Source organism: Amycolatopsis sp. NPDC039088 (genome assembly GCF_055598845.1).
In genome coordinates, this window is sequence record NZ_JBVKAE010000015.1 from 113,193 (window position 1) to 170,863 (window position 57,671).

Annotated in this window: 47 protein-coding genes and 1 pseudogene (2 of these 48 cut by a window edge); 29 read left to right on the forward strand and 19 right to left on the reverse strand. The window is 69.7% G+C overall.

The window, feature by feature from the left end; genetic code table 11:
- On the forward strand, positions 1–145 hold the 3' portion of the coding sequence (locus ACZ7KI_RS20735) for a carboxymuconolactone decarboxylase family protein (RefSeq protein ID WP_470274733.1). It extends 356 nt beyond the left edge of the window; only the last 145 of its 501 coding nucleotides appear in the window; the start codon falls outside the window, past its left edge; its stop codon occupies positions 143–145.
- Complete coding sequence (gene lspA / locus ACZ7KI_RS20740) at positions 123–641, forward strand: signal peptidase II (RefSeq protein ID WP_470274734.1); 519 nt, start codon at positions 123–125, stop codon at positions 639–641. Before ACZ7KI_RS20735 ends, lspA begins: the two co-directional genes overlap by 23 nt.
- On the opposite strand, the gene ACZ7KI_RS20745 is transcribed toward lspA, so the two are convergent.
- Complete coding sequence (locus ACZ7KI_RS20745; protein ID WP_470274735.1) at positions 619–1,002, reverse strand: VOC family protein; 384 nt, start codon at positions 1,000–1,002, stop codon at positions 619–621. The two genes, lspA and ACZ7KI_RS20745, sit on opposite strands and share 23 nt — an antisense overlap.
- 83 nt (positions 1,003–1,085) lie before the next feature.
- Here ACZ7KI_RS20745 and ACZ7KI_RS20750 point away from each other — a divergent pair, with 83 nt between their 5' ends.
- The 3 genes from ACZ7KI_RS20750 to ACZ7KI_RS20760 all read left to right on the forward strand — a co-directional run bounded on the left by ACZ7KI_RS20750 (position 1,086) and on the right by ACZ7KI_RS20760 (position 4,480).
- A complete protein-coding gene (locus tag ACZ7KI_RS20750; protein ID WP_465502734.1) occupies positions 1,086–1,886 on the forward strand; it encodes a DeoR/GlpR family DNA-binding transcription regulator in 801 nt (266 codons plus the stop codon).
- Complete coding sequence (gene galT, locus ACZ7KI_RS20755) at positions 1,883–2,965, forward strand: galactose-1-phosphate uridylyltransferase (protein ID WP_470274736.1); 1,083 nt, start codon at positions 1,883–1,885, stop codon at positions 2,963–2,965. The genes ACZ7KI_RS20750 and galT overlap by 4 nt, the downstream gene beginning before the upstream one ends.
- 72 nt (positions 2,966–3,037) lie before the next feature.
- Positions 3,038–4,480 carry a S1C family serine protease gene (locus ACZ7KI_RS20760; RefSeq protein ID WP_470274737.1) on the forward strand — a complete coding sequence of 481 codons (1,443 nt, stop codon included), beginning with the start codon at positions 3,038–3,040 and terminating at the stop codon, positions 4,478–4,480.
- A gap of 308 nt (positions 4,481–4,788) precedes the next feature.
- Here ACZ7KI_RS20760 and ACZ7KI_RS20765 read toward each other — a convergent pair whose 3' ends face one another.
- The 6 genes from ACZ7KI_RS20765 to ACZ7KI_RS20790 all read right to left on the reverse strand — a co-directional run bounded on the left by ACZ7KI_RS20765 (position 4,789) and on the right by ACZ7KI_RS20790 (position 8,900).
- A complete protein-coding gene (locus ACZ7KI_RS20765; protein ID WP_470274738.1) occupies positions 4,789–5,214 on the reverse strand; it encodes a hypothetical protein in 426 nt (141 codons plus the stop codon).
- Positions 5,211–6,290: a molybdopterin-dependent oxidoreductase gene (locus ACZ7KI_RS20770; RefSeq protein ID WP_470274739.1), complete on the reverse strand. Its 1,080-nt coding sequence runs from the start codon at positions 6,288–6,290 to the stop codon at positions 5,211–5,213. Before ACZ7KI_RS20770 ends, ACZ7KI_RS20765 begins: the two co-directional genes overlap by 4 nt.
- Positions 6,287–6,895, reverse strand: coding sequence for a methyltransferase domain-containing protein (locus ACZ7KI_RS20775; RefSeq protein WP_470274740.1), 609 nt, complete (start codon positions 6,893–6,895; stop codon positions 6,287–6,289). The genes ACZ7KI_RS20770 and ACZ7KI_RS20775 overlap by 4 nt, the downstream gene beginning before the upstream one ends.
- Positions 6,892–7,548 (reverse strand): TIGR04282 family arsenosugar biosynthesis glycosyltransferase, encoded by a 657-nt coding sequence (locus ACZ7KI_RS20780; protein WP_470274741.1) that lies wholly within the window; start codon positions 7,546–7,548, stop codon positions 6,892–6,894. The genes ACZ7KI_RS20775 and ACZ7KI_RS20780 overlap by 4 nt, the downstream gene beginning before the upstream one ends.
- Complete coding sequence (locus ACZ7KI_RS20785) at positions 7,545–8,201, reverse strand: glycosyltransferase family 2 protein (protein ID WP_470274742.1); 657 nt, start codon at positions 8,199–8,201, stop codon at positions 7,545–7,547. Before ACZ7KI_RS20785 ends, ACZ7KI_RS20780 begins: the two co-directional genes overlap by 4 nt.
- A 144-nt stretch (positions 8,202–8,345) precedes the next feature.
- A complete protein-coding gene (locus ACZ7KI_RS20790; protein WP_470274743.1) occupies positions 8,346–8,900 on the reverse strand; it encodes a copper resistance CopC family protein in 555 nt (184 codons plus the stop codon).
- 364 nt (positions 8,901–9,264) lie between these two features.
- Between ACZ7KI_RS20790 and ACZ7KI_RS20795 the strand changes: the two genes are divergently transcribed.
- The 9 genes from ACZ7KI_RS20795 to ACZ7KI_RS20835 all read left to right on the forward strand — a co-directional run bounded on the left by ACZ7KI_RS20795 (position 9,265) and on the right by ACZ7KI_RS20835 (position 17,400).
- Complete coding sequence (locus tag ACZ7KI_RS20795; RefSeq protein ID WP_470274744.1) at positions 9,265–9,849, forward strand: hypothetical protein; 585 nt, start codon at positions 9,265–9,267, stop codon at positions 9,847–9,849.
- A gap of 3 nt (positions 9,850–9,852) precedes the next feature.
- Positions 9,853–10,755, forward strand: coding sequence for a copper resistance D family protein (locus tag ACZ7KI_RS20800; protein WP_470274745.1), 903 nt, complete (start codon positions 9,853–9,855; stop codon positions 10,753–10,755).
- Between the two features lie 26 nt (positions 10,756–10,781).
- Entirely contained in the window at positions 10,782–11,753 is a 972-nt protein-coding gene (locus ACZ7KI_RS20805) for a cupredoxin domain-containing protein (RefSeq protein WP_470274746.1), read from the forward strand.
- Between the two features lie 93 nt (positions 11,754–11,846).
- Positions 11,847–12,311: a hypothetical protein gene (locus ACZ7KI_RS20810; protein WP_470274747.1), complete on the forward strand. Its 465-nt coding sequence runs from the start codon at positions 11,847–11,849 to the stop codon at positions 12,309–12,311.
- Positions 12,308–12,937, forward strand: coding sequence for a cupredoxin domain-containing protein (locus ACZ7KI_RS20815; protein WP_470274748.1), 630 nt, complete (start codon positions 12,308–12,310; stop codon positions 12,935–12,937). Before ACZ7KI_RS20810 ends, ACZ7KI_RS20815 begins: the two co-directional genes overlap by 4 nt.
- Before the next feature lie 64 nt (positions 12,938–13,001).
- The gene (locus ACZ7KI_RS20820) at positions 13,002–14,354 is read left to right on the forward strand and encodes a hypothetical protein (protein ID WP_470274816.1); all 1,353 of its coding nucleotides are present in this window, start codon (positions 13,002–13,004) and stop codon (positions 14,352–14,354) included.
- 56 nt (positions 14,355–14,410) lie between these two features.
- Entirely contained in the window at positions 14,411–15,109 is a 699-nt protein-coding gene (locus ACZ7KI_RS20825) for a response regulator transcription factor (protein ID WP_470274749.1), read from the forward strand.
- Complete coding sequence (locus ACZ7KI_RS20830) at positions 15,106–16,155, forward strand: sensor histidine kinase (RefSeq protein WP_470274750.1); 1,050 nt, start codon at positions 15,106–15,108, stop codon at positions 16,153–16,155. The genes ACZ7KI_RS20825 and ACZ7KI_RS20830 overlap by 4 nt, the downstream gene beginning before the upstream one ends.
- Before the next feature lie 54 nt (positions 16,156–16,209).
- Positions 16,210–17,400 carry a serine hydrolase domain-containing protein gene (locus tag ACZ7KI_RS20835; protein WP_470274751.1) on the forward strand — a complete coding sequence of 397 codons (1,191 nt, stop codon included), beginning with the start codon at positions 16,210–16,212 and terminating at the stop codon, positions 17,398–17,400.
- A 454-nt stretch (positions 17,401–17,854) separates the two neighbouring features.
- On the opposite strand, the gene ACZ7KI_RS20840 is transcribed toward ACZ7KI_RS20835, so the two are convergent.
- Entirely contained in the window at positions 17,855–18,658 is an 804-nt protein-coding gene (locus ACZ7KI_RS20840) for an MBL fold metallo-hydrolase (protein ID WP_470274752.1), read from the reverse strand.
- 68 nt (positions 18,659–18,726) lie between these two features.
- A complete protein-coding gene (locus ACZ7KI_RS20845) occupies positions 18,727–19,788 on the reverse strand; it encodes an NAD-dependent epimerase/dehydratase family protein (RefSeq protein ID WP_470274753.1) in 1,062 nt (353 codons plus the stop codon).
- 128 nt (positions 19,789–19,916) lie between these two features.
- On the opposite strand from ACZ7KI_RS20845, the gene ACZ7KI_RS20850 reads away from it, so the two are divergent.
- A complete protein-coding gene (locus tag ACZ7KI_RS20850; RefSeq protein ID WP_005155592.1) occupies positions 19,917–20,417 on the forward strand; it encodes a MogA/MoaB family molybdenum cofactor biosynthesis protein in 501 nt (166 codons plus the stop codon).
- Positions 20,418–20,522: 105 nt separating this feature from the next.
- Here the strand turns inward: ACZ7KI_RS20850 and ACZ7KI_RS20855 are convergent, their stop codons facing one another.
- Positions 20,523–20,801, reverse strand: a complete 279-nt coding sequence (locus ACZ7KI_RS20855) for an Rv0909 family putative TA system antitoxin (protein WP_470274754.1) — start codon at positions 20,799–20,801, stop codon at positions 20,523–20,525.
- Positions 20,802–20,856: 55 nt separating this feature from the next.
- Here ACZ7KI_RS20855 and ACZ7KI_RS20860 point away from each other — a divergent pair, with 55 nt between their 5' ends.
- Positions 20,857–21,042 carry a hypothetical protein gene (locus tag ACZ7KI_RS20860; RefSeq protein ID WP_465462611.1) on the forward strand — a complete coding sequence of 62 codons (186 nt, stop codon included), beginning with the start codon at positions 20,857–20,859 and terminating at the stop codon, positions 21,040–21,042.
- Positions 21,043–21,048: 6 nt separating this feature from the next.
- Here ACZ7KI_RS20860 and mscL read toward each other — a convergent pair whose 3' ends face one another.
- The 3 genes from mscL to ACZ7KI_RS20875 form a co-directional block, all read right to left on the reverse strand.
- A complete protein-coding gene (gene mscL / locus ACZ7KI_RS20865) occupies positions 21,049–21,453 on the reverse strand; it encodes a large-conductance mechanosensitive channel protein MscL (RefSeq protein ID WP_470274755.1) in 405 nt (134 codons plus the stop codon).
- A gap of 86 nt (positions 21,454–21,539) precedes the next feature.
- Positions 21,540–22,181: an SAF domain-containing protein gene (locus tag ACZ7KI_RS20870; protein WP_470274756.1), complete on the reverse strand. Its 642-nt coding sequence runs from the start codon at positions 22,179–22,181 to the stop codon at positions 21,540–21,542.
- A gap of 116 nt (positions 22,182–22,297) precedes the next feature.
- Positions 22,298–22,609, reverse strand: a complete 312-nt coding sequence (locus ACZ7KI_RS20875) for an FmdB family zinc ribbon protein (protein ID WP_470274757.1) — start codon at positions 22,607–22,609, stop codon at positions 22,298–22,300.
- A gap of 340 nt (positions 22,610–22,949) precedes the next feature.
- Here ACZ7KI_RS20875 and ACZ7KI_RS20880 point away from each other — a divergent pair, with 340 nt between their 5' ends.
- The 3 genes from ACZ7KI_RS20880 to ACZ7KI_RS20890 all read left to right on the forward strand — a co-directional run bounded on the left by ACZ7KI_RS20880 (position 22,950) and on the right by ACZ7KI_RS20890 (position 27,175).
- Complete coding sequence (locus tag ACZ7KI_RS20880) at positions 22,950–24,320, forward strand: pyridoxal phosphate-dependent decarboxylase family protein (RefSeq protein WP_470274758.1); 1,371 nt, start codon at positions 22,950–22,952, stop codon at positions 24,318–24,320.
- Between the two features lie 328 nt (positions 24,321–24,648).
- Entirely contained in the window at positions 24,649–25,920 is a 1,272-nt protein-coding gene (locus tag ACZ7KI_RS20885) for a glycosyltransferase family 2 protein (RefSeq protein WP_470274759.1), read from the forward strand.
- On the forward strand, positions 25,913–27,175 hold the full coding sequence (locus ACZ7KI_RS20890) for an MFS transporter (RefSeq protein WP_470274760.1): 1,263 nt from the start codon (positions 25,913–25,915) through the stop codon (positions 27,173–27,175). Before ACZ7KI_RS20885 ends, ACZ7KI_RS20890 begins: the two co-directional genes overlap by 8 nt.
- A gap of 52 nt (positions 27,176–27,227) precedes the next feature.
- Here the strand turns inward: ACZ7KI_RS20890 and ACZ7KI_RS20895 are convergent, their stop codons facing one another.
- The 4 genes and pseudogenes from ACZ7KI_RS20895 to ACZ7KI_RS20910 all read right to left on the reverse strand — a co-directional run bounded on the left by ACZ7KI_RS20895 (position 27,228) and on the right by ACZ7KI_RS20910 (position 29,079).
- On the reverse strand, positions 27,228–27,797 hold the full coding sequence (locus tag ACZ7KI_RS20895; RefSeq protein WP_470274761.1) for a dihydrofolate reductase family protein: 570 nt from the start codon (positions 27,795–27,797) through the stop codon (positions 27,228–27,230).
- Positions 27,798–27,845: 48 nt separating this feature from the next.
- Complete coding sequence (locus tag ACZ7KI_RS20900) at positions 27,846–28,109, reverse strand: hypothetical protein (protein ID WP_470274762.1); 264 nt, start codon at positions 28,107–28,109, stop codon at positions 27,846–27,848.
- Between the two features lie 145 nt (positions 28,110–28,254).
- A pseudogene (locus tag ACZ7KI_RS20905) lies at positions 28,255–28,629 on the reverse strand (alpha/beta fold hydrolase); the annotation flags it as partial.
- A gap of 45 nt (positions 28,630–28,674) precedes the next feature.
- Positions 28,675–29,079: an arsenate-mycothiol transferase ArsC gene (locus ACZ7KI_RS20910; protein WP_470274763.1), complete on the reverse strand. Its 405-nt coding sequence runs from the start codon at positions 29,077–29,079 to the stop codon at positions 28,675–28,677.
- Positions 29,080–29,275: 196 nt separating this feature from the next.
- Here ACZ7KI_RS20910 and ACZ7KI_RS20915 point away from each other — a divergent pair, with 196 nt between their 5' ends.
- The 8 genes from ACZ7KI_RS20915 (at position 29,276) to ACZ7KI_RS20950 (ending at position 37,067) form a co-directional block, all read left to right on the forward strand.
- On the forward strand, positions 29,276–30,910 hold the full coding sequence (locus ACZ7KI_RS20915) for an NAD-dependent epimerase/dehydratase family protein (protein ID WP_470274764.1): 1,635 nt from the start codon (positions 29,276–29,278) through the stop codon (positions 30,908–30,910).
- Entirely contained in the window at positions 30,907–31,887 is a 981-nt protein-coding gene (gene senB / locus ACZ7KI_RS20920) for a selenoneine biosynthesis selenosugar synthase SenB (RefSeq protein WP_470274765.1), read from the forward strand. Before ACZ7KI_RS20915 ends, senB begins: the two co-directional genes overlap by 4 nt.
- Positions 31,884–33,236 (forward strand): YcaO-like family protein, encoded by a 1,353-nt coding sequence (locus tag ACZ7KI_RS20925; RefSeq protein WP_470274766.1) that lies wholly within the window; start codon positions 31,884–31,886, stop codon positions 33,234–33,236. The genes senB and ACZ7KI_RS20925 overlap by 4 nt, the downstream gene beginning before the upstream one ends.
- A 10-nt stretch (positions 33,237–33,246) precedes the next feature.
- Positions 33,247–33,942, forward strand: coding sequence for a TfuA-like protein (locus ACZ7KI_RS20930; RefSeq protein WP_470274767.1), 696 nt, complete (start codon positions 33,247–33,249; stop codon positions 33,940–33,942).
- Positions 33,939–34,118 carry a hypothetical protein gene (locus ACZ7KI_RS20935; protein WP_470274768.1) on the forward strand — a complete coding sequence of 60 codons (180 nt, stop codon included), beginning with the start codon at positions 33,939–33,941 and terminating at the stop codon, positions 34,116–34,118. Before ACZ7KI_RS20930 ends, ACZ7KI_RS20935 begins: the two co-directional genes overlap by 4 nt.
- Positions 34,119–34,175: 57 nt before the next feature.
- Entirely contained in the window at positions 34,176–34,583 is a 408-nt protein-coding gene (locus tag ACZ7KI_RS20940) for a VOC family protein (protein WP_470274769.1), read from the forward strand.
- A 92-nt stretch (positions 34,584–34,675) separates the two neighbouring features.
- Positions 34,676–35,884, forward strand: a complete 1,209-nt coding sequence (locus ACZ7KI_RS20945; RefSeq protein ID WP_470274770.1) for an acyltransferase family protein — start codon at positions 34,676–34,678, stop codon at positions 35,882–35,884.
- Positions 35,877–37,067: a cytochrome P450 gene (locus tag ACZ7KI_RS20950; protein ID WP_470274771.1), complete on the forward strand. Its 1,191-nt coding sequence runs from the start codon at positions 35,877–35,879 to the stop codon at positions 37,065–37,067. Before ACZ7KI_RS20945 ends, ACZ7KI_RS20950 begins: the two co-directional genes overlap by 8 nt.
- Before the next feature lie 467 nt (positions 37,068–37,534).
- Here the strand turns inward: ACZ7KI_RS20950 and ACZ7KI_RS20955 are convergent, their stop codons facing one another.
- Together ACZ7KI_RS20955 and ACZ7KI_RS20960 are read right to left on the reverse strand one after the other, a co-directional pair.
- The gene (locus ACZ7KI_RS20955; protein ID WP_470274772.1) at positions 37,535–38,029 is read right to left on the reverse strand and encodes a TIGR03618 family F420-dependent PPOX class oxidoreductase; all 495 of its coding nucleotides are present in this window, start codon (positions 38,027–38,029) and stop codon (positions 37,535–37,537) included.
- An 18-nt stretch (positions 38,030–38,047) separates the two neighbouring features.
- A complete protein-coding gene (locus ACZ7KI_RS20960; RefSeq protein WP_470274773.1) occupies positions 38,048–50,053 on the reverse strand; it encodes an SDR family NAD(P)-dependent oxidoreductase in 12,006 nt (4,001 codons plus the stop codon).
- Positions 50,054–50,232: 179 nt separating this feature from the next.
- On the opposite strand from ACZ7KI_RS20960, the gene ACZ7KI_RS20965 reads away from it, so the two are divergent.
- Together ACZ7KI_RS20965 and ACZ7KI_RS20970 are read left to right on the forward strand one after the other, a co-directional pair.
- Complete coding sequence (locus tag ACZ7KI_RS20965; protein ID WP_470274774.1) at positions 50,233–51,510, forward strand: cytochrome P450; 1,278 nt, start codon at positions 50,233–50,235, stop codon at positions 51,508–51,510.
- 33 nt (positions 51,511–51,543) lie between these two features.
- Positions 51,544–57,671, forward strand: partial view of an SDR family NAD(P)-dependent oxidoreductase gene (locus ACZ7KI_RS20970; RefSeq protein ID WP_470274775.1) — the 5' portion only. It continues 367 nt past the right edge of the window; the window shows 6,128 of its 6,495 coding nt (coding positions 1–6,128); the start codon lies at positions 51,544–51,546; its stop codon lies off the right edge, out of view.

Consider the following 57,671-nt stretch of genomic DNA (forward strand, 5'->3'; position numbering starts at 1 on the left):
CCGGGAAGCACGGGACGCGGGGGAGCTCGGGGCGGCCGTCGAGGCGATCCTGCATCTCGCCGTCTACGTGGGTTTCCCCGCCGCGCTCAACGCGTTGGGCGCCGCCCGTACTCTGACGAGTGATGAGCACCGAGAACGCGCCTGAGCCGGCGCCCCGCCGTCTGCTTTGGACACTGCTGGTGGCCGCGGTGCTGCTGGCGGCCGACCAGCTGACCAAGTGGTGGGCCGTCGACGCCCTCACCGACCGTGCGCCGATCCCGGTGATCGGCGACTTCATCCGCTTCCGGCTGCTCTACAACCCGGGCGCGGCGTTCTCGCTGGGCGCCGATTCCACCTGGGTCTTCGCGATCCTGGCCGCCGCCGCGGTGATCGCGCTGCTGTGGATTTCGCGCAAGGTCCGCTCGGCGGGCTGGGCGATCTCACTCGGGCTGCTGCTCGGCGGCGCGACGACGCATCTGGGAGACCGGCTGTTCCGTGAGCCTGGGTTCGCACGCGGTCACGTCGTCGACTTCATCGACTACAACGGCTGGTTCGTCGGGAACGTCGCGGACATCGCGCTGTTCTTCGGCGCGGTTTCGCTGTTCGTGCTCAGCTTCCGCGACGTGCCGATCGACGGCGTCAAGCAGAAGGCGTCGGAGTAACCAGACAGAACTCGTTTCCTTCGGGATCGGCGAGAACGACGAGTCCGTCCTCGGGGTGTGCGAGCACCTTCGCGCCCAGCGCGACGAGCCGTTCGACGTCGTCGCCGGTCAAATCAAGGTGCACACGGTTCTTGGCGACCTTCCCTTCCGGAACCTGGTTGAAGAACAAACGCGGTCCCGTCGGGGCTTCGACGAGCACCGAAGGATCCTCTTCCGAGCCGGAGAATCCCAGTGAGCGGAGCCGTTCAAGCTCTTCTTCGTCATAGAGTGCGACTTCGTAGCCGTCGAGCACCGCCGCCCAGAAGCGGGCCAGCGAAGCCGGATGGTGGCAGTCGAAGACGACGTCGCGAAGCGCGGCCATGGCTCCATGCTGGCAGGTCAACTCGGCTCGTCGCGCGATGTTTATTCGTGTAGGATTTTGTGTAGTTGATCCAGGGAGGGTTCGTGCTCGCGCGGCAACGACAGGCGGTGATCCTCGAAGAGGCGCGCCGGACCGGGGCGGTCCGGGTCAGCGACCTCGTCACGAGGCTCGGCGTCTCCGACATGACGGTGCGCCGCGACCTCGACGTGCTCGCCGGCCGTGGTCTGGTCGAAAAGGTATACGGCGGCGCCACCTCCATTGTCGGCAAAAGCACCGACGAGCCCGGTTTCGAGGCCAAATCCGTCCGTCAGCGCGTGCAGAAGGAAGCGATCGCCGCCGTCGCGGCCGGGCTGGTCCGGCCGGGCACCGCGATCGGCATCTCCGCCGGCACCACCACCTGGACGCTGGCCAGGGCGCTCGACGGGATCCCGGGACTGACGATCGTCACGAACTCCATCCAGGTCGCCGACGTACTGCGCGGCGAGAGCCAGCCGGAGCGCACGGTGGTCCTCACCGGCGGAGTCCGCACCCCGTCGGACGCGCTGGTCGGGCCGGTCGCGGTGCAAAGCCTGCGCTCGCTGCACCTGGACGTCGTCTTCCTCGGGGTGCACGGGATGGCCGACGGCCCGGGTTTCACCACCCCGAACCTCACTGAATCCGAGACCGACCGCGCCTTGGTCGAAGCGGGCCGCAAGCTGGTCGTGCTCGCCGACCACACCAAATGGGGCATCGTCGGGATCTCCACCATCGCCGGGCTCGAAGAGGCCGACGTCGTCGTCTCGGACGACGGTTTGTCCGACAAGGCAAGGGAAACGCTCACCGAACAGGCAGGTGAGCTGATGATCGCCGAAACGGCGGAGACGGCTGAGGCTGAAGAAGCGTGAAACGCACGGTAAGGCACCTGGCCGACGGCCGGGAAATCATCTATTTCGACTCTCCCGGCGCGCCGGAGCGCACCGCCGAGGACACCCGTGATCTGCCGCAGGTCGCGGCGGCGTCGGAGATCCGGCGCGATCCGCTGACCGGCGAGTGGGTGGCGATGGCCGCGCACCGGCAGACGCGGATCTACAAACCGCCGGCCGACCTGTGCCCGTTGTGCCCCACGAAACCCGGGAAGCCCAGCGAGATCCCGGAGCCGGACTACGACGTCGCGGTGTTCGAGAACCGCTTTCCCTCCTTCGCCCGCAACGTCATCGGTGATTCGTCCACAGTGGATGGTGCCGGGCTGGTGCCCGTCGCGCCGGGGGTCGGCCGCTGCGAGGTCGTCTGCTTCACCAGCGATCACGACGGTTCTTTCGCCGGGCTGACGGCCAAACAGGTCCGCGCGGTCGTCGACACCTGGGCCGACCGCACCGCCGAACTGTCCGCGATGGACGGAATCGAACAGGTCTTCCCGTTCGAGAACCGCGGTGAAGAGATCGGCGTGACACTGCACCATCCGCACGGCCAGATCTACGGCTACCCGTTCGTCACGCCGAAGACCGAGCGGATGCTGGAGGTCGCCCGCGCGTACGAGGCCGAGCACGGCCGTCCCGTGATGGGCGACGTGCTGGCCGCCGAGCGCGAATCCGGCATCCGGGTCGTGGTCGCGGGGAAGCACTGGACCGCGTTCGTGCCGCCCGCCGCCCGCTGGCCGGTGCAGGTCCAGATCGTGCCGCATCGCCAGGTGCCCGACATCCCCGCGCTGTCGGACGCGGAGCGTGACGAGTTCGCCGACGTCTACCTCGAAGTCCTTCGCCGCTGCGACGGGCTCTACGACCGGCCGCTGCCCTACATCGCGGCCTGGAACCAGGCGCCCGCCAAACGCGATCGCGGACTCGGCTGGCTGCACCTGGAGGTGTTCTCGGTGCTGAGGTCGAAGGACAAGCTGAAGTATCTGGCCGGTTCGGAGTCCGGGATGGCCGTGTGGATCAACGACGCCACCCCCGAGCAGATCGCCGAGAGGCTGCGCGCCACCCACTGATGAGGCCATACTCATGAGCGACGCACAGCTTTGGCTCAGGAACCTCTCAGGACCATCCCGCAAGGTAGAGACATGACCGAGAACGATCCCAGCGGCCAGAACGCCGAGCAGGCGCGGCCCGCCGGCGCTCAGCCGGACGCGGAACAGAGCGCGAGCTGGGCGGCTCAGCCCGCTCCTTCGCAGCCTGACGCGACCGGCCTCGGCGGCCATGCCGCTCCCCAAGGTGGACAGGCCTACCCCACGGAACAGCAGTACAACCCGTGGTCGCCCCAGGCACAGCAGACCCAGACGCAGCAGGCGGCGACCTCCGAGCACCAGGCGCAGGGCACCTTCACCCAGGGACATCAGCTCCCGGGGCAGCAGGCGCCCTATGGGCAGCACGCCCAGCCGGGTCCGTCGGTCTACGCGGTCCCGCAGCAGCGGCAGGCTTCGAAGTCCACTTCGGGCAAGCTGCTCGCCGGTGTCGCGGCGATCGCCCTCGTCGTGGGCGGCGTCGCGGGCGGCACCGTCGGCTACCTGACCGGTGACGCCTCCGGCGGCAACTCCGTGAACGCGCTCGACGCGCCGAAGCCCGCCCAGCAGACGGGCAACGTGCCGGCGGGATCGGTCGAGTCGGTGGCGCAGAAACTGTCGCCGAGCGTGGTCGAGCTGCAGGTTTCCGGCCGGTCCGGTGCGGGCGAGGGCTCCGGCTTCGTGCTCAGCACCGACGGCTACGTGCTGACCAACAACCACGTCGTCGAGGTCGCCGCGGCTGGCGGGCAGATCCAGGCGGTGTTCCAGGACGGCAAGAAGGGCACGGCGACCATCGTCGGCCGCGACCCCACGACCGACATCGCCGTGGTGAAGGTCAGCGGCGTCAGCGGCCTGACCCCGGTGGAGCTCGGCCGGTCCGACGACCTGCGGGTCGGGCAGCCGGTGGTCGCCATCGGTTCGCCGTTCGAACTGGCGGGCACGGTCACTTCGGGCATCGTCAGCGCGCTGAACCGGCCGGTGAGCGCCGGTGGCAACGGTGACCAGACCACGGTGATGTCGGCGGTGCAGACCGACGCGGCGATCAACCCCGGCAACTCCGGCGGCCCGCTCGCGAACATGTCCGGCCAGGTCATCGGGATCAACTCGGCGATCTACAGCCCGAAGTCCGCGCAGAGCCAAGGCGGCGAGAGCGGCGGCAACGTCGGCATCGGCTTCGCCATCCCGATCGACCAGGCGCGCCGCACGGCCGACGACATCATCAACACCGGCCAGGCGACGCAGACCTTCATCGGCGCGCGGGTGCAGACGGTGCCGACAGGCGGAGCGCAGCTCGGTGAGATCTCGCCGGGCAGCCCCGCGGAGAAGGCGGGCCTCAAATCCGGCGACGTCGTGACGAAGCTGGACGACCGGCCGATCCCCAACGCGGACGCGCTCGTCGCCGCGATCCGCACGCGGGCGCCGAACGACAAGGTCAAGTTCACGCTCAGCGGTGACAAGGTGGTCGAGGTGACCCTCGGCGGCCAGCCGGTCACCCCGAACTAGATTTCCCCCAACGCTCGGCCGCAGTGCGCGGCCGAGACCAAACCCCGGCTCGGACCCCCAGCGGGCCGGAACCAGAGGCCACGTGTGACCGGCTGCCAATCCCGGTCACGCGTGGCCCCTTTTTATCGCGGGGGAGGTAACCCCAAGGTGGTGTGTCCGTGAAGGCCTCCTTCCCTACTTTCAAGGTAGGGAAGGAGGCTTTCGCTACCGTCGGATGTACTTCGGTAACGCGAGATCCGGGTCTGAGCACGCGAGTGCGGTGTCGCGTCACCCAGCTGCCGTCTCGCCCGAAACACGACACGTTTGCCTTACCCCTCAAGAGAGCCCGAATCGCGACTCACGACCAACCCGGCCACGAGCACACCGAGCCAGACGACGCCCAGGGTAACCAGCAGCCCGGTGACGGTGTCGGCATCGTGCAGGCCGGGATTGGCGGCGCCGCCGAAAGGTCGCCACAGCAACGGAATCGCGAGCAGCGTAAGCACGCCGGTGAGTACCGCGCCCGTCTTCACCGGGGTCCCCCAGCGCTCCGGCAGGAATCTGCTCAGCGCGAGCCCGGCGGCGCCGACCAGAGGCGCGACCAGCAGGTCGTGCACCAGCGGGCCGCCGACAAGCCAGCCGAATGTCCCGAAGACGTCCGGCCGTAAAGGGAACGCGTATTCGGCGAACAGCACCGCGCCCCAGGCGAGTGCGCCAAGGCCGGGCAGGAGCAGCAGCAGCCGCAGCGTTTTCACAGCGTCTCCAAGCGGGTGACCCATTTGGTCTGCAGGACGCCCGGCCGGTTCGGGGCGATGATCCGGCACGGGAAGCCGTGGTCGGCGTCGAGGATCTCGCCGTTGAGTTCCAAGGCCAGCAGGGTGAGTTCGTCCTCGGTGTGCGCGCCGGGCAGTTCGCTGATTCCGTAGATCCCGGCTTTCTCCAGCGAGAACACGCGGACCGGCGTTCCCGGGGAGCTTCCGGCGTTTCGCAGCAACTCTCGCACCGAGACACCGCTCCAGCGCGCGGACTGGCTCCAGCCCTCGACACAGGCGATCGGCAGGTCGGCCGACGTCTGGGGCAGGGCGCGGAGCTGGTCCAGAGAATAGGTTTTCGTGCCGTTCGGGGTCACCACCGACAGGCGCCAGTTCGGATCTCGGGCGGCGTCGAGGACACCGGCAGCCGCGGCCGTCCGGTTCACCGGCAAGCCCCGCGGTCCCTTGTCATTGCGCCAAGACAGTCCGGAAACGGTGCGCAGCAACGGAATCGTCGCGCCCGCTGTCGCGACGACGGCGACGCCCGCGGTCAGCCATGTCGTACGGAGAAAGGCCCGTCGTGAGGGTTCGGGCTCGGTGGTGAGCGCGCGGCGGACCACCGGCAGTTTCACCGCGACGTGTACCAGGATCGAGCCGATCGCCACCCACGCGACGGCGTAATGCAGCTGCGGGAAGTAGAACGTCCACGGGTAGTTCTGCGCGACGTTGAACAGGCCGGTGACGAGTTCGAAGAACGCGGCCGCGGACAGCACCAGGATCGAGAGGCGTTCCAAGGCGTGCGGCAGGCCGCGGATCACCGGGCGCTCGAACAGTTTCGGGAAGACGCTCCACAGTTTGGCCAGCAGCAAGGGAATCGACGCGATCCCGGACAGCACGTGGGTACCCTGCGTGACCCGGTACAGCCAGACCGGGCGGCTCGGCCAGCCGAACCACGACGGCGGATGCTGGATGAGATGGCTGACGAGGCCGGTGACGAAGCACAGAGTGAACGTGACGGCGAGGGCGAGCCCGATCCGGGACGTCACCCGTTCCGAATGCGCGACGGACCGGAACCTCATGATTTCTCCAGGCAGGCGAACCAGCGGTGGTCGCGGCGGGTGGCCCAGGCGACGCGGAACGCGGTACGGGCGGCGAGTTCGGCGATGGCTTCGACGCCGACCCACGCCCAGGTGAACCAGGCGCCGTCGTCGGGACGCAGGCGGACCCGGTCCTGGCGGACGCCGCGGCCGGGTGGGTCGAGTTCGACGAGCACCGTCCCGCCGTCGGCAACCAGCTCGGCCGTCCGCGACAGCAGACGCAGCGGATCGCCGCCGATGCCGATGTTCCCGTCGGCGAGCAGGACATGCCTCCACCGTCCTTCGCCGGGGACGCGGTCGAAGACGTCGCGGCGGAGCGCGACGGCACCCCGGGCGTGGGTGAGCCGTACGGCAGTGGCCGAGATGTCGACGCCGAGTGAGGCGATGCCGCGTTCGGTCAGCGCGGCGGTGAGCCTGCCGGGGCCGCAGCCGATGTCGAGGGTCGGGCCGGAGCAGGCGTCGAGGAGAACGTCGTCCCCGTCGCCGGGCACGGCCGTCCAGCGGTCCACCGGCAGCTCGACACGTTCTCCGGTCGCCAGTTCCAGCCAGCAGCGCTGTCCCAGCAGACCGGTGTCGAAGGCGGTCACCGGACTTCGACGACCGCTCGGGCGAACCGGCCGTGCGGATTCGCCGCCGCCACCCGGCGCGCGTCCGCGATGGTGTCCACATCGGACAGTGTGGGCAGGATGCCGGGGCACAGGCCGACGTCGGTCAGCGCCCGCAGGGTCTCCTGTCCGGTGTCGTGCCGGGACATCGGGACCCCGGCGAGTACCTTGGCGTGCAGGGGATCGGCCAGACCGAGCGCCCACCAGCCACCGTCCTCCGCGAGCCCGAGAACGGAATCCCGGGTGGTCAGCGTTTCCGCGGCCGCGGCCAGTGCATCCGGCGTGACCTGCGGGGTGTCCATGCCGATCTGCAGCACCGGCCGGCCGGGATGGAGGGCGGCGACGTCGGCGTGGGCGTTGGCGAGACGGACGTCGAACCCGTTGCCACGCTGAGGAAGTACGTCCGTCTTTTCCAGGACCGCAGCGATCTCCTCGCCGCGCGCGGCGTCGCCGAGGTCGCCGGTCAGCGCGACGACTACGCGCGCTTCGGGTGTCAGCAGCGCGGCGTCGAGGGTGTCGAGCAAGGAGGCGGCCGCGATCCCGGCGGCCTGTTCCGGCGTCGCGGGCGGGCAGAGCCGTGTCTTCGCGAAACCGGGTACGGGCGCCTTGGCGACGATCAACAGGCAGAAGGTCATCGGCTCAGCACCCGCCCGAAATCCCGTGCGGCGCGCAGCGTTCCGCGCAGCGAACCGGAGACCTTCGACTTCGTGCCCTTGGCGCGTTCGCCGTAGGAGACGTCGAACTCGACGACCCACCAGCCCGCCCGCCGGGCCTTGATCAGCAGTTCGAGCGGGTAGCCGAAGGCACGGTCGGTGACGCCGAGGTCGAGGAGCGCTTGCCGCCGGACGGCCCGCAGCGGCGCGATGTCATGGACGGGAAGACCCTTGAGCCGCAACAAGGACGAGACCACCGCGTTGCCTGCCCGCGCGTGCCATGGCCAGACGCCGGAGCCGGTCGGCACTCGCCGTCCGACCGACAGATCGGCTTCGACGAGGCCGTCCACCAGCGTCGGCAGCTCGGCGAGGTCGAGAGAGCCGTCGGCGTCGGCGAAGCAGACGACGTCCGCGGTCGCCGCCTCCAGCCCCGTGTGCACCGCGGCGCCGTAGCCGCGCCGGGGCTCGTGGACGACCTTCGCCCCGAGCCTGGCCGCCACTTCGGCGGAGCCGTCGCTGGAACCGTTGTCGACCACGATCGCCCGGTAGCCATCGGGCAGGGCCGCCAATACCCCTGGGAGCGCACCGGCCTCGTCGAGACAGGGAAGCACGACGTCAACTTCGTCATCGTTCACGAACAGCACGGTAAGTCCGGGATGGACGGCCGAAAACCCTTGCCGTGCTTACCGAATCATGACATCGGCGAAATTCTTACCGTGTTCTGACAGTTCGCTTCTCCATTACGCCGTCCCCCGTGAACACCGCTATGGTGCCGGTTTTCACGGCTTCGCGATCAGCCGGGCCACGAACACCCCGGCGATCGCGACCAGCGCGGCCGCGGCGATCCACGGCCACACCGGCATCGAGTCGTCCACCGCCGGACGGGCGACCGCGGTTTCGGTCCGCATCACCGGATCGGCCGCCGCCTTTCCGGAACCCGCCGTGGTGAGCGTGAACGGAACCGAACCCGACACCGGATGGCCGTCCGCGGACACCACCCGGTACTTCACCGTGTAGACGCCGGCGGCGCCCAGTGCCCGCAGAGGCGCGGACAACTTCTCTCCGGTGACCACGGGCGCGCCGCCTTCCCAGTGCGACGAGCCGTCCGGACCGAGTACGGCCAGTTCGGTGAAGCCGCGGTCGAGCGGCTCGTTGAACACCAAGGTGACGGCGGCGGGCGCGGAAGCGATCGAGGAGTCCTTCGCCGGGTCGCTCGAAACGAGCACGCTGTGCGCCATGGCGGGCTGGACGACGGACAGCGACGTGAACAGCACGAGTGCGGCCATGAAGGCGCCGCGCAGCCGGTTTCGAGCCGATGGCCGGGAAAGCGACATGGGTGACCCTCACAATTGCGTCGGACGACCGGGGAATGGGAGCCCATGGTCGGGGACGGAATGGTCGGGAGCGTTGCGGTGGTGGGGGTTCGCGCTACAACCGTGTTAACGAAAACTCACCGGTGTTCGCGTGGCGGCAGCCGAAAACGGGCACGGTACCCGTGGCGTTCACTCGAATGGCCGCGCCAGGCGGCCATTCGGCCGCAGAACTCACAGCCGTCCGGCGGCAAGCGGCCCGGTTCCTTTACCTGGGCTTCATGTGACGATCATGCCTGGTAACGCGACACCTGGTTTTCTTCTGGCCCATCGAGCCCGTTCCCTTTTTCCCGCTCAATTCTCGTTTTCCGTATGGGAGGACGCCTTCGTGGCCTTGCGAGGAATCGCCCCGCGCCGTGACCAGCTGATCGCGGCGAGCCTCACCGGCGCCGTCGTGATCGTGGTCGGGTACGCCTCGGGTCTCGGCCTGAAACCCGGGACGGCGATGGCGGAGAACCCACCCGTGCTCACCCAGCCTCCGCCGTCGGCCGCCACTCCGCTGCCCGGCGGTGAACCGCCGCCTCCCGCGCCGATCCCTTCCCTGCCCGCACCCGCGGTTCCGGTCACCGACATCCCCGCCCCGATGGCCCCACCCGCGCCGCCCGGCGGCATCGAGGTCCCGCCCCCGGTGCCCGTCCCGGAACCCGTTCCCCCGCATCCGCATCCGGATCCGCCGTCGGTGACGCCGCCGCCCACTCCGCCGCCGCCCGGTACCGAGCTGCCCGCCTGCCAACCTGGTGTGTCGCAACAGGTTCTGGACACGGTCGCCGCGCTCCCCTTGCTCGGCGGGGTCACCGGTGGCCTCGGGGTGACGGGGGCGGACGGGCTCGGCGCGACCCTGCTCGGATACTGCCGCGCACCTGACGGCGCGGTCGTCCTCGAGACGGTCCCCGTGCCCGCGCCGGTCCGGTGAGTCATGGTCAAGACCTGGTATGTACTCGCCCGCTGCGTCGACTACTTCGGCATGACCCTGTTCACGGGCGGACTGTTCTTTCTCGCGTTCCTCTGGCCGGATGGAGCCGGGCGGAGCCGGGCGCGCATCGTCATCGGCGTCGGATGGCTGCTCGGTTTCGCCGGCACTGTCGCGGGTCTCGGCTTGCAGGGCGCGTGGTCGGCGCAACGCCCGGCCGCCGATCTCTTCGACTGGGATCTGCTCGGGCAGGTGCTGGACACGCAGTTCGGCCGCGTCTGGTTCGCGAAGGCGTTGCTGTGGCTGCTGGCGGGCGTCGTTCTCGCGGATCTGCTGCAACGCGGAAGGACCGCGGCGCGTTCGACGGCGTGGCGGGTCGGCGCGGGAGTGGTGACACTGGGGCTGCTGCGTACGACCGGATTGACCGGGCACGCGGTCGAAAGCACCCGGCCGTTGCTCACCCAGATCGCGGATCTCGTGCACCTGGCCGGGATCTGCGCGTGGATCGGCGGACTGGCCGTCCTGTTGTTCGGGGTGCTGTCCCGGCGTGATCCCGGCGAGCTCGCCGCCGTCGTGCCCCGCTATTCCCGGCTGGCGCTGGTGTCGGTGCTCGCGGTGATCGCGGCGGGCATCGTGCTGGCGTGGCAGACGGTCGGCAGCTGGACCCGACTGTCCACAACGGACTACGGGCGCACGCTGGTGGTCAAGCTGATCGTCCTCGCCGTCGTCCTCGTCATCGCGCAAGGCAGCAAAAGCTGGGTCGCCCGGCGCCTCGACTTCGCCGTCGTCCTGCGCGGCGACGCCGCCACCGTCCGTCCCTTCGTCTATTCCGTCGCCGCCGAGACCGCGCTCGTCATCGTGGTGCTCCTCGCGGCGAGCCTCCTCGTCACGGCCAGCCCCGGCCGGTGACCGCCCTACCGAAAGGAGTGTCCTTCATGGACAACCCAGAGCCCAAGAACCCCGCCGCCGAGTCGCCGCCGTCGGTGTCGCATCGGCGGACCTGGCCGGTGGCGGTGGCGATCCTCGCCCTGGGTGTCGCGCTGTTCAGCCTCGCCACCCTGCGGGGCGGGCAGCAGGCGGACACCGCCCAGACCGCCAATGTCGATCTGGCCGCGTTGTCGAAGCAGGGTCCGCTGGCGGTTCCGCTCTACCAGGGACTTTCCCAGGAGCAGGCGGCGCCCGCGGCGGCCTCGGCCAAGAGCGTCGAGATGATGGGCTACAAGTTCAGTCCCGCGAGCCTTTCCGTCGCCGTCGGCGACACGGTGACGTGGACCAACCACGACACCGCGCCGCACAACGTCGTCATCACCGACGGCCCGGAGAAGTTCACGTCGCCGACGTTGCAGCAGGGGCAGACCTTCAGCCACACCTTCACCAAGGCGGGCGACTACTCCTACTACTGCTCGGTGCATCCGGACATGAAGGCGTCGGTCAAGGTGGAGGGCTCCGGCACCCCGCCGACCTCATCACCGGCACCGACGAGCGCCCCGCCGACTTCGACCAGCAGCAAGCCGCCGACGTCGTCGCATTCGATGCCGCCGACCACCCCCGGCGGGGGATCCTGCGTGCCCAAGGGAGTGCTCCAGCCGATCATCGACCACGTCAAGGCCGCGCATCTGGAGACCTCACCCGGTCAGCAGGTGCAGGACATCCTCAACCTCGACCAGTACATCAAGACGCATACGGTGTGGCTGGAATCCGTCCTCGCCCCGGTGCTGGACGGTTCGGCCGACAAGGTCGTCGCCGACACGCTCGCGCCGATCATCGCGCACATCAAATCCGCGCATCTGGAAACGTCGCTCGGCCAGCAGGTCACCGATCTGCTGAACCTCGACCAGTACATCAAGACGCATACGGTGTGGCTCGAAACCGTGCTCACCCCGTTGCTGAACCAGGCCAGCTGCTGAGCAAGGCCTGTCGCTGAATCGGAGGGCCCGGCCGGTAAGCGGCCGGCCGGGCCCTCCGCCAGTATCCACGTTCCACTCCCACGGAGACGAGCGATGTCCGACACCGAACTCCTGCCCGCTCCGGTCCGATCCGGGCACCGGCTGCGTCCGGATCGATGCGTGATCGAGCCGTCGATCAGATTCCTGCGCTTCCCCTTGGCGCGTGGCAGGTTCGCCGCGACGGCGGGATATCTGGACGTCTCGGAGGACCCGGCGCTCTTCGTCGAACTCGACGTCCCTTCGCTACGCACCTATCCGTGGCCGTTGCGACGCTTGATTCTCAAGCGCTGCACGACCCGCGTACTCACCTTCACCTCCGACGAACTCGTCATCGACGAAAGGCAGGTAGTGATCGAAGGGCGGATCGGGGGAAGAGGGCTCGTGCTCGACGGAGATCTGCGTTATGTCGACGAAGAACGGATAGTCTTATGGGCCAAGGGAATTCTGCCCCGGCCACGGCGGGCGCCGTGGTTCGCCCGCCGGGTCCACGTCGAGATCGCCATCGAGTTCGTCCGATGAAGCGCGTCACCGGTCTCGCGTGTGCGGCGATCTTCCTGATCCTGCAAGCGATCTATCTCGCACCGCCGTCGAAGGCGGCTACGCAGCAGGTGATGATGCAGGACTACGCCTACGGTCCGGCGTCGCTGACCGTACGGGTCGGGGACACCGTCACCTGGATGCAGCACGATCAGGCACCCCACGACGTCGTCACGACGAGCGCCCCGGTCGCGTTCCGCAGCCCGCAGCTTTCGTCCGGGCAGAGCTGGAGCTACACCTTCACCAAGCCGGGCACGTATTCCTACTACTGCTCGGTGCATCCGGACATGCGCGCGTCGGTCACCGTGCTGGCCGCGGAGACACCCACGAAGCAGCCGGCCCCCGTCCCGCCGAAACAGACCACGGCGCGGCCGACCACTGCCCCGGCGTCGGCGTCGGCCAGTCCGACGGCGAGTGCGCCGCCGTCGAGCAGCGCGTCCCCGGCCCCGGCGGCTCCCGCGACCGAGCCCGCCACCCCCGCTCCTCCCGTGACCCAGCAGGCGGCGGCCACGGCACCCTCGCTCGACCCGATGCTGCTGATCGCCGGGATCGTCACGGCGGTGGCGGTACTGTGCCTGCTGCTCGTGGGGTCGCGACCGGCGGGGTGAGCGCGAGTCTTACCGAGTTCTGACGGACCGGGCTTCCCGGCCTTCGAACGTCGAAAACGTGGTTATGGTGCCGGTGATGTCCACTGTCACCGCCCCCGCCCGCACGGGACGCCGGGCCGATCTGATCGCCGTCGGCCTGGCGATGCTCGTCGTCGGTGCCGCGATCGCCGTCGGCCTCCACTACAACCGTCCCGGTTCCGGCGTGGTGATCTACGCCTTCGCGCCGCCGCTGTTCGGGCTGTGGTTGCCGCACGTCGGCCCCGGGACGGTCGCCGCCGTCGTGCTCGCGCTCGTGGTCGTCACCAAAGGTCCCTTGCTCGCCGCCCGGCTGCGCTGGCGTCCGCTGCTCGCGCTCGGTTACGCGGCCGCGCTGACGTGGACGTTCTCGCTGGCCATGATCGACGGCTGGGCCAGGGGGTTCACCGGCAGGCTCGCCACGGAACACGAGTATCTGCACGAGGTACCCGGGATCACCGACATCCCGCGGATGCTGAACGAGTTCTCCTCGCGCATCCTGGATTTCCGGCCGAACTCGTGGACGACGCATGTCTCCGGTCATCCGCCGGGCGCGACGCTGGTCTTCGTCTGGCTCGACCGGCTCGGGCTGCACGGCGGCGCCTGGGCTTCGACGTTCGTCGTGCTGGTCGGCTGCCTGGTCGTCGTCGCCGTCCCGGTGACGCTTTCCGCGCTGGGCAGGCAGGACGCGGCGCGGACGGTGCTCCCGTTCGCCGTGCTGACGCCCGGCGCGATCTGGATCGGCGTCTCGGCGGACGGGCTCTTCGCCGGGGTGACGGCCACCGGGATCGCGCTGCTGGCGCTGGCGGCCAGGCGGCGGATCCTCGCGCTTCCGGCCGGGTTGCTGCTCGGGTTCGGGCTTTTCCTTTCCTACGGGCTCGTGCTGCTGGGGTTGATCGCGCTGGCCGTCGTCGCGCTGACCCGCCAGTGGCGGATCCTGCTCCTCGCCGCGCTCGGGGTGGCCGCGGTCGTCGTGGCGTTCGCGCTGACCGGGTTCTGGTGGCTCGACGGCTATCACCTCGTGGTCGAGCGCTATTACCAGGGGATCGCCACGCTGCGCCCGTACTCCTACTGGGTGTGGGCGGATATCGCCGTGGTGCTGATCGGGATCGGCCCGGCCGTGATCGCCGGGACGCGGCGGGCGGGCGCGGAGTTCCTCGCCGGGCCGAAACGGTCGTTCCGCGATCCGGTCACGCTGATCGTGACGGCCGCGGTGCTGACGATCGTGTTCGCCGACCTGTCCGGACTGTCGAAGGCGGAGGTCGAGCGCATCTGGCTACCGTTCGCGGTGTGGCTGTTGCCCGCGGTCGCGCTGCTGCCGTCGCCCCGGCGGCGATGGTGGCTCGCCGCGCAGGCGGCCACGGCGCTGGTGGTGAACCATTTGGTGCTGACGAGCTGGTGAGCGCCTGTTGGCGAAGCTGAGATGCATGGTTCACTACAGACGATGAGGTGGATGTGATGGCCGAACAGGGCCGCGTACTCGTGGTCGACGACGACGAGACCGTCCGGGACGTCGTCCGGCGGTACCTGGAGGTCGCGGGGTTCGACGTCGACGTCGCCGGGGACGGCACCGAGGGGCTGCGGCTGTTCGCCGAGACCGCCCCGGACCTGGTGGTGCTGGACGTGATGATGCCCGGCCTCAACGGGCTCGAGGTGTGCCGTCGCCTGCGGCAGATGAGTCAGGTCCCGATCGTCATGCTGACCGCGCTCGGCGAAGAGGAGAACCGGATCGCCGGGCTTCAGCTCGGCGCCGACGACTACGTCACGAAACCCTTCAGCCCCAAGGAACTCGCGCTGCGGGTGGCCTCGGTGCTGCGCCGGGCGAGGATGCCCCGCCCGGCTCCGGCGGCCACCCAACTCGCCGACGGTGACCTTTCGCTGCAGATGACCGCCCGGCAGGCGAGTGTCGGTGGCGTGGAACTTCCCTTGACCAGCCGGGAATTCGACCTCCTCGCGTTCTTCCTCGCCCATCCGGGGGTGGCGTTCTCCCGAGCCGACCTGCTGGAAAAGGTGTGGGGCTGGGACTTCGGCGATCAGTCCACCGTGACCGTCCACGTGAGACGGTTACGCGAGAAGATCGAGAAGGATCCGGCGAAACCCGTCCGGGTCGCCACCGTCTGGGGTGTCGGCTACCGGTACGACCCGGTGCGGCCATGATCGGCGCGGGCGAGTCGTTCGCCGAGATGCTGGCGCACGCCTGGCACATCCTGCCGTTCGCGCTGCTGTTCACGCTGCCGGTGGTGCTGCTCGGCGGGCTGGCCTTGTACGTGCTCAGACGCGGTTCGCTGGCCAGCACGATGACGGTGCTCGTGCTGATCCCGGTGCTCGCGACGCTGGTCGCGGTGCTCGGCGTCAGCGGGTTCATGTTCACCCCCGCGCTGACCACGATGACCCTGGTCTGCCTGCTGGTCGCGCTGGTGACCGTGCCGGCGGCGGTCGTACTCGGCCGCGTGATCGCGCGCCGCAGTGTGTGGGAGCGGGAGGCGCGGGAACGGGAGCGCGCGGCCGAGGCGTCGCGGCGGGAACTCGTCGCGTGGATCAGCCACGACCTGCGGAGCCCGCTGGCAGGCATCCAGGCGATGGCCGAGGCCGTCGCGGACGGCGTCGTCGCCGATTCCGGCGAGATCACCGACTACGCCCGGCGGATCAGCGGGGAGACGACGCGGCTTTCGGGCATGGTCGGCGACCTCTTCGAGCTGTCGCGGATCACCGCCGGCGCGCTGGAACTGACCATGGCCGCCGTGCCGCTGCGTGACGTGGTGAGCGACGCCGTCGCCGCGCAGGCGCCGCTCGCCGGGCAGAAACGGGTGCGGATGATCGAGCAGGCGGACGCCTGGCCGGTCGTCTCCGGAAGCGACCCGGAGCTGGCGCGGATCGTGCGCAACCTGGTGTCCAACGCCGTCCGGCACACCCCGCCGGACGGGACGGTCGCGGTCCAGCTCGGCATCGACGGCAGCGACGCGTTGCTGGCCGTCGACGACGGTTGCGGAGGGATCCCCGACGACGAGATCGGGCGCGTCTTCGACGTCGCGTTCCGCGGGACACGGGCGCGGACGCCCGAGCGCGGCGGGCTGGCGAGTGGCGGCGGACTCGGGCTGGCGATCGCGAAAGGGCTCGTCGAGGCCCATCGCGGCCGGATCGGAGTCCGCAACCACGGACCCGGCTGCCGCTTCGAAGTCCGCTTGCCCCTCTCGACGCCCTGACCGTGTCAGTGCCGTGTCACCGCCGTGTCAGCGCGGACGGCGAATGTTGCCGCCATGACGACTTCAGCGAACACGGCCGAGAACGACAAGAGCCGGGTCCTCCGGCGAGCGGGGATCACGGCGTTGGCGGCGACTTTGCTGGCCGGGGCGGCCTTGCCGGGGGTGGCCGCCGCGGAACCCGCCGGAAAGGACCGGCCGGACCTGCGGGCGATGGTCCAGGAGATCGCCGGCTCCGGTTTCGCCGGCGCGCAGCTCCGGGTGCACGATCAGCGGGGTGACTGGACCGGCAGCGCCGGGGTGCGCGAACTGGGCGAGACCGCGAAGCCGCCGACGAACGGGCGGTTCCGGATCGGCAGCAACACCAAGACCTTCGTGGCCACCGTGGTGCTGCAGCTGGTCGGGGAGGGCAAGCTCGGCCTGGACGCACCGGTGGCCGGCTACCTGCCCGAATTCGACCTCGACCGGCGGATCACCGTGCGGATGCTGCTGCAGCACACCAGCGGGTTGTTCGACTACACCGGCGCGGTACTGCCCGACGGCACGGTCGTGCCGGGAATCCCCTTGCAGGGCAAGGAATTCCTCGACAACCGATATCACACCTACCAGCCGGAGGAGCTGGTGCGGTTCGGCCTGTCCAAGCCGCCGCTGTTCGCGCCTGGCACGGACTGGACTTACACGAACATCAACTACGTGCTGGCCGGGCTGCTGATCAAGAAGATCACTGGCAACCCCTACGGTGACGAACTCCAGCGGCGGATCCTGCGGCCGCTCGGCCTGCGGGACACCGTGGTGCCGGGCACGTGGCCGGGGATCCCGGGGCCGCACGCCCACGGCTATTACCGATACGAGGAGGCCGGGCAGTGGAAGACGGTCGACATCACCGAGCAGAACCCGTCGTGGGCGTCGAGCGCCGGTGAACTGATCTCGACGACCAAGGACCTGCACACGTTCTTCTCCGCGCTGCTCGGCGGAAAGCTCCTGCCCGCCCCGCTGCTGGCCGAGATGCGCAAACCGCATCCGAAGGGCGGCTACGGGCTCGGGTTGTACGTCCAGGAGGCGAGCTGCGGCACCGTCCTCAAGGGCATGGGCGGCTTCCACGGCTACGGGACGCTGATGGCCAGCACGCCCGACGGCAGCAGGACCTACGAGCTGTCCATGACTTACGGGGACTCCGCGGCGGACCTGGGACAGGCGTACTTCAACGCGGACAAGATGCTCACCGACAAGGTGCTCTGCGGCAAGTGAGGGTGCGTCCGTGAAGGCCTCCTTCCCTACTTTCAGGGTAGGGAAGGAGGCCTTCGAAGTTGCATAACTGCTGGTCGGTTCCACCGCTAGAGCGGGGCAAGGTGAACGTGTCGTGGTGGGCCCGGCGGGCGCGGGCTCACACAAAGGGGCCTCACCCGGCCTTTGACGGTCCATAAAGGACACTTTTCGAGACAAACGTGCCCGGTTTGGGTGACTTGCACGGTTATGCGAGGGGGTCGTGAGTGGTTTGGGTTGTTCTAACCCTCATTATCACTCACGACCTCGCGCGGAAACGTACATAGCGGCACTAACTGGACACTCAATCGCGCGACGGTGTCCCTTGTGGACACTGAAGCCCCGCCGCCCTTCAGAATCAGGCCTGCCCTACCTCGACCTTGCCTGGGCCCTGACTTTTCAAGGTAGGGAAGGAGGCCTTCACGGACTTTCCTGGCGATCAGAGGCGGCGGAACCCCATGTCCGGGAAGTGGGCAGGCGCGATGATCGCGCCGGTCTCTTCGGCCTCGGCGAGGAGCCGCTGCCGGGTGCGGAGCGCGAGGTCCGGGTCGAGGTCGCTGAGGAACCCGATCTTGGCGTCCGTCAGCTGTGCGGGCGTGTGCAGGACATCGCCGAGCAACAGCAGGCGCTCGTCGTCCGCGGTGATGTCGAGGATGTAGTGGCCCGGTGTGTGGCCGGGAGCGTGCCGCGCCACGATGCCGGGGGCGATCGGGACGTCGTCGCCGCTGATAGCCTCGATCAGGCCCGCACCGCGGGCGGTCTCCATGCCGACGCGGCCCCATTCGCCCGTTCCGGCGGGCTCGATCAGGGCTTCCCAGTCGAGTTGGCCGAAGACGACCCGCGCGCCGGGGAAGGTCAGTTCGCCTTCGGGGGCGATCCAGCCGGTGTGGTCGTTGTGCAGGTGGGTGAGGAAGACGGTGTCGATCTCGCTCACCGGACAGCCCGCCTTGTCCAGTGCGGCCGCGAGGTCGCCGCCGGTGCCCATGGCCGGGGTGGGGTCACCCTTGGCGGGCGTCATCCCCTTGGGGAACGCGAATTCACGCGGACCGAGGCCGGTGTCGACAAGGATCGTGCGACCGTTGCCGCGGATCAGGTACGCGCCGGTGGGGACGTGGACGGTGCCGTCTTCGTCGAGCACCTCCGGATGGGCGTCCGGGTCGAGACCGGGGAAGAAGGCGAGCGGCAGCCTGATCAGCCCGTCGCCCAGCGCCTCGATCTCGATGTCGCCGATGGTGATGCCCACAAAACCCCCAAGGTCGGTCCACTTGTCAGCGAACGACAACCGCGCGGGAGTCCGGTCTGTTCCCGGTTTCAGAGACCCGCCGGTTCCCGCAGTTCAGCGGTGGCGAAACCGGCGATGCCCTCGGCGAAACCGGTCTCCGCCTTGAATCCGAGGAGCCGTTCCGCGCGGCCGGGGTCGGCGACCACGTGCCGGACGTCTGCGGGCCTCGCACCACCCGCGATCACCGGCGCCGGACCGTCACAGGCCTTCGCGAGCTCTTCGGCCAGTTCGCCGACGGTGTGCGGCTGTCCGGAGCAGATGTTCAGTGGCGTGAGTTCCCCTTCGGGGCCTTCGGTGTGAAGCGCGAGGACGTTCGCCCTCGCGACATCGTGGACGTGGACGAAGTCGCGTTGCTGCTTTCCGTCCTCCAGCACCGTGGGCGCCTCGCCGCGTAGCAGCGACGAGCGGAACAGCGACGCGACACCGGCGTACGGGGTGTTCTGCGGCATCCGGGGTCCGTAGACGTTGTGGTAGCGCATCGCCCAGACCGTTCCGCCGGTCTGACGGGCCCACGCCGCCGCGAGATGCTCCTGAGCGAGCTTCGTGGCGGCGTAAGTGCTTCGCGGCTGAAGCGGCGCGTCCTCGGGGACCAGCCGCCAGCCGAGTTCGGCACCGCAGGTGGCACAGGTTGGCTCGAAACGTCCGGCGTCCACATCGGACCGCGTCCGCGGTGAGGGCGGCACGATCCCGTGTTCAGCGCATGCGTAGCGGCCTTCGCCGTAGACGACCATCGACGACGCGAGCACGAGTTTCCGAACCCCGGCGGCGTGCATGGCGGCGAGCAGCACAGCGGTGCCGTAGTCGTTGTTCAGCGCGTACGACGGCGCGTCGGACGGGTCGATCCCGTGCCCGACGACGGCGGCCTGATGGCAGACCGCCTCGACGCCGTCCAGCAGTCCGGCGACCAGACCCGCGTCGGTGACGTCGCCGTGCAGGAACCGGTGACGTCCGGTGTAGCCGGGAGGACGCGACGAGCCGTGCGCGGTCCGCAGGAGGTTGTCGAGGACGACGACCTCGTGGCCCTGATCGGACAGCAGATCCGCGATGTGGGAGCCGATGAACCCGGCCCCCCCGGTTACCAATGTTCGCACCCTTCCGACGCTAAGGGCGATCTCCGCCGACAGCCCCGGATCCGCCGCTCACGTCAGGGAATCGTCACAACTCGTGGCCCGTGCCACCGCGGGAGCGAAGATCAGCCGAAACCGGATACGGTGTGCGTATGGAACGGAGCGCACAACGGCTGGGCCGCGCACTGGTGGTCATCGTGGACGATCGCGTCGCCCACGGCGAGCACGAGGACAACACGGGACCGCTGGTCACGGAGCTGCTCGAAGAGGCGGGGTTCATCGTCGACGGCGTCGTGGTGGTCGAGGCCGAGACGGCCGCGATCCGCAACGCGCTCAACACCGCGGTGATCGGCGGCGCCGACCTGGTGATCACCGTCGGCGGCACCGGGGTCTCCCCGCGCGACCGCACGCCCGACGCCACGGCCGGGGTGCTCGACCGCCCGATCCCCGGCATCGGGGAGGCGCTGCGCGCGTCCGGCCTCGCCGCCGGCGCGGTGGACGCGGGTATCTCCCGCGGGCTCGTCGGCGTCTCAGGCAGCACGCTGGTGGTCAACCTCGCGGGTTCGCGCGCGGCGGTCCGCGACGGCATGGCGACGCTCTCGTCGCTGGTGCCGTACGTGATCGACGAGCTTTCCGGGCTCGAAGAGGCCTAACTGTCTGTGGGCGAACCCGCGTCCGCGATAGCGGGGCCTTCGGCCGGGGCGGGTTCACGCCTCGTGTCCCTTTCGTGAGGCACGTCGCAGCTTCGCCAACAGGCTCTAACTCTTGGCGGCGGGTCCGGGCTCTGTCCCGGGCTCGCCCTTTTTGTCCTGGTGCAGCACCCCTTCCACTTTTTCGGTGACCTTGCCGATCTTGTCCTCGAACCGGCCACCGGTGACCTTGTTGGCCCCGGCCGACGCGACCGTGACGCCCTTGGCCGCGGCGTCGCCCGCCTTCTCGGCCAGCGGGCCTGCCTTTTCGCGGACTTCGCCCGCGACTTCTTCCGCTTTGTGGATGGCCTGCGCGGCCAGCCCCTTCGCTTTGTCGACAATGCTCATGCGCTGATGGTCCCACCGGTCGGCGTGGCCCGCGACCGGTGCGAAAATGGACGTCATGCCAGGTGAAGACGAAGACAAGCGCCCTTCGGCGGCCTCTTCCGCGCAGAAGCGGCGCCGGGTCGACGAGATCTTCGGCGACGTCCTGCCGGACACGACCTCCGACGAGCGGGAGCCGGGTCAGCGCTCCCCGGACTCCGACTCGTGGTACCTGGAGAACCGGCCGCCTCATCACGACCGGTGATCCGGATCAGCCCTCGCGGCTCTGCTGCGCGCGCAGGAGGTCACGGATCTCGGTGAGCAGTTCGACGTCGGTCGGCTCCGTCGGACCCGCCTCTTCACCACGCTTGCGCCGCTCCTGGATGTGCTTGACCGGGAGCACGATCACGAAGTAGACGACGGCGGCGACGAGCACGAAGTTGATCGCCGCGTTGATCACGCCACCGAAGTCGAGGAACGTGGCGTCGTTCGCGCCGAGGATGTTGAAGCCCAGCCCCTTGGCGGCGTCCGAACCGCCGATGGTGTTGATCAGCGGCTTGATCAGGCCGTTCGTGAACGCGGTGACGATCGACGTGAACGCGGCACCGATGACCACCGCGACCGCGAGATCGACGACGTTCCCGCGCATCAGGAAGTCCTTGAAACCCTTGAGCAAGACGCTCTCCTCTTCACCTGGGACGGTTGCCGACCGTCCCTTTTCCGTACCGGGGGGACGCAGGCGCCCGCCGGGGCAGGCGCGAGCTAGCGGAGGGTAACCGTTAAGGGCCGTTCCAGCGAAGTCGCCGCCACTCGTGTCGCGATGGCGGTGGGCAGGGAGAGCAGCACCAAAGGTCCCTTGCTCCCCGTTCGGGGGTGCTTCGCTTCGGTGGTCTCCTGCTCGCCGACGGCGGCCACAACGGCCGCGCTGGCCAGCACAGACGCCTCACGGTCCGCTTCGGCGGCCGCGACGACGTCGACCCGCTGACCCGGCCGTAAGAGGGCGGCTATCCCGGCGTCGGCGAGCCTCACCGGCACGGTCGAACTTTCCGGATCACCCGTTCCGGGGATGGCCGCGCTCAGTATGCGGACGTCGGTCAGCGGCTCACCCGCCCGGGCCGCCCCGACGAGCAGCCGCCCCTCGACCGAGGCGGCCTGGCCAGTGGCGCCCTGTGGACGGACCTCGTCCGGGACGTGGACGATTTTGAGGTCTCCGGCGCGCAGCAACGTCCCGGACGGCAGATCACGGGCGGAGACCACCGTCGGGGTGCCGGGCGCGCCGCGGGCCGAGGCGGGCAGGAAGAGCGCGATCAGGCCGCTGAGCAGCAGGGACAGGGCGAGCCAGCGGCGGAGCAGCCGCGCGGGCCTGCCGTGGAGTCTTCGCAGGACGGGCAGATCGTGGAACACGGGATTCCCCCTCGTCGATCGGTGATGCTCTCGACGCTAGGGGCGGTGCCTGGCCCGGGGAAAGAACGAAAACCCCCGGCTGTGGATAACCGGGGGCTTGTGGACAACTCGGGACGTCAGGAAGCGGCGGCGGCCGTTTTCGTCGTTCCCGTGGAGGAAGATGCCGAGCTCTTGGTCTCCGACTTCGACTCGGTCTTCGACTCCGACTTGGTCTCGCTCTTGGCCGGCGCCGAGGTCGTGCCGGCCTTCGAGTCGCGCGAATCGGTGCGGTAGAAACCGCTGCCCTTGAAGACCACGCCGACCGAGCTGAAGACCTTGCGAAGCGGACCCGAGCACTGGGGGCACACGGTCAAGCTCGCGTCGGAGAACGACTGCACGGCCTCGAAAGCGTGGTCGCATTCCTTGCAGGCGTACTGGTAGGTGGGCACTGCTGCTCCTTCGTGCATTGGCACTCAGCCGACAAGAGTGCTAACACAACACGGTACCGGGGCATTCCGACGCAGGTCAAACAAGGTTTCCCAAGGTCACACGACGCCCTGGTCACACGCGCTGTTCCGGGCCTGTTCCGTGCTGGATCGGGATGGGTGTCACCCCACGACCCGAAACCCTCACGACTCACCGGGCCCACCGCGGAAAACCGGAAGCGCCGACTGCCCCCGTGGGTAAAGGATGGTCTGTGAAGACCATCGAAAGGGAGCGCGTCCGGACCAGGTCCCACGACGAGAACGGCGCGCCCGCTTGGTTCGCGACGATCGAAAGAGAGTCACCGTGAGCGACCTTCGAGATCTCTTGGCCGACACCGTCGCCCGCGTGGCCGACTATCGCGAGCGCGTGTCCGAAACGCCGGTCTTTCCGGACAACACGGAAGGTGTCCGGGAAAAGCTCGGCGACCTGCCCGAGAAACCCGCCCCGCCCGCGGACGTGATCCGGCGGCTGGCCGACGCCGTCGAGCCCGCGCTGGTGGCGACCACCGGGCCGAGGTACTTCGGTTTCGTCGTCGGCGGCGCGCTCGACGCCGCGACGGCGGCCGACATGCTGACGACCGGCTGGGATCAGGGCGCCTTCAACCGGATCACCTCGCCTGCCGCCGCGATCGTCGAGGACGTGGCAGGCGGGTGGCTCAAGGACATCCTCGGCCTGCCGTCCGGCGCTTCGTTCGGGTTCGTGACCGGCGGCCAGGGCGCGAACACGGTCGGCCTGGCCGCGGCTCGCCATCACGTCCTCGCCAAGGCCGGATGGGACGTCGAGCGGCGCGGGTTGAACGGGGCGCCGCCGCTCCGGGTCGTCGCGAGCGAAGAGCGCCACGCGACGATCGACGTCTCCTTGCGCTTCCTCGGCCTGGGCACCGACGCCGTCAGTCCGGTGCGCGCGAACGCGCAGGGCGCCCTCGACATCGCCGATCTCGAACGGGTGTTGGACGGCCCCGCAATCGTTTGCCTTCAGGCCGGGAACGTGAACAGCGGTGCTTTCGACGACTTCGGGACCGCGATCCGGATCGCCCACGAGCATGGTGCGTGGGTCCATGTCGACGGCGCGTTCGGGCTCTGGGCGGCGGCGAGTCCGGCGACCCGGCATCTCACCGAAGGGGTCGAGGGCGCCGACTCGTGGGCGGTCGACGGGCACAAGTGGCTCAACGTCCCGTACGACTGCGGGTACGCCTTCTGCGCCCACCCCGACTCGCACAAGGCAGCGATGTCGGTCACGGCCGCCTACCTGACCGGGCAGGGGGACGGCGGCGTGCGAGCCCCGGGCGACTTCGTGCCGGAGTCCTCGCGCCGGGCGCGGGGGTTCGCGACGTGGGCGGCGGTCAGCGAACTGGGGCGCTCGGGGATCGCCGAGATGGTCGAACGATGCTGCGTTCTGGCGCGAAGGTTCGCCGAGCAGCTCGACGCGTGTGAAGGCGTCAGCGTGGTGAACGACGTGGTGCTGAACCAGGTTCTGGTGAGTTTCGGCGACAAAACAGACAGCGTGGTCGAAGCCGTGCAGCGTTCCGGCGAGTGCTGGATGGGCGCGACCACCTGGCACGGTCGTCGGTTCATGCGGATTTCCGTCTCCAACTGGAGTACGACCGAGGAAGACGTCGATCGCGGTGTCGCCGCGATCCGAGCCGCTTGGATGTCCGTGGCCGCCAAAGGATAGGCGTATCTCGTCCCGCTCAGCGTCCGCGAGGTCACGGCGCGGACGCTGAGCGTTCCGGGGAGTTCGGGCAGTGCCCCGGCTCCGCGTGCCGGGAACGGCCCTCTACTCGGTCAACGACCGTATCGGTCGTGAACGGTGCGCGACCTCTCCCCGATTGCGCCGAGTCCTGTCCTTTGTGGACGAGGCGCGCGGCCGGGATCTTCGAGATTGTCGGCAATCAAGAAGACGTTCCGCCTCGTGGCCGACTGTCACGCTCGGTGTCCGAGTCATCTCACGGAGACCGAGGGACGGAGGGGCAGTGCAACCGCATCCCTGTGACTGCAGTCCGATGTGCGTGTTGCGGGCGTCCAATCCGATGCGGATCCGGCCGACCCGCACGGGTGGCAAGACGTTCGCTTCGGCATCGGCTTATTGGAAGGCCGAGCCGGGGAGCGCGGATCTCGCGGGGCGGATCGTCCGTTACGTCGTCCTGGCCAACGATCCCGCCGTGCCGGACGTCGCCGCCGACTACTGGATGCACAGTGAACGCTTCTACCGTGCCGTGGTCGACCCGCTCGAAGCCCTCATCGGCCACGATCCGGCATACCGGCGGCTCGTCGCGCGGCCGACCGACACCTTCGCCGAACGTCGGTTCGAAGAGCGTGTCGTCGCGTTGCTTGACGAAAACCCCGACCTGGCGGCGAAACTGGGTCATGAAGTCGACGCCGCGGACGACAACGTCTACATCAACTACTTCCGCGGCAGGCTCTACGAACCGGAAGCCGAGCCCGCCGGTCTCGACCGGCTGACGGAACTCGCTCGCGGCGTACGCTCGCGGCCGTCCGGTACCGGCGACGAGATCCTCGTCGTCGTCCCACTGTCCGATCGGGACGGTGCGGGCCGGATCCGTAACCTGACCGCCTGCCTGCTGGCCCTGCGCGACCAGACCTTTCCCGCAGACCGTTACCGGGTCACCGTCGTCGAATTCGACGAGAAACCGCGATGGAGGCACCTCGTCCAGCCGCTGGCCGACCACTACGTGCACATCGAGGGCAAGGGCCTGTTCAACAAGTCCTGGACGCTGAACGTGGGCGTCCGCGAAACCCTCGGCGCGGCGAGGACCCTGTGCCTGCTCGACGCGGACATCCTGGTGGACCGGGAATTCCTGGAGCGCAACCACGCCAGGTTCACCGACCAGCGGCACGACGCGCATCTGCCGCACACCGAAATGCTGTCACTGGACGCGCCGTCGAGCGACTGGCTGATCGAGCGGCGATGCGGCGAGAACACGCCGGAAGCACCACTGGCCGGGGCACGCGGACTGCTGCTGCGTGATGTCCCCGGCGCCTGTCTGTGGACGCGGCCGGAGATCTTCCACCGCATCGGCGGCTTCGACGAGCGCTACCAGGGCTGGGGCGGCGAGGACGAAGACATGCTTTACCGCATCTCCGCGGCCGGCGACGTCACCCAGTACGACGACGTCTTCCTGCACCTCGCGCACCGGCGGCCACCGATGCGCGACGCCGAAGGGAAACCGTTCAACGCGCACGTGGAGGTGGGCAGCTGGACGGGCGAGTCCGGCTTCGGCGACGCGTCCGGTGTGGCGAGTGGCGATGAGTAGCGGGCCGGAAATCCATCCGGTGCGGGACGTGCGTCGCCAGCGGATCGCGATCTCGGGGATCTTCCTGATGGTCGGGGTCATGCTCGGCTCGTGGTTCGCGCGCGTGCCGCAGCTGCGGATCGAACTGGGGCTGAACTTCGCGGAACTGGGCATGGTGCTGCTCGCCCAGACCGTCGGTGTCCTGGTGGCCATGCAGCTGGCGGGACATCTGTCGAACCACCTCGACAGCCGGGCGGTCATCCGGGTCACTTCCCTTGCCCTGCCGTGGTTCCTGCCGCTGATGGCGATGATGCCGAACGCGGTCACCGCCGGTCTCGGCATGCTGACGTGGGGCGTCATCGCCGGTCTCCTCGACGTGTCCATGAACGCACAGGGCGTCGAGGTGGAACGCCGGGCGCGGCGGCCGGTGCTCAACAGCCTGCACGCGGTATGGGGCATCGGCGCGTTGCTCGGCTCGGGCGGCACGGTGCTGGCCGTCCGTGCGGAATGGTCGCTGAGTTCGCATTTTTGGGTCGTTTCGGCGCTTCTCGTCGTCATCGCGCTGTTCAGCGGCCGTTGGTTGCTGACGGACTCTTCGGTCGCTTCGTCTGTTTCGCCGCGGCCGGGGAGGGTCGGTTTCCTGTCCGGTTGGACGCGTGCGGTGATCGTCCTCGGCGGTCTCGGCGCGGCGGTGGCACTCTGCGAAGGCGCGGTGTCCAGCTGGGGCGGCGTCTTCCTGAGCGAGCAACGTGGTGCGGCGGCGAACATCGCGTCGCTGGGCTATTTCGCGTTCATCGTGGCGCAGACCGGGACGAGGCTCGTCGGTGACCGGCTGCACCGGCGATTCGGTGCCGTGGCCCTCGTCCGCTGGAGCATGGCGATGACCGGCGCGGGCGTGCTGGTGGCCGTCGCCGTGCCGAGCGTGTGGTTCGGCCTGGCCGGGCTCGCGATGGCAGGCTGCGGGCTCGCCGTGGCGATCCCGATCATCTCCAGCGCGGTCGGGCACGGCACGAAGTCCAACACCAGCCTCGCGATCGCGCGGTACAGCACGCTGCACAACGCCGGCGTGCTCGCTGGTCCGGCGATCTTCGGCTGGCTCGCGCAGACCTTCGGGATCAGCACGGCGCTGACGTTGCTGTTGGTGCCACTCGGGGTGATCGTCACCTTCGCCGTGGCCACGGCTCCCGCCTCGGCGCGTGCTGCGGCGGCTCGGCCGACGGAGTCTGCCTCGGCACCGGAGGGCGAGACGGAACCGGCGGTTCCCCGGGCCGCTTAGGACGGTCGTGAGTGATTTGGGCCGTTAGAACGACCCAAATCACTCACGACTCTCAGCCATGCCGGACGGGCCGGTAGATCAGCTCCTGGGTGTGGCCGTCGAGCGTCCGGCTTTCGAGCAGGTCGAGGTCGAAGTCGGCCGCGCCCTGGAAGATCGGGCGCTCTCCGGTCTGACCGGTGAGGACGGGGAAGATCGTCACCTGGACGCGGTCGACCAGACCGGCGGCCATCAGCGTCCGGTTCAACGACAGGCTGCCGTGCGAACGCAGAGGTACGTCGGACTCCTCCTTGAGCCGGGCGATGACGTCGACGGCGTCGCCGCTCACGATGGTCGCGTCCGGCCAGTCGAGTTCTCGCAGCGTGTTCGACACGACCGTCGCCGGAAGGGCCCGCATCCGGGTGACCCAAGGGTCGAGCGACTCCGCGTCGAGCGAAGACAGCATCTGCGCGTTGAGGGAAGCCGTATCCGCCCCGAACACCATCCGCTGCGGCTCGTCATACAGCGACAGGCGACGTTCGAGCAGCTCAGGGCCTTGCTTGCCCCAGTAGCCACCCCAGTCGCCGTTGTGCGAACCGAAGCCGTCGAGGCTGCAGAAGATGTCGAAGGTGTAGGGGACGGTCATGGCACTCTCCTCCGGTGTGGCCGGTCCGTCGCCGGCCTCTCACCCTGGCTACGAACGCACACGAGGCGAATCGACACCTCCGGGAAAAAAGTTTTCGCGGCGGTCTTCCGCCTGCTCATGTCGCGCGAGCGGCACCTCCGCGTCCTCGGCCAGGAGGAGGTCGCCCAGCAGGTTCGCGAAGCCTTCCGGATCCCAGATGAAGCCGCCGTGGTCGCCGGGGAACTCGACCACCGGCAGACCCAGTTCGCCTGCCAGCGCGGCGCAGGTCCGCCGGGTGAGCAGGTCGCCGGAACCCACGCCGAGGCCGATCACGATCCTGGCCGGGCCGTCGCGCAGCGCGTCGAGGCCGGGGGTGTAGCGCGTGGTCTCGCGCAGTTCGTGGACGAAGAAGCGGCGTCCGTCCTCCAGATCCTGCTCGGGGGAGTCGCCCGGCGGCGGGCCGTTCCGCCGCGTCCGGCAGCAGGTTCAGCACCGGCGGCTCGTGCGCGACGACCGTCCGGAGCCGGCCGGGATGGCGGGCGGCCAGCGCGAGGGTGGTCATCGCGCCGCCGCTGGAGCCGAACACATCGGCCGTTTCGGCGCCCAGCTCGTCCAGGATCGCGACGACGTCTTCGGCGCGCATCAGTGGGGTGGAGTCCTGCTCAGGGTCGTCCAGCTTGCTCCGGGAAATGCCCCGTGGGTCATGGGTCACCACGGTGAACCCGGGTCGCCAGCGCGTCGGCCAGCGGCGCGAAGGCGTCCGCGCCCATCGGTGAGCCCATGGCCAGGAGCAGCGGTCCGGCGCCGACTCATCGCTTGCGCTCGGCGGGTTCGGACATTCACCCGTTCGCAGGCATCCCGCGGTACCGCGGGATGCCGTGCGTGAACATGCCCGCCGTTAGCCCGGGACCGGAGTGTCCACAAGGGACGCCAGTAGTTCTCGCACGCGACGGTCCATATCGTCCCGTAACGGCCGGATGCCGGAGACCCCTTCGGTCTCCGGGTCGGGGACGACCCACTCGACGTACCGGGTTCCTTCGGCCACGGGATAGGTCTGGCAGCCCATGGTGATCACTATGTCGGCCGCCGCGACGTCGGCGTAAGTGACCTGACTCGGCACCTCCGCCGAAATGTCGACGTCCCATTCCGCCAGCGCCCCGGCCACCAGCGGGTTGATCTTCTCCGCCGGGTCGCATCCCGCCGACCGTACGGTGACCCTGCCGAACCCGTGATGCTTCAGCAGGGCGGCCGCCATCTGTGACCGGCTCGCGTTGTGCACGCACACGAACAGGATTTCCGTCATCACGCCGTCCGTTCTTCCCGGTGATGTGTCCTGGTACCGAGATTACCCGTGAAAGCGTCATGTATCGCGGGTGCGAAAGAGAGTGGCAATCGAGGAGAACCACACTTTTTTCGGCACCCGCGCATACCGGGAGAAGAGCGGGCTTCGCCGGCGCGGCACACTTTCCGATACCCGTAGAAGACGGTGAGGGTTATCGATGACCGAAGTACGGCTCAGTGGTGCCGTGATGGCGCATCCCAGTCGAGGGGAAGCGGCGGCGAGACTCGCGCGGCTCGACCCCGCGGGCGCGCTGCGGGTGGTGCTCGACCCGCGGCCGGACGGGCCGCCGACGACGTCGCGGACGGTGCGGCTGGCCTGGAGCGGCGTTCCCGACGACGCGACGCACTTTCTCGTGCTGCAGGACGACGTCCAGCTCGCGGACGGATTCTTCGAGCACGCGCGGAAAGCGGCCGGGCGGTTTCCCGGTGACGCTGTCGCCTTCTACGCCAACTGGAACTCCCGTAACGGCGCGGCCGTGCGGATGGCCGCGGCCGCCGGGGCGGCCTGGGCGACCGCGGTCAACGAATACGCGCCTTGCGTCGCCATGATGCTGCCCGCGGCGATCGCGCGCGGTTACGCGCCCTACGCCGACGAACATTCCGACGGCTGGCCGTGCGACGTGCTCATGTTCCGGTATCTGAAGGCCGTCGAGGTGCCGATCCGCATCGCCGTACCGAATACCGTCGAACATTCCGGCCTGCCCAGTGTCGCCGGTAACGACGCGCACGGGCTCCGGCGTTCTTCCTGTTTTTCCGGTTTCGCGCCCTCGGATGCCGAAGGCGCGATCGTCGAACACGAGATGATTCCCTTCCACAAGCACGTCACGTCGGAATGCGCCGTGCGGGCCGGCGGATACTGGGAATACCTCGGAACAGAACGGCTCCTGCGGCGATCGGGGATTTCGCCGCAGGAGTGCAGAACCGAATTCCTGCGGGGTGGTGATCTTTCCGAAGGTGCCTGGCAGACCTGGTTGACGGCGTTCACCATGGGACTGGCCTCTGTGGACGCTGTCGAGGGTGCGGCGCTGGATCTCGCGCTCGCGAGCATCGGACCGGGCGGTCTCTGCGACCGGCTGACCGCGTCCGAGATCGAAGCGATCACGGCCTCGCACAACGAAGCCGCGGTCAAGGCCTTCGCCGCAGGACGGGCGAGGGCGGCCCGCCCCCGCCGTCCGCGGGCCGGAAGCGGGCTTCAGGTCGCGCTCACCGGACCCGGCGGTCCGTTCGCGAAACATCTGGCCGGGTTACTGGCCGAACTCGGCCACGAGCTCGTCGACGGCGAAGCGCCTTCCGCTTCGACGCGGCTCGTCCATCTCGGGGAAGAAACGGATCCGGGCGACGTCTTCTGCGTCATCGTCGACACCGGCGCGCGTGAACACGTCCTGCGGTTCGCGACGCCGATCGGCCCGCATACGCCGGCGGATTCCGAGGTGGCGCACTGGATCCAGCTGGCATGGACGCGCAATGCTCTGCCGGTCGATCCCGATCGCGTCCACCAGTTCACCGACGTGCGCGACCTGGCGAGCGCGATCGACGCGGTGCTGACCGGAGCGCCGGTCGCTCCGGTGTACGACATCGCGACGGCGACCCTCACCGGGAGCGAGCTGGCGAAGATCGTCTGCGCGGCGGTTCGATCCGTGCCGACGGAAACGGTCACCTCGCCGTCGGAGACTGCCGTGCTGAAGCTGGGCCTCGCCGCGGCCGAACTCGGCTGGACGGCCACCGTCCCGGCCGACGAAGCCGTCCGCGCCTTCGGGAAATGGCTGGCCTACGACCGGGAATGGGCCCGATGAGGATCCTCGTCGCCGGACCGGTCCCCGAAGCGAGCGACTACGGCAACGGCGTCACCGCGCGCCGCTGGGCACGGCTGTTCCGGGAGCTCGGACACGAGGTCCGGGTGGTCGAGCACTACGACGGCGGCACCTACGACCTGCTCGTGGCCTTGCACGCCCGCAAGAGTGAGGCCGCGATCCGAGCCTTCGGCGCGGCTTGCCCTGGCGCGCCGATCGTGATCGCGCTGACCGGCACCGACCTCTACCCTGACCTGGTCACCGGCGGGGTCGACCTGACCCTGCTCGGCGGCGCCGCGCGTATCGTCGTTCTGCAGCCGCGAGGAGTCCGGCAGGTTCCGCCCGGGCTGCGGAGCCGGACCAGGGTGATCACCCAGTCCATGTCGCCGATCCCGGGGGAAGCGCCTGCCGAGGACCGGTTCGAGATCGCTTTCCTCGCGCACGCCAGGCCGGTCAAGGATCCGCTGCGGCTGAGCGCGGCGGTGCGTCTGCTGCCGCCGTCGTCGCGGATCACCGTGACCCATGTCGGCGGTGTCCGCGAGGACGACCTCGGCGACCGGCTGCGCGCCGAGTCCGCGGAGAACCCGCGCTATTCGTGGCTCGGGCCGTTGCCGCGGTCCGAAGCGCTCGCCGTACTCGCCCGAAGCCGTCTGCTGGTACTCACCTCACTGCACGAGGGCGGGGCGAACGTGGTCACCGAAGCGCTCGCCGCCGGTGTCCCGATTGTCTCCACTCGCATCCCGGGCTCGGTCGGGCTGCTCGGCGCGGACTACGGGGGCTATTTCCCCGTCGGTGACACGGAAGCGCTCGCCGCCGTCCTCGACGCCGCCGAACACGACCGCGACGGGCTTTACACGCGGTTACGGCGGCAGTGCGCGGACCTTCGCGCTTCGGTCGACCCGGAGCGCGAAACCGAGGCCTGGAAGCGGTTGCTCGCCGAAGCGATCCCCACGAAGGCCGGATACGAGGGAGTGCGATGAAACTCAGGAAGAGCGTTCCGAAGGTGGGGGGCGGCGGGGTGCACCGGGAGTTCACCGCCGAGCAGACCTACGCGCGGATCGAGCCGCATCTGCGGCGCGCCGGGGTCACCCGGGTCGCGGAGATCACCTGGCTCGACCGGGTCGGCATCCCGGTCTACAACGCCATCGCGCCACGCTCCAACGACATCATCTCCGTCTACAACGGCAAGGGGCTGCGGAACATCGACGCCAAGACGTCCGCGGCGATGGAGGCGATCGAGCGGTTCTCCGCCGCCTTGCCGGTGCGGCCGCAGGTCATCGCCTCCTACGAGGAGCTGGTCGCCGAGGGCCGTCCGGTGCTGGACCCGCGTGAGAACAACGCCGAGCTTTCCGCACACTACCGCGACGATCTCCCGATCTCGTGGGTCGAGGCCTACGACCTGATGAACGAGGAGTCCATCCTCATCCCGCAGGCGTGTGCCGTCTACGGGTTGAAGTTCCACGAACCCCCTTGCTACAAGGTGCTTTCCACCAACGGGCTGGCGTCCGGCAACAGTGTCGAAGAGGCCATCTGCCACGCGCTCACCGAACTGATCGAACGCGATTCGATGACCAACGCCGAACTCGTGAGCAGCCAGCTCGCCCAAGTTCTGGAGAAGGGCATCTTCGTCGAGCCACAGCCCGAGAGCCTCACGTCGTATCTGCGGGAACTGCATCCGCACGTGGACCTGGAGACGCTTCCGCCGCTGGCGAAGTCCCTTGTGGACAAGTTCCACGACGCCGGGCTGCGGATGCGGATCGTGCACATCACCTCGGATCTGGAGATCCCGAGTTTCCTCGCCGCCACCTCCGAAGACCTCGGCCCGACCACGTCGCAGGGGCACGGCGGGTTCGGCACGCATCCCGACGCGAACGTGGCGCTGATCCGCGCCATCACCGAATGCGCGCAGGGCCGGGCCGTCGACATCCAGGCGATGCGAGAGGACATCCGGCTCCCGACCGAGAACGTGTCCAAGTACCAGAACCACGTCCAGCGGTCGGCGACCATCGACAAGGGCGCGTGGGCGTGGCAGCCGATGCGCAAACAGGTCGCGTTCGACGACATCCCGTCGTGGACCACCGACGACGTGATGACCGACATCGAGCTGATCCTGGACCGGATCCGCGCCGCCGGCATCGAACGCGCGCTCGCCGTCGACCTCTCGCCGCCGGGGATCCCGGTCAGCGTCGTGCGGGTGATCGTGCCGCGGCTCGAATCGTGGGCCGTCGACCACTGCAAGATCGGACCGCGCGGGGCGAAGGTCTGGAACAACGCACTGCTCGAGCTGTCGGCACGCAAGCGCGCCGCCGAACTTTCCAAGCCCGCCTAGGAGATCCGTCATGCGCGCAGTGGTTTTCATCGGCCCGAGCATCGACCGGGAAGCGGCGGCCGCCGAACTCGACGTCGAGTTCCTGCCCCCGGTCAAACGGGGTGACCTCGCCGAACTGCTGGCCCGGCCGGAGCCACCGGAGGCCATCGGCATCGTGGACGGAAGGTTCTTGCAGAGCCTGTGCGTCTCGCCGAAGGAGGTGCTCGAGGCGATGGACCGCGGGGTCACGATGTTCGGCTCGTCGAGTATGGGTGCCTTGCGGGCGGCGGAATGTTCGCCGTTCGGCATGGTCGGTGTCGGCAAGATCTACGAGGAGTACTTCTCGGGGCGGATCGACGCCGACGACGAGGTCGCCGTCACCTACGACGAAGAGAATCTTTCGGCGTTGTCCGAACCGATGGTCAACCTGCGGTTCGCCATCGCCGCCGGTGTCGAGGAAGGCGCGTTCGCCCCGGAAACGGGGGAGCGGTTCCTCGAGATCGCGAAGGAACTGTACTTCCCGCAGCGCGTCACGCGGACCGTGCTCCAGTTGCTGCGCCGGGAGATCCCGGCGGACGAGCACGCCAGGATCGCCGCCTTCTTCGACGGCGGCGCCCCCGACACGAAACGCGAGGACGCCCTGCTGCTGCTCGCGGCGATGCGTGACTTCCTCGACCCGGCCGGAAAACCGCGGATCAAACCCGTCGAATCCCGAGGTGCGCTGTGAGCATTCCCGTCCCGCGACCGCTTCCCGAAGGACCGGTCGACCCGGCACTCGCCCCGCTGGCCGGGTTCGGCCCCGAACAGCTCGAACGGTTCCTGGAGGCCGTGCGTACGACGTCCGACGGTGTCCAGGGCACGCTGGAGTCCCTGACCATGACGATCATGACTTCGATCGAGTGACCCGACCGGTCAGGAATCGAGAAGCGGCGGACACCGATCTCACCTAGCGTGACCGTCATGGACATCAGCATTCACGGGAGCTTCCTCCCGCAGAACGACCCCGAGGCCGCACTGGCGTTCTATCGCGACGTCCTGGGCTTCGAGGTGCGCAACGACGTGGGCTACGACGGCATGCGCTGGATCACCGTCGGCCCGCCCGGGCAGCCCGTGTCGATCGTGCTGCACCCGCCCGCCGTCGACCCGGGGATCACCGACGACGAACGCCGCGTCATCACCGAGATGATGGCCAAGGGGACGTACGCGAGCATCCTGTTCTCCTCGGACGACCTCGACGGTCTCTTCAAGCACCTCGCGGAGGCGGGCGCCGAGATCATCCAGGAGCCGACCGATCAGCCGTACGGCCTGCGGGACGGGGCCGTCCGCGACCCCGCCGGGAACCTGATCCGTATCCAGCAGCGCGTTTGACCCACCGCCCGCCGTGCGCGGGGACAAGATCCTCGATCAGGTCCGCATCGGCGGAGATGCCCTGGTGAAGAGCGGTCGCCGACGATGGGGACATGGACATTTCCCTCTCGCCGGCGGCCGGCTCCGGCCGCCGCGCGGCCCGCGACGTGCGGGCCACGCGCCTGCCGTCGCTGACCGGGATGCGCTTCATCGCCGCGCTCGCGGTCTTTCTGTCCCACCTCACCCTGGAGAACCTGTTCGCCGATCCCGGTGTCCAGAAGTCGATGACGGCGATGTTCATCCAGGGTGGCTTCACCGGTGTCGGGTTCTTCTTCGTGCTCAGCGGTTTCGTGCTGGCCTGGTCCGCACGTGAGAAGGACACGGCGCGGACGTTCTGGCGCCGCCGGTTCTTCAAGATCTATCCGAACCACGTCGTCACGTTCCTCGCGGCGGCGTTGCTGCTGGGCTTCGTCGCGAACGAGACCTTCGATTTCGGGACGGCGGCACTGAACCTGTCGCTGCTGCAGGCTTGGGCGCCGGTCAACGGCGGCTTCAACATCGTCTCGTGGTCGCTTTCCTGCGAGGTGCTGTTCTACCTGTCGTTCCCGTTGCTGTTCCGGTACCTCCGCCGGATCCGGCCGGACCGGCTGTGGTTCTGGGCCGGTGCGGTCATCGCGGTGATCCTGCTGATCCCGCTCGCCGCGACCTCACTGCCGAACGAGCCTTACCTCTGGTACGCAGAGACGTCGGTGCCGCGGTTCTGGTTCGTCTACGCGTTCGCGCCGGTCCGCCTGCTCGACTTCGTGTTCGGCATCCTGCTGGCCAGGATCGTGCTGGAGGGACGTCGTCTGCCGCTCCGATTCGGCTGGGCCGCGGCACTTTCGCTGGCCGCCTACGCGGCGGCCCCGTTGTTCCCGATGACCTACAAGCTGACGGCGGTCACGGTGGTGCCACTCGGCCTGCTCATCGCGGCGGGCGCGGTGGCCGACCGGGACGGGCGACGGACCTTCTTGGCCGGTCGCCGGATGGTGTGGCTCGGTGAAGTTTCCTTCGCCTTCTACATGGTGCATTGGCTCGTGCTCACCTTCGGGGTGAGGTGGATCGGGGACCGCTGGGGCACGCCTGCGGCGCTGGGGGTGACGGCCCTGCTGTTCGGGGTGACGCTCCTCGTGTCATGGCTGCTCTACGCGGGCGTGGAACGACCTGTGATGCGGCGGTTCTCCACCCGGCGCAGACCGGAACTCGTTGTATATCGGCAAGAACCGGAACCCGCGAAGGCCGCGGCACCGGCACCCACGGTGAGGATGGAAGACCATGGCTGAAGAACTCGAGAGCTTCCCGTTCCCGCCCGGCCCGCGAGGTCGTCCCGTCGAAGACTACGAACGTCGTCTGCGGGAATGCCCGCTCGGCGAGGTCCGGCTGCAGAGCGGTGACGTGGCCAGGCTCGCGGTCCGCTACGACGACGTCGTGAAAGTGCTGAGCGATCAGCGATTCAGCCGCGATCTCACCTACGAGGGGGCGCCGAGGCAGGCCGACGGGCTCGACTTCACCGTCGACCCCGACATCATCATGAACATGGACCCGCCCCGGCACACCAGGCTCCGCAGCCTGCTGGCGGGCACCCTGACCAAACGCAAGATCGAGGCGTGGCGGCCCAGGGTGCGCACCATGGCCAACAAGATGATCGACGGACTCGAAGGACCGGTCGTCGACGTGGTGAGCACGGTCGCGTTCCCCTTCGCCGTCGAGGTGATCAGCGAGGTGATGGGAGTACCGGGGATCGACGCCGAACGGATCCGGCACTGGTCGGATCTCCTGCTCCCCTCCGGTGGTCTCGGTATCGAAGAGCAGACCGCGGCGCTGATGGAGTTCGCGGCGTACTGCGTCGAACTGATCGAACAGGTGCGGAACCTGCCGGGTGACGGCGTGCTTCAGACGATGATCCAAGCGCGGTACGAAGGCGACCGGCTCAGCGACGACGAACTGGTGCGCAACACCATCGGGATGTTCCTTGCCGGGCACGAGACGACCGGATCGGTGCTCTCCCGCGCGTTCCTGCGGCTGCTGGCTCCGCGCGAGCACTACGAACGGCTGGTCGCCGACCCCGGCCTGGTGCCCAACGCGGTCGAGGAACTGCTGCGGGTCGAGGTCCCGGGAGACGGTGCTCCGCTCCGGGTCGCGTTGGAGGACGTCGAGCTGCCGTCCGGGACGATCCGGAAGGGCGAGGCGGTCGTCGCGTCCTTCGTCGGGCCGAACTACGACCCCTCGATCTACGACGCCCCACGGGAGCTGCGCCTCGACCGGGACGAGAAGGCGCATCTGACCTTCGGCAGGGGTGTGCACTTCTGCCTCGGGGCGAATCTGGCGCGGATGGAGATGCAGGAACTGCTCGCCGCCTTCGTCGACCGGCATCCCCGGCTTTCGCTCGCCGAGGACCCGGACGAGGTGGAGTGGACCGACAGCGCGTTCAAGCGCCCGGCCAGGCTGCTGTTGAACCTGGGCTGACTTCCTGGCGGTGATCGTCCGGGTCCGGCAAAGTCGGGAGAGGTCGCGACGATGCAGGAATCGGGACCCGGTAGCGGCCGGGCCGTGAAGGACTCCTTGAGGGACTCAGAGTCCCTCAAGGAGTCCTTCACGGCGCTCCCCAAGCCAGCAGGTCGGCAGGCCACGCGTAGGTACCTGAAAGAGGGTTCGTTAGAACGACACTGACTACTCACGACCAACTTCCGGGCCAAGTGACGTGGGGTGGTGGCTCTGACCGGCGGCGTGCGAGCGTGTCTCACGGATCCTGACCTCGCGACTAGCCGACCACTTGCGCGGTGTCTGCACCGCGCACCAGGATGAAAAAGGGTCAGTGGCGGTGATTCCTGCGCCGTCGATCTCGGCAACGGCTTGGCTTTCGTCACCCCCGCGCGGAAACGTACATGGCGGCAGTCAATCGCCCGGTGATGTCCTTTGTGGACACCGAGGACTTACCACTGCCAGCGGGTGGGTGTCCCGGTGAAGTCCTCGGCTCGCATCCCGAAGGCCCAGGCCGGCCGGATCGCCACGATGGCGTTGACGTCCGGGTCGTAGCTGTAGGCCGACGCGTACTTCGCGTTGGCGGTTTCGACGTAGGTGGCGACGGCTTCCGGATCCGTGACGAACTCCGCGACGCCGTCGAGTACGACCGGGTCGAGCGCGTTGTCGATGGTGACGGTGCAGCGGGGATCGGCGCGCAGGTTGCGCATCTTGCGTGAGGTGTGGGTGCTGCCGAACCACAGCGCTTCGCCGTCCCAGGTCGCCCACACCGGCATCACGTGCGGCCTGCCGTCCGGCCGGACGGTCGCGACCCAGTAGTTCATCGTGGTCCGCAGTTTGTCGTCAGCCCATGACCAGGGCAGCAAGCCGGCTTCACACCGTTCGGTGCCGTAGCCGGGCATGTGCGGACGGCCTGCCTTCAGCGGGTCTCGCGTACCAGTGCTCATTTTCCCTGCTTCCTTCTCTCAGGCGGCTGACGCGTCGTCGTCGTGGGCGAGGACGTCGTCGATGATGTCGAACAGTTCGTCTTCCGACGCCGATTCGAGGTCGTCGTAGCCGGGGACGGCCGGACGGGCCTTGAGTGCCATCGCTTCGAGCCGCTCGGCTATTTCGGCATCGGTGTCTACAGTGGACAATGTGGCTTCGAGTTCAGCGAGCTTCGCCAAGACGGCCCGTGTCGCGTCCGCCCGGTCGTCTCCGAGGCACTCGTCGAGGTACGCGGCGAGGCCGGCGGGGGTCGGCTGTTCGTAGACGACGGTGGTGGCGAGCCGGAGCCCGGTCTCCGCGTTGAGCCGGTTCCGGAGCTGGATCGCGGCGAGCGAGTCCATGCCGAGGTCGCGGAACGGCCGGTGCACCCCGATGACGTCGTCGTCGTGACCGGAGACCGCGGAGACCGCGCGCACCACCGAATCGAGCAAGGCGGCCCTGCGTTCTTCGCCGGAGAGCGCGGCCAGCCGCTCGCGTGGGGACGTCTCGGCCGTGGTGTCCGACGGTCGTCCGCCGACGAGATCGTCGAACACCCGGCTGGCCCTGGTCGCGGTGTGGGCGGGGACGAACCTGGCCCAGTCGACCTCCCCGATCGCCTGCGCCGCCGCCGGGCGGGCGAGTGCGCGGTCCAGTGCCGCCAGCGCGGTCTCCGCGCTCATCCCCGACACCCCGTCGTGGTGGCCTTGACCGGGGACCGCGGTCCCCATGCCTTCCTCCGCCCACGGTCCCCATGCCACCGCGGTCGACGGCAGGCCGAGCGCCGCCCGGTGCTGGGCGATCGCGTCGACGGCGGCGTTCGCCGCGGCGTAGTTGGCCTGGCCGGGAGCGCCGAACGTGCCAGCCATCGAGGAGAACAGGACGAACTGTTCCAGCGGAAGGTCCGCGGTCAGTTCGTGCAGCAGCCAGGCGGCTCCGGCCTTCACCGCGAAAACCGGTTCCAGCCGTCGCGCGGACTGGGCGTCCAGGACGCCGTCGTCGAGGAGTCCGGCCGCGTGCACCACACCGGTCACCGGATGTTCGGCGAGCAACGCGCGCAGTGCTTCCGGATCGGTGACATCGCAGGCCGAGATCGTCACGGCGGTACCGAGCGCCGTCAGTTCGGCGCGCAGCTCCTCGGCTCCCGGGGTCTCCGCGCCGCGCCTGCCGACGAGGACCAGGCCGGGGGCGCCGCGGCCTGCCAGCCATCGGGCGACCTGCTTGCCGAGCGCGCCGAGCCCGCCGGTGACCAGTACCGTGCCCGACGGCCGCCAGCCCGTCTCGGTCTCCGGGAATTCGAGCGCGGTCAGCCGCCGCACGTGGAGCCCGTCGGCGCGCACCGCGAAGTGGTCTTCTCCGTCTCCGCAGGTCAAGGCCTCGCAGACGTGAGCCCAGCCGGTGTCGTCCGGTTCCGGTGGCAGATCGATGAGCCCGCCCCAGCGGTGGGGGGCTTCGAGCGCGACGACCCTGCCGAGTCCCCACACGCCCGCCTGCCAGGGGTCCGGCGGCGCGTCGGCGGGGCCGGTCGCGATCGCGCCGGTGGTGAGTGCCCAGACCGGCGCCTCGATCGAGGTCCGCTCCAAGGCCTGGACGAGCGCGAGCACGTCCGCCGTCGCCGTGACACCCGCCTTGCCTCGCCCGCCTGCCAGCCAGAGGATGCCGTCGGGGGCGGCTCCCGCGTGCTCCGCGAGCCGGGCCGCCCAGCCGTCGGAGCCGGTGTGCCGGACGAGCCGCACCGAGCAGCCGCGTTCGGCCAGCGCCCGTTCCGCCTTGGTGACCCGTTCGTCGAGGTCGTCGTCCCCCGGTGGCGCGATCACCAGCCAGGATCCGGTCGGCAGCGAATGCACGCCGGCGTTCCTGAGCCGCCAGCCCGGCTCGCTCGCCAGCGAGTCCATTGTGGACCGGCGTCGGTGCAGCCAGTACCGCCTGCGCTGGAAGGCGTAGCCGGGCAGATCCACCCGGCGGCCGCCCGCGTACCACGGCGAGAAGTCCACGTCGGCCCCGCGCGTGTAGAGCGTCGCCAGCGCGGCTCCCAGCGTCTCGGTCTCGTCGCGGCCACGCCGGAGGCAGGACACGAGTCCGGCCCCGTCCTCGGGGAGGGCCTGTTGCCCCAGCGTGGTGAGGGCGTTGCCGGGGCCGGTTTCGACGATCGTGGCGACACCTTCGGCGGCTATCGTCCGCAGTGCGTCGCCGAACCGGACCGTGTCCCTCGCATGCCGTACCCAGTACTCCGGGAAGCTCGCTCCTTCCGGCTCGAGCCGTTCCCCGGTCACGCACGAGACGATGGGAACCTCGGCGCGCCGGAATTCCAGGGTGTCCAGAACCTGCCGGAACCGGTCCAGCATCGGATCCATCCGCGGTGAGTGGAACGCGTGACTCACCGCGAGGCGCGTCGCCCGGCCACCCGCCGCGGTGACCGTGGCGGCCACCGCCATGACGGCTTCCTCGTCGCCGGAGATCACCACGGATCCGGGGCCGTTCACGGCGGCTATCCCGACCTCGCCCCGATACCGCGCCGTCAGGTCTTCCGCCTCGCGTTCGCTCAGGCGCAAAGCGACCATCGCGCCGCCGGGCAGGGCCTGCATCAGCCGTCCCCGCGCGGCCACCAAGGCGGCGGCGTCCGGCAGGGAGAGCACTCCCGCGGCGTACGCGGCGGCGATCTCGCCGACCGAATGACCGGCGAGCAACCCCGGCCGGATCCCGAACCCGGTCAGCGCGCGGAAGACGGCGACCTCGACCGCGAAGACCGCGGGCTGGGTGAAGTCGGTGCGATCCAGCAGCGCGGCCTCCGGGGTGCCTGCCGCGGCGAACACGATTTCCGCCAGCGGCCGGTCCAGATGCGGGTCCAGTTCCGCGCACACCTCGTCGAAGGCCTCCGCGAAACCCGGCAGGTCCTCGTACAGCCCGCTCGCCATCCCCGGGTACTGGCTGCCTTGGCCGGGGAAGATCACCGCGACCGGCCCGTCGACGGCCTCGCCGATGTGGAGGGCGGCCGCCGGTTCGGTGCCGGTCAGTGCCGTGACCAGGTCACCGGTGTCCCTGCCGAGGACCACGGCGCGGTAGCGGTGACGGGTTCGTGTCGTGGCCAGTGAAGAGGCCAGGTCGAGTGCGCCGGTTTCGGGGGTTATGTGTCGCGCGAGGCGTCGCGCCTGCTCGGTCAAGGCGCCGGGCGAGGCCGCCGAAAAGGTCCACGGCACCAGCGGTCCCGGCCGGGTGGGAGCGGGTTCGGCGGGTGCCGCGCCGGGTTGCTCCAGGATGACGTGCGCGTTGGTGCCGCTGATGCCGAAAGCGGAGACGGCGGCGCGGCGCGGCCGGTCCGTCTCCGGCCAGTGCGTCGGTTCGGTGATCAGCGCGATGCCGCCGTCGTTCCAGTCGAGGTGGGTGCTCGGCCGGTCGTGGAGCAGCCCCGGCAAGGTGCCGTGACGCATCGCCTCGATCATCTTGAGCACGCCCGCGACGCCCGCCGCGGCCTGAGCGTGCCCCAGATTGGCCTTGGCGGAACCGACGAGCAACGGACGGCTCCGGCGCTGTCCGTAGGTCGCTTGCAGTGCTCCCGCCTCGATGGGGTCGCCGAGGGTGGTCCCGGTGCCGTGCGCTTCGACCACGTCGATGTCCTCTGTGGACAGTCCAGCGTCGCCGAGGGCGGTGGTGATGACGCGTTGCTGTGCCCGTCCGTTCGGCGCGGTGAGCCCGTTCGACGCGCCGTCGGAGTTGATCGCGGAACCCTTGAGGATCGCCAGCACGGGATGGCCGTTGCGCCGCGCGTCGGACAGCTTTTCCAGCACGACGATCCCGGCGCCCTCTGCCCAGGCGGTGCCGTCCGCGTCGGCGGAAAAGGGTTTGCACCGGCCGTCCGGGGCGAGCCCTCGCTGCTCGGAGAACTCCACGAACAGCTTCGGGGTGGCCATCACCGTGACGCCACCGGCGAGGGCGAGTTCGCTCTCGCCGGTGCGCAGCGACTGGGCGGCGAGGTGCATCGCCACCAGCGAAGAGGAACACGCCGTGTCCAGGGTGATCGACGGCCCCTCGAAACCGAACACGTACGACACCCGGCCGGAGGCGACACTGCCCGCGTTGGCGACCGACACCTGACCGACGAGGTCCTCCGGCACTTCGGCGAGCGGAAGCGCGTAATCCCCGCCCATGACCCCGGCGAACACCCCGGTCCGGCTGCCGCGCAACACCGCGGGGTCGATCCCCGCCGATTCCAGCGCGTGCCAGGAGACCTCCAGCAGCAGCCGCTGCTGGGGATCCATCACGAGAGCTTCGCGTGGTGACAGCCCGAAGAACTCCGCGTCGAATTCCGTCGCCGTGTCGAGGAAGCCGCCATGGCGGACGTAGGACTTGCCGGGCGTTTCGGGATCCGGATCGTAGAGACCGCCCAGATCCCAGCCCCGGTCGGTGGGGAACTCCGAGATCACGTCGCGGCCGCGCGCGAACACCTCCCACAGATCCGTCGCGGATTCCACGCCACCGGGGTAGCGGCAGCCCACGCCGACGATCACGACGGGATCGTCGTCGGTGGCACGGACCGGTGCGGGGACGGTCTCGGCGGCTCGCGGTGCCTGATCGCCCCAGAACCTCTCCGAGAGATACCCGGCCAGCGCGTCGGGGGTCGGGTGGTCGAACACCAGGGTCGCGGGAAGGCGCAGGCCGACCGCCTCGCCGAGCCGGTTGCGCAACTCCAGTCCGGTGAGCGAGTCGAAACCGATCTCGTGGAACGCCCTGTCGCCCACCACGGAGTCCTTCGTGGCATGGCCGAGTACCGCCGCGACGGTGCGCCGGACGAGTTCCGTCATCGCCTGCTCGTCCCGGTCCGATGGCAACGAGGTCACGGCCGCACCCGCTTCCCGCGCGGCCGTCGCGACGCGCCGTGAGGGCGCGGCCAGCACGGAGAACAGCGGTGACCGCTGGTCGCGCAGCGCGGTGACGTCGAGACGCGCCGGTACCAGCAGGGCAGGGCCGCCGGTGAGGGCGGTGTCGAACGCCGCGAGCCCTTGCCCGGTGGGCAGGGGCAGCAGACCGCGGCGGGCCATCCTGGCGACGTCGGTCTCGGACAGATGCCCGGTCATTCCCGTGTCGAGGGCCCACAGCCCCCACGCGAGGGACGTCGCGGGCAGGCCGAGTGCGCGACGACGGTGGGCGAGCGCGTCGAGGTAACTGTTCGCCGCCGCGTAGTTCGCCTGGCCCGCGTTGCCGATGATGCCCGCGATCGAAGAGAACAGCACGAACGCCGAAAGATCCGCGTCCTCGGTGAGCTCGTGCAGATTCCGGGCGCCGTCGACCTTCGGCCGGAAGACGGTGTCCACAGTGGACGCGGTGAGCGATTCGATCGTGCCGTCGTCGAGTACCCCCGCGGCGTGGACGACCGCGGTCAGCGGATGCTCGGCGGGGATGGCCCCGAGCACCTCGGCCAGCCGCTCCCGGTCGGAGACGTCGCAGGCGGCCACGGTCACCCGCGCGCCCGAGCGGGTCAGCTCGGCGACCAGTTCCGCGGCGCCTTCGGTGTCCGGGCCCCGGCGGCCGGTGAGCAGCAGATGGCGGGTCCCGTGCTCGGCGACGAGATGCCGGGCGATCAGCCCGCCGAGACTGCCGACGCCGCCGGTGATGAGCACCGTCCCGGCCGGATCGAGCGCCCTTTCCCGCCGCTCCCCGGGGTCGGTCAGCCGGACGAGGCGGGGCACGAGCACCTGGCCGCCACGGACCGCCGACTGCGGTTCGCCTGCCGCGAGCGCCGCCAGCGCCTGCTCCGGGGTGCCTTCGCGATCGAGATCGACCACCAGTACGCGGTCCGGCGCTTCCGACTGCGCGGCGCGCACCAGTCCCCAGACCGGGGAAGCGGCGGTTTCCGGCGGATCGCCGTCCGCCGTGGTGGCGACCGCCCGCCGGGTGAGCAGGACGATTTTCGCGGCACCGAAGGTCTCGTCGGTGATCCAGTCCTGGAGCAATTCCAGCGCCTCGACCGTGACGGCACGCGGATCGTCCCGATCGTCTCCTGGTCCACAAGGAACAGCGACGAACTCGGGCAGGGGGTCGCCCTCGTCGATCGACGCGCGCAGCGCGGTCAGATCGTCGAAGACGGCGAAGGAAGGTGTCTCCGTGTCCACTCCCGTGACCGGGATCCAGTCCACGCGCAGCAGGTCGCGGTTCACCCGTGGCCCGGCGAGCTTGCCGAGATCGATCTGCCGGAGCGTGAGGGAGCCGACCGTCGCGACGGGATCACCGGCTCCGTCCGCCAGCGTCAGCGCGACCGCGTCGTCGCCGGCCGGGGTGATCCGCACGCGAACGAGCTTCGCGCCGGTCGCGTGGAGATCGATCGACGTCCAGGCGAACGGAAGCCGGACGACGTCGCCGCCTTCCCCCGCGACGAGGATCGCGTGCAGTGCGGCGTCGAGCAACGCGGGATGGATGCCGAATCCCGGCGTCGCTTCACCGCCCTCCGACGGCAGGGCCACCTCCGCGAACCGTTCCTCACCGAGCCGCCACAACGCGCGAAGTCCCTGGAAAGCGGGGCCGTATTCGTAACCGATGTCGGCGAGACGGGGGTAGGCGCCGTCGAGGTCGACGGGCTCGGCGCCCGGCGGCGGCCATTCCCGCAGGCCCGGACCGGAGGAGGACGGCGTCGCGAGCGAACCGGTCGCGTGCCGGGTCCAACCGGTTCCGTCGGCGGAATCCGCGGGCCGGGAGTGGACGGTGAAACCCCGTCGCCCCGGTTCTCCCGCGGTGACCGTGAGCTGCAGTTCGACCGCGCCGTCGGCGGGGATGACCAGCGGGCTTTCCAACGTCAGCTCGTCCACCCGACGGCAACCCGCCTGGTCACCGGCGTGCAGCGCCAGTTCCGCGAAAGCCGCTCCCGGCAGGAGGACCGTGCCGTCGACGGCGTGGTCGGCCAGCCAGGGATGGGTCGAAAGGGAAAGTCTGCCGGTCCACAGCGCCCCGTCACCGTCCGCGAGGGTGACCATCGCGCCGAGCAAGGGATGCCCCGCGGCGCGCAGGCCCAGCGACGCCGAACCGGCCGCCCGCGTGGCCGGGGTGAGCCAGAACCGTTCAGTCTGGAAGGCATAGGCGGGCAAGGAGACTAGCCTGCCTCCGGGAAAGACCGTGTCCCATTCGACTTCGGCCCCGTGCACCGCCGCTTCGCTGAGCGAGCGCAGGAACCGGGGCAGGCCGCCTTCGCCGCGCCTCAACGTTCCCAGCGCGACGCCTTCGCGCGCCGCTTCATCCAGGATTTCCTGCAGTCCCATGGTGAGAACGGGATGTGGGCTGCATTCGACGAAGAGCGAGTGGCCATCGCCTGCCAGCCGCCGGATCACCCGGTCGAACTCGACCGGGTTCCGGAGATTCCGGTACCAGTACTCGCCGTCCAGGCGGGCGGTGTCGATCAGGCCGCCGGTGAGGGTCGAATGGAACGGCACCTCACTCGTCCGCGGGGTCAGCTCCGCCAGCAGTTCGAGCAAGGGTTCGTGCAGCTCTTCGACATGGGCGGAATGGGACGCGTAGTCGACTGGAAGCCGCCTGGCCCGGATGCCCGCTTCGCCGAGTTCCGCGGTCAGTTCGTCCAGTGCCGCCGGATCACCCGAAAGCACCGTCGCCGACGGCCCGTTCGCCGCGGCGACGGACAGTCTGCCGTCCCAGCGTTCGATCCGGCGCCCGGCCTCCGCCCTCGGCAGCGCGACCGAAAGCATCCCGCCCCGGCCGGAGAGCGCCCGGATCGCCTTGCTGCGTAAGGCGACCACGCGCGCACCGTCTTCGAGGGACAGCGCGCCCGCCGCGGTCGCCGCCGCGATTTCACCCTGCGAGTGGCCGACGACCGCGGCCGGGCGCACGCCGTGCGACTCCCACAGGGCGGCGATCGAAACCATCACCGCCCACAGCACCGGCTGGACGACGTCGACCCGCTCCAGCGCGTCCTTGTCGGCCAGTGCCGCCGGCAGGAGCCAGTCCACGTGCGGTTCGAGCGCCCGTCCGCAGTCCGCCATCCGGGCGGCGAACACCGGACTGGTGGCCAGCAGTTCCGTGGCCATCGTGACCCACTGGCTGCCTTGCCCCGGGAAGACGAACACCGGCCGCGGATCCGCTTTGTCCTTGCCGGTGACCACTTCCGCCGCGGACTCCCCGGCGGCGAGCGCGGTGAGGCCGCTGACGAGCTCATCGCGGTCGCGCCCGAGCACGGCCGCTCGGTGGGCGAACCGGGTCCGCGCGCTCGCCAGGGTGAAACCGGCGTCGTGGACATCGAGGCCAGGATCGGTTTCGAGGCGGGCTCGAAGCCGCCCTGCCTGGTCTCTCAGTGCCTGTTCACCGGTCGCCGAAAGCAGCAGCGGTACGACAGGAGCGGTCACGGTGGCCGGTTCGGCTTCGTCCGGTGCCTCTTCGAGCACGACGTGGGCGTTGGTCCCGCTGATCCCGAACGACGACACCGCCGCGCGCCGCTTGCGGCCGGTTTCCGGCCACGGGGTGTGCTCCGCGAGCAACTCGACCCGGCCGGACGACCAGTCCACGTGCCGGGACGGTTCGTCCAGGTGCAGCAGCTTCGGCAACATGCCGTACCGCATCGCCTGCACCATCTTGATCACCCCGCCGACCCCGGCCGCGGCCTGTGCGTGGCCGAGGTTCGACTTGAGCGAACCGAGCAGCAGCGGACGGTCCGGCCGCCGTGCCTGGCCGTAGGTGGCGAGCAACGCCTGCGCCTCGATCGGATCGCCGAGGGTGGTGCCCGTGCCATGCGCTTCGACGGCGTCCACGTCCGAAGCGCGAAGGCCCGCGTCGGCGAGCGCGTCCAGGATCACCCGCTCCTGCGCCGGGCCGCTCGGAGCGGACAGGCCGTTCGAAGCCCCGTCGGAGTTGACCGCCGAACCCCGCAGCAGGGCGAGTACCCGGTGACCGTTGCGCCGTGCGTCCGAAAGCCGCTCGACCACGAGCACGCCGACCCCCTCCGCCCACGCGGTGCCGTCCGCCGACGCGGCGAAGGATTTGCAGCGGCCGTCCGGGGCGAGACCCCGCAGCCGGGAGAATTCGACGAGCATCTCCGGCGTCGCCATCACGGTGACACCACCCGCGAGCGCCAGGTCGCTGTCACCCGACCGCAGTGACCGCGCCGCGAGATGGAGCGCGGTGAGCGAAGAGGAACAAGCGGTGTCCACCGTCACCGAAGGACCGTGCAGACCGAACACATAGGACAGCCGCCCGGAGACGACGCTGGAGGTGTTGCCGGTGATCAGGTGACCTTCCAGCCCATCCGGCACCGTGTGCACCCTCGGCGCGTAGTCGTGGTGCATGACACCGGCGAACACCGCGGTACGGCTGCCGCGCAGGCTCGCCGGGACGATGCCCGCGTCCTCGAAGGCCTCCCACGCGGCCGCCAGCAACAGCCGCTGCTGCGGGTCGGTGGTCAGTGCTTCCCGTGGCGAGATGCCGAAGAACCCCGCGTCGAATTCGGCCGCGTCGTAAAGGAATCCGCCACTGCGGGTGACGGAATGCCCCTGCCGCGCGGGGTCCGGGTCGTAGAGCGAGTCGGCGTCCCAGCCGCGGTCGCGGGGGAGGTCCCCGATCGCGTCGACGCCGCCGGCCGCGAGGCGCCAGAGGTCCTCCGGATCGCGTACCCCGCCGGGATAGGCGCAGGCCATGCCGATGATGGCGATCGGTTCGTGTGCTTCGGCGGGTTCGGAGACCGTGGCGGGGGCACGGCGCTCCGGTGCCGCGCCGGACAGCAGCGAACCCAGGTGCCCGGCCAGTTCCGCGGGGGTGGGGTGGTCGAAGATCACCGTCTCCGGGACGGTCACGCCCAGCGCCGTGGTCAGCCGGTTGGCCAGTTCCGCGCCCATGATCGAGTCGAAGCCCAGCTCCGTGAAGAGCCGATCGGACGGCGTGCCGCTGTCGTCGTCGTGGCCGAGTACGGCCGCCGCGTGGCCGAGCACGATCCCGGCGATCGTCTCGGTGTCCGATGTGGACACCGGACCGACGGCGGGGAGGGTGTCGAGCCAGTGGCGTTCGCGCTGGAAGGCGTACGGGGGAAGGTCCACCGGTTCCGGCGGCTCACCGGGGAACAGCGCCGTCCACTCCACGGCGGCGCCTTCGGTGTATGCCGAGGCGACCGCGGTGAAAAAGGCACGGACACCCGGCGGGAGCGGGATCTCCCGCCCGACGGCGGAACGGAGAACGGTGGGTGTGCCCGCGTCCTCCGTCGTGGTGGCGAGAACCGCGTCGGCCAATTCCGCCGGTGAGATCGTCCGGTTCACGTACGCCGCCGTGAACTCTCCGATCCCTTCGCCGGACACTGTTTCCCACTCGATCCCCGAAGCACTCATCAGACGGTATGTCGCGAGCTGGGTGGCGAAGGTCCTGGCGGCGGGGGCATCGCCTCGTTCACCGAAGAGCGTGAGTGCTTCGTCGAAGGCCGTGGCGAACAGGGGGAACACGTCGAGGCCGTTGGAGTCCGACAGCGCGGACCCGAACCGCAGTGTCGCGGACCAGGTGGGCACCGCCTCCCGTACCTCGGTATGTGCGTCGTCCAAAGTGGACAACAGTTCCGCACGGTCACGCGCGATGAAGGCGGTCCGGTACTCGAACGCGGTGCGCGTGGTGGCGAGTGACCAGGCGACCTCCGCGACCTCCTGCTCCGGATGTTCGAGAAGATGGTTCCGCAGCCGGGAAACCTGAGCGCGCAGCGCGGCCGGGGTCCGGCCCGAGACCACGCAGGCCACGGACGGCGGGCCCGGAACGGCTTCGCGTGGGGCAGGGGAAGGCGCGGCGGCGAGTACGACGTGGCAGTTCGTCCCGCCCATTCCGAGCGAGGTGACGCCGGCGACCCGTTCCGTGTCCGCCCAGGCGATCGCCTCGGTGCAGAAGCGCAACTTCAACTCGTCCAGCGGAATCTTCGGATTCGGCTCGCGGAAGTGCAGGCTGGCCGGGATCTCCCCGTGATGGACGGCGAGAGCCGCCTTGATCAAGCCGAGCACACCCGCCGCGGCTTCGAGATGACCGAGGTTCGTCTTCACCGAGCCGACCGGCAACGGCGCCGGACGACGCCCGAAGACGGCGCCCAGCGCGGCGGCCTCGATCGGATCGCCGACCTTCGTACCGGTTCCGTGCAGCTCGACATAGCCGACATCGTCCGGAGAGAACCCCGTGTCTTCGAGTGCCTGCGTCAGTACCTGTTCCTGCGCCGCCCGGTCCGGCACGGTCAGCCCCGCGCCGCCGCCGTCGTTGTTGACGGCGCTGCCCGCGATCACCGCGTAGACCCGGTCGCCGTCGGCGATCGCCGCGTCCAGCGGCTTGAGCACGACGACACCGCCGCCCTCGCCGCGGACGAACCCGTCCGCCTCCGCGTCGAAGGTGCGGCAACGGCCGCTCGCGGACAGTCCGCCGAACTCCTCCACCTCACGCGCGGTCGACCGGGCCAGATTCAGGTTCACCCCGCCTGCCAGTGCGATCGCCGATTCTCCGGAAAGCAGGCTCCGTGCGGCGAGGTGGACGGCGACCAACGACGACGACTGTCCACAGTCGACTGTGAAACTCGGTCCGCGCAGGCCGCAGAAGTAGGAGACCCGATTCGCGATCAGCCCGCGGTGGAGCCCGGTGAAACTGTGCTGGGTGGTGACGTCGTGCTCCTGTGCGAGCCGGGCGTAGTCGTCCCGCATCGCACCGAGGAACATGCCGCAGTCCTGGCCGCGCAGCGTCGCCGGGACGACGCGGGCGTCTTCCATGGCCTCCCACGCCAGTTCGAGCGCGAGCCGCTGCTGCGGATCGAGCACCGCCGCCTCGCGCGGCGACACACCGAAGAACCCCGCGTCGAAGGCCTCGACGTCGGGCAGGAACGACCCCCAGCGCGAACCGCCGTCACCGCCGGAACCCCGGCGATCTTCCGGGACTTCGGTGACCATGTCCCTCGCCGCGCGCAGGAGCCCCCAGAACCCGGGAACGTCCGCCGCTCCCGCGACCCGGCACGACATGCCGATGATCGCGACCGATCCGGACCGCGTGAAAGCTTCCCCACCAGAATATGCGGACATGGTTTCGAAACTACGTCGGCCGTCGAATCGCGAGCCAGTGCTCCGGCCGCATCGGGCACGACGGAAGAACAGCGCTATTACCTGGTCATAAGCAGCACGGCGCAGCAAAGACGAAGGTGCGTCCCCGGCGCGGTGACGGGCAGAGTGGCGTTCATCGACTCGACCACGGGGGCTTTGAGATGACCGACGTCGGAACGACTTCGCTCGACGAACGCGGAACGGGGGTGGCGCGGGAGAATCCGCTCCACGTCCTGCTCGACCCGGCGATGCGGATCGACCCGCATCCGACCCTGGCCAGGCTGCGGGCCGCGAGCCCGCTCGTGACGCCGGACGGCACGGTGGTCGTCGGTGACTACGCCGGCTGTCTCGAGGTGATGCGGAATCCGGTGATGGGAAACGACACCCTGGATTCGCCGGGATTGCGCGGCCTGGTGCCGAACAGTGGTGCGAAACAGGTCCTCGACTCCATTTTCTTCATGGACGGGAACGACCACGGCAGGCAACGGCGGCTGATCTCCAAGGCCTTCACCCCGAGAATCACCGCACGCTACCGCCCGTGGATCGAGAACATCGTCGACGAGCTGTTCTCGGAAATCGCCGTCGCGGCGGAATTCGACGCGGTCGGCGATTTCGCCAATCTGCTGTCCATCCGGATCATCTGCGAGCTGCTCGACGTCCCGATGTCCGATGTGGACGTTCTCAAGGAGTGGTCGGACGATCTCGCGCTCGCGACGGAACTCCCGACACTGGTCGCCGGATTCCGGCGGCTGGGCCTGCTCTCCCCGGAGGAGCTGGCCGTGGTCGACCGCACGTGCGCGTCGATGCACGCCTACTTCGCCGACCTGATCTTCAAACGCCGCCGCGCTCCCGGCGACGACCTCGTGTCCAGTCTCATCCGGACCGAAGACCGCGGACAGACCTTGGCGAGGCACGAGGTGACGAACGTACTCGTCACGTTGTTCGCCGCCGCGCACGAATCGGTCACGAACCTCATCTCGAACGGGATCCTCGCCCTGCACCGCAATCGCGACCAGCTGGCGCTGCTGCGGGCGGACCCGGCGCTGGCCGCGCCGATGGCCGACGAGGTGCTGCGCTACGACGCCCCCGTCCAGCTGACCGCCAGGGTCGCGTTGAGCCCCACCACGGTCGCGGGCCTCGACGTCGACGCCGGGACCGTGGTGATCCTGCTGCTCGCCGCCGCCAACCGGGACGAGGCCGAGTTCCCGGAGGCGGACCGGTTCCTGATCTCCCGCACCACCAAGCGTATGCAACTGGCCTTCGGGGCCGGCCCGCATTTCTGCATCGGCTCCAGTCTCACCAAGCTCGAAGCCGAACTCGCCTTCCGTGCCATCGCCGAACGCGTCGCCGATTTCCAGGTCGACGAGGATTCGCTGGAATACCGCCGACACGTGGTGGTCCGTGGTCTGCGGAAGATGACCGTCCACGTCTCGCACTGAGCGCTTTCGGCGACTACACCGAAATCTGGAGCTTTGATGTCTACAGAGGACAAGACCCGCCAGTACCTGAAGAAGGTCACGGCCGAACTGCGGCGTACCCAGGACAGGCTTCGCGAGGTGGAAGGCCGTGGGCACGAGCCCATCGCCGTGGTCGGGATGGGCTGCCGTCTCCCCGGTGGCATCGATTCGCCCACGGGGCTCTGGGAACTCGTCCGGGACGGCGGCGACGCGATCACGCCGTTCCCGGACGACCGCTACTGGGACCTCGACGAGCTTTACGATCCGGATGCCGGGAAGCCCGGCCGCTCTTACGTCCGTGAGGGTGGCTTCCTGCACGACGCGCCGCTCTTCGACGCCGGATTCTTCGGCATCTCCCCCAGGGAAGCGCTCGTGATGGATCCTCAGCAGCGAGTGCTGCTGGAGGTCGCATGGGCGACGCTGGAGTCCGCCGGGATCGATCCCGACGAACTGCGCGGCAGCCGGACCGGTGTCTACGTCGGTTCCACCGGGAACGACTACGAGCTGGTGTGGAAGGGGTCGAAGGAGTACTCCCCGCACGGCATCACCGGCAACAGTTCCAGTGTGATCTCGGGGCGGCTCTCGTACTGCTTCGGTTTCGAGGGACCCGCGGTGACCGTCGACACCGCCTGCTCTTCGTCGCTGGTCGCGATCCACGAGGCCATCCGCGCGCTGCGCGAGGGCGAATGCGGTATGGCGCTGGCCGGCGGGATAACCGTGATGGCCACGCCGGACACCTTCACCGAATTCTGCGGCCAGGGCGTGACCTCGATCGGCGCCCGGTGCAAATCGTTCGCCGACGGGGCCGACGGCGCGATCTGGGCCGAGGGCGCCGGTCTGCTCCTGCTCGAACGGCTGTCCGACGCCCGCCGCGCCGGACGTCCGGTGCTGGCGCTGCTGCGGGGTTCCGCGGTGAACCAGGACGGGACGAGCAACGGCCTCTCCGCCCCGAGCGGGCCCGCGCAGCAGCGGGTGATCCGGGCCGCGCTCGCCGACGCCGGACTGTCCGCGGAGGACGTCGACGTGGTGGACGCGCACGGCACCGGAACCACCTTGGGTGACCCGATCGAAGCCAACGCGCTGATCGCGGCCTACGGCAAGGACCGGTCGCCGGACCGCCCGCTGCGGCTCGGTTCGCTGAAGTCGAACATCGGGCACACGCAGGGGGCGGCCGGCGTCGCCGGCGCGATCAAACTGATCATGGCCATGCGGCACGGCGTCCTTCCCAAGACACTGCACGTCGACGCTCCCTCGTCCAAAGTGGACTGGTCGGCGGGCTCCGTCGAACTCCTCACCGAAGCGGTTCCCTGGCGGGCGACGGAGAAACCGCGACGTGGCGGCGTGTCGTCGTTCGGTATCAGCGGTACCAACGCCCACCTGCTCATCGAGGAACCGGCGACCGAGGAGGGCCGCGTAGCGGTGCCGTCGGGGTCGCTTCCGATCCTGCCTTGGGTGATCTCCGCCAAGACCGAGGCGGCCCTGCGCGGACAGGCCGCGCGGCTGGCGATCTTCGCCGAAGACCGCCAGGCCGATCCCGCCGACATCGCGGGCGCGCTCACGAGTACGCGGGTCGGGTTCCGGCATCGCGCGGTCGCGTTCGGCAGGACCGCCGAGGACCTCGTCACCGTGCTGAACGCCTACGCGGACGGTGCCGCGAACGGCGCCGTCGTGGCGGACGTGGCAGGCAACGGCTCGCTCGCCGTCCTGTTCACCGGCCAGGGGGCGCAGCGACCGGGGATGGGGCGCCGTCTCACCACCGAATACCCCGCGTTCGCCGCCGCCCTCGACGTCGTCTGCGACGAACTGGACCGGCACCTGTCCCGGCCACTGCGCGAGGTCATGTTCGCGGAACCCGGCTCGGCCGAGGTGGAGTCGTTGTACCGCACCGAATTCACCCAGCCGGCCTTGTTCGCCTACGAAGTCGCGCTGTTCCGGCTCGTCGAGTCGTGGGGAGTGCGCCCGGACCAGCTGCTCGGTCATTCGGTCGGGGAGATCACCGCCGCGTACGTCGCCGGTGTCTGGTCACTGCCCGACGCCTGCCGGCTGATCGCCGCCAGGGGACGCCTGATGCAGGCGCTGCCCGAGGGCGGGGCGATGGTTTCGGTGGAGGCCACCGAAACCGAGGTGCTGTCCGGTCTGGCCGGGCTCGAAGACCGGGTTTCGATCGCCGCGATCAACACCGCGGAATCCGTCGTGCTGTCCGGGGACGAAGACGCGCTGGCGGACCTCGAACGGCGGTGGGCCGAACGCGGCCGCCGGACCAAGCGGCTCCGTGTCGGCCACGCCTTCCATTCGCCGCTCATGGAGCCGATGCTCGCCGAGTTCGAAGCCCTGCTCGGCGAACTCGAGTACCACCCGCCGTCGATCCCGATCGTTTCCGACGTGACCGGGGAACCGGCGACGCCCGAACGACTGTGCTCGCCGCGCTACTGGACCGAGCACGCCAGGGCGGCCGTCCGGTTCCACGACGGCCTCGCCACGCTGCGGGAAGCGAAGATCACCACCCTGCTGGAACTCGGCCCCGCCGCCGTTCTTTCCGCGATGGTGCCGCCACCCGCCGAGGGAGAACCCGCGATGGTGGCGATCCCCGCGGTGCGCACCGACCGGGACGAGGCCGAAAGCGTCCTGCGCGCGCTGGGCGGGCTGCACGTCCGAGGGGTGCCGGTGGACTGGACGGCGGTCCTCGCGCCTTCGCGGACCGAACTGCCCACTTACGCGTTCCAACGGGAGCGCTATTGGATCGCTCCCGAAGCGGACACCGCCGACGTACAGGCGGCGGGACTGCTCCCGTCCGGGCATCCGCTGCTGGGCGCCACGCTCACCCTCGCCGACGGCGGCGGCGTCGCCCTCACCGGCCGGATCTCGCTGCGGGAGCAGGCCTGGCTGGCGGGTCACCGCGCACACGACACGGTGATCCTGCCGGGGACCGCTTTCGTCGAACTCGCGCTGTCCGCCGGCGAACAGGTCGGTTGTGACGTGATCGAAGAACTCACGATGGAGACCCCGCTGACCCTGCCGGACGAAGGCGGGGTGCGGATACAGGTGCTGGTCGGTGCTCCGCTGGAATCCGGTGACCGTCCGGTGCGGGTGTTCTCCCGGCCGGACGGCGCCGACGTCGGCGGCTGGCGCTCCCACGCCTCCGGGCTGCTGGGTGGCCGGACCGCGCCCCCGGGCGAGGCGCTGACCGAATGGCCGCCACCGGACGCGGAACGACTCCCGTTCGACGGCGGCTACTACGACGACCCGGAAGTCGTGCTGGCGTTCGGTTACGAAGGGGTGTTCCGCGGTCTTCGCAAGGTATGGCTGCGCACGGGTGCCGACGGGGGCACCGAACTGTTCGCCGAGATCGAACTGCCGGGGGACCCGGCGCTGACCGACGGCTACGGCCTGCATCCGGCCCTGCTGGACGCGGCGCTCCAGGCCGTCGGGCTAGGTCCGTTCCTCGATGCGATCAACCAGGGTTCCGGCAGCATGCCCTTCGCCTGGTCCGGGCTGACCCTGCACGCCGCGGGCGCGTCGGCGCTCCGGGTCCGGGTCACCGGCGCCGACGGGCATGTGGCACTGACCCTCGCCGACGCCACCGGCGCGCCGGTGGCGTCGGTCGGCAACCTCGCGTGGCGGCCGGTCGCCGAACGGTCGGCACTCGGCGCTCCGGACGTCGACGACTCCTTGTACGGGCTCGACTGGGTCCCCGCGCCGGTACCGGCGGCGGGCGAGAGCGGGTACGTCCTGCTCGATCCCGGTCCGGCCGCGCTCGCCGCGCTGATCGCCGCGGCCGACGACGGCGCGCCGGTCCCGGAAGCCGTCGTCGTCGCTCTCTCCACAAAGGACGGTGCGGTGATCCCGTCGGCGCGGGAGGCGCTGGCGGAGGCGGCGGAACTGCTGCGCGCCTGGTTGGCGGCGGAGCGGTTCGCCGCGGTGAAACTGGTGCTTTCGACCCGGGGAGCCGTCGCCGCGACCGCCGAGGACCGGATCGACCTGACGGTCGCCGGCATTTGGGGCGTGGCGCGGTCGGCCCAAGCGGAGCATCCTGGCCGGATCGTGCTGCTCGACACCGACGGACCGGTGGCCGAGGCGATCCCCGCCGCGCTGGCGACCGGTGAACCGCAGATCGCCGTACGGGCCGGGACGGCACTGATCCCGCGGCTGCACCCGGTCGCCGCGGACGGGTTGCTCACGGTCCCGGCGGAACCGGCTTGGCGCCTCGACAGCACCGGGCCCGGCACCCTCGACAATCTCGCGCTCCTGCCGTGCCCCGAGGTACTCGGACCGTTGGCGCCACTCGACGTCCGGGTCGGGATCCGGGCCGCGGGGGTCAACTTCCGCGACGTCCTGGTCGCACTCGGCATGTACCCGGGAAAGGCGGTGCCGGGCGCGGAAGCCGCCGGGGTGGTCCTGGAAACGGGCGACGGCGTGACCGATCTCCGCGTCGGCGACCCCGTGTTCGGCGTGTTCACCGGCGCCATGGGCCCGGTGGCGGTCACCGATCATCGGTTGCTCGCGCCGATCCCCTCTGCCTGGTCGTACGAGGTCGCGGCTTCCGTGCCGATCACGTTTCTCACCGCGTACTACGGCCTCACCGATCTCGCCGGCCTCCGGCAGGGTGAGTCCGTGCTGATCCACTCGGGCGCGGGCGGTGTCGGCATCGCCGCGATCCAGCTCGCGAAGTACCTGGGCGCGGAGGTGTTCGCCACGGCCAGTGAAGGCAAGTGGGACACGTTGCGGGGGCTTGGGCTGGACGAAGCGCACATCGCTTCCTCGCGCACGGTCGAGTTCGAAACCCGGTTCCGGGAGACGACCGGCGGCCGCGGGGTCGACGTGGTGCTGAACTCGCTGACCGGTGAGTTCCTGGAAGCCTCACTGCGCCTGCTAGCCCCGGGAGGACGGTTCCTGGAGATCGGCAAAGCCGACGTCCGCGACCCGGAAGCGGTGGCCGCGGCCCATCCCGGCGTCGGCTATCACGCGTACGACCTGGTCGCCTCCGCGGGCGAAGACCGGGTCCGGGAGATGCTGACCGAGGTTTCGGAACTGTTCGGCCGCGGCGCGCTCAGCACGCCGCCGCGCCGCGCCTACGACCTTAGGCGGGCGGGGCAGGCGCTCCGGCACGTCAGTCAGGCGAAGCACATCGGCAAGGTGGTCCTCACCGTGCCGAGGGAACCCGACCCCGACGGTACGATCCTGGTCACCGGCGGCACCGGCTGGCTCGGCGGCCTGATCGCCGGGCACCTCGCGCGCCGGGGCGCACGGCACCTGATGCTGCTCAGCCGCCGCGGGAACGACACCCCCGGCGTCGACGACCTGGTCACGAAGCTGTCAGGTTTCGGTGCCGAGGTCACGGTCGTCAAGGGTGACGTCGCCGATCGCGCCGATGTCGAAGCCGCGCTGGCCTCGGTGCCACCGGAACATCCGCTCACCGCGATCGTGCACGCGGCGGGGACGCTCGCGGACGGCGTCGTCGCCACGCTGACCGAAGAGCAGCTCGACGCCACCCTGCGGCCGAAACTCGACGGGACCTGGCATCTGCACGAACTCACCAAGGACGGTGACCTCGCCGCGTTCGTCTGTTTCTCTTCCGCGGCGGGCATCTTCGGGGCCGCGGGGCAGGGCGCGTACGCCGCCGCGAACTCGTTCGCCGACGCCTTGATGCGGTGGCGGCGGGACGCGGGACTTCCCGGCACCTCGCTCGCCTGGGGCCTCTGGGCCCCGGGGGACGACCACGCCGACGGCGGCGGGATGGCGGGCGGGCTCAGCGCGGCGGACTGGGCGCGGATGGGGCGGACGGGTGTCCGTGGACTGTCCGTGGCACAGGGGCTCGCCCTCTGGGACGCGGCGCGCGGCTCCGACCGGGCGCTGGTCGCGCCGCTCGGTCTCGACCTTCCCACCATCGCCGGATTGGGCGACGGTATCCCGCCGTTGCTCCGTGACGTCGTCCGCGGCGCCACCCGCCGGGTGGCGGCCGGTCGTCAGCAGGAGACGCCCGCCGAGGCGCCCGAAGTGCTCATGCGGAGGCTGGGCTCCCTGCCGGAGGCCCAGCGTGAACGGCAGCTGCTGTCACTCGTGCGAGGGCATCTGGCGGCCGTCCTCGGTTACGGGTCGGGCGATGAGGTGCCCACCGAAACCCCCTTCCGCGAACTGGGTTTCGA

Coding starts and splice junctions, on each gene's coding strand:
- lspA (WP_470274734.1), top strand. CDS start 123: ATGAGCACCGAGAACGCGCCTGAGCCGGCGCCCCGCCGTCTGCTTTGG.
- ACZ7KI_RS20745 (WP_470274735.1), bottom strand. CDS start 1,002: ATGGCCGCGCTTCGCGACGTCGTCTTCGACTGCCACCATCCGGCTTCG.
- ACZ7KI_RS20760 (WP_470274737.1), top strand. CDS start 3,038: ATGACCGAGAACGATCCCAGCGGCCAGAACGCCGAGCAGGCGCGGCCC.
- ACZ7KI_RS20770 (WP_470274739.1), bottom strand. CDS start 6,290: ATGAGGTTCCGGTCCGTCGCGCATTCGGAACGGGTGACGTCCCGGATC.
- ACZ7KI_RS20780 (WP_470274741.1), bottom strand. CDS start 7,548: ATGACCTTCTGCCTGTTGATCGTCGCCAAGGCGCCCGTACCCGGTTTC.
- ACZ7KI_RS20790 (WP_470274743.1), bottom strand. CDS start 8,900: ATGTCGCTTTCCCGGCCATCGGCTCGAAACCGGCTGCGCGGCGCCTTC.
- ACZ7KI_RS20800 (WP_470274745.1), top strand. CDS start 9,853: ATGGTCAAGACCTGGTATGTACTCGCCCGCTGCGTCGACTACTTCGGC.
- ACZ7KI_RS20805 (WP_470274746.1), top strand. CDS start 10,782: ATGGACAACCCAGAGCCCAAGAACCCCGCCGCCGAGTCGCCGCCGTCG.
- ACZ7KI_RS20810 (WP_470274747.1), top strand. CDS start 11,847: ATGTCCGACACCGAACTCCTGCCCGCTCCGGTCCGATCCGGGCACCGG.
- ACZ7KI_RS20815 (WP_470274748.1), top strand. CDS start 12,308: ATGAAGCGCGTCACCGGTCTCGCGTGTGCGGCGATCTTCCTGATCCTG.
- ACZ7KI_RS20820 (WP_470274816.1), top strand. CDS start 13,002: ATGGTGCCGGTGATGTCCACTGTCACCGCCCCCGCCCGCACGGGACGC.
- ACZ7KI_RS20825 (WP_470274749.1), top strand. CDS start 14,411: ATGGCCGAACAGGGCCGCGTACTCGTGGTCGACGACGACGAGACCGTC.
- ACZ7KI_RS20830 (WP_470274750.1), top strand. CDS start 15,106: ATGATCGGCGCGGGCGAGTCGTTCGCCGAGATGCTGGCGCACGCCTGG.
- ACZ7KI_RS20835 (WP_470274751.1), top strand. CDS start 16,210: ATGACGACTTCAGCGAACACGGCCGAGAACGACAAGAGCCGGGTCCTC.
- ACZ7KI_RS20850 (WP_005155592.1), top strand. CDS start 19,917: ATGGAACGGAGCGCACAACGGCTGGGCCGCGCACTGGTGGTCATCGTG.
- ACZ7KI_RS20855 (WP_470274754.1), bottom strand. CDS start 20,801: ATGAGCATTGTCGACAAAGCGAAGGGGCTGGCCGCGCAGGCCATCCAC.
- ACZ7KI_RS20860 (WP_465462611.1), top strand. CDS start 20,857: ATGCCAGGTGAAGACGAAGACAAGCGCCCTTCGGCGGCCTCTTCCGCG.
- ACZ7KI_RS20885 (WP_470274759.1), top strand. CDS start 24,649: ATGTGCGTGTTGCGGGCGTCCAATCCGATGCGGATCCGGCCGACCCGC.
- ACZ7KI_RS20890 (WP_470274760.1), top strand. CDS start 25,913: ATGAGTAGCGGGCCGGAAATCCATCCGGTGCGGGACGTGCGTCGCCAG.
- ACZ7KI_RS20895 (WP_470274761.1), bottom strand. CDS start 27,797: ATGACCGTCCCCTACACCTTCGACATCTTCTGCAGCCTCGACGGCTTC.
- ACZ7KI_RS20910 (WP_470274763.1), bottom strand. CDS start 29,079: ATGACGGAAATCCTGTTCGTGTGCGTGCACAACGCGAGCCGGTCACAG.
- ACZ7KI_RS20915 (WP_470274764.1), top strand. CDS start 29,276: ATGACCGAAGTACGGCTCAGTGGTGCCGTGATGGCGCATCCCAGTCGA.
- senB (WP_470274765.1), top strand. CDS start 30,907: ATGAGGATCCTCGTCGCCGGACCGGTCCCCGAAGCGAGCGACTACGGC.
- ACZ7KI_RS20925 (WP_470274766.1), top strand. CDS start 31,884: ATGAAACTCAGGAAGAGCGTTCCGAAGGTGGGGGGCGGCGGGGTGCAC.
- ACZ7KI_RS20930 (WP_470274767.1), top strand. CDS start 33,247: ATGCGCGCAGTGGTTTTCATCGGCCCGAGCATCGACCGGGAAGCGGCG.
- ACZ7KI_RS20940 (WP_470274769.1), top strand. CDS start 34,176: ATGGACATCAGCATTCACGGGAGCTTCCTCCCGCAGAACGACCCCGAG.
- ACZ7KI_RS20945 (WP_470274770.1), top strand. CDS start 34,676: ATGGACATTTCCCTCTCGCCGGCGGCCGGCTCCGGCCGCCGCGCGGCC.
- ACZ7KI_RS20950 (WP_470274771.1), top strand. CDS start 35,877: ATGGCTGAAGAACTCGAGAGCTTCCCGTTCCCGCCCGGCCCGCGAGGT.
- ACZ7KI_RS20955 (WP_470274772.1), bottom strand. CDS start 38,029: ATGAGCACTGGTACGCGAGACCCGCTGAAGGCAGGCCGTCCGCACATG.
- ACZ7KI_RS20960 (WP_470274773.1), bottom strand. CDS start 50,053: ATGTCCGCATATTCTGGTGGGGAAGCTTTCACGCGGTCCGGATCGGTC.
- ACZ7KI_RS20965 (WP_470274774.1), top strand. CDS start 50,233: ATGACCGACGTCGGAACGACTTCGCTCGACGAACGCGGAACGGGGGTG.